Source organism: Pseudomonas sp. AC112 (assembly GCF_979253545.1).
Genome location: NZ_CEEDCM010000001.1, coordinates 1863275 through 1920432, shown reverse-complemented (window position 1 = coordinate 1920432; position 57158 = coordinate 1863275). Strand labels below are relative to the sequence as shown.

The 57158-nt window shown below is 61.1% G+C and carries 49 protein-coding genes and 1 tRNA gene (2 of these 50 running past the window's edge); 29 read left to right on the top strand and 21 right to left on the bottom strand.

Features of this window, described 5'->3' with window-relative positions; all coding sequences use genetic code 11:
* The 10 genes from bcsQ (AC0IYN_RS08965) to bcsQ (AC0IYN_RS08920) all read left to right on the top strand — a co-directional run.
* Positions 1 to 228, top strand: partial view of a cellulose biosynthesis protein BcsQ gene (gene bcsQ / locus AC0IYN_RS08965; protein WP_471841120.1) — the end only. 849 nt of this gene lie to the left of the window's left edge; only the last 228 of its 1077 coding nucleotides appear in the window; the start codon falls outside the window, past its left edge; the stop codon is at positions 226 to 228.
* Positions 225 to 2444, top strand: coding sequence for a UDP-forming cellulose synthase catalytic subunit (gene bcsA, locus AC0IYN_RS08960; RefSeq protein WP_406596755.1), 2220 nt, complete (start codon positions 225 to 227; stop codon positions 2442 to 2444). Before bcsQ (AC0IYN_RS08965) ends, bcsA begins: the two co-directional genes overlap by 4 nt.
* Positions 2441 to 4675 (top strand): cellulose biosynthesis cyclic di-GMP-binding regulatory protein BcsB, encoded by a 2235-nt coding sequence (gene bcsB / locus AC0IYN_RS08955; protein WP_471841119.1) that lies wholly within the window; start codon positions 2441 to 2443, stop codon positions 4673 to 4675. The genes bcsA and bcsB overlap by 4 nt, the downstream gene beginning before the upstream one ends.
* Entirely contained in the window at positions 4672 to 5868 is a 1197-nt protein-coding gene (gene bcsZ, locus AC0IYN_RS08950; protein ID WP_471841118.1) for a cellulose synthase complex periplasmic endoglucanase BcsZ, read from the top strand. The genes bcsB and bcsZ overlap by 4 nt, the downstream gene beginning before the upstream one ends.
* Positions 5850 to 9740, top strand: a complete 3891-nt coding sequence (locus AC0IYN_RS08945; protein ID WP_471841117.1) for a cellulose biosynthesis protein BcsC — start codon at positions 5850 to 5852, stop codon at positions 9738 to 9740. The genes bcsZ and AC0IYN_RS08945 overlap by 19 nt, the downstream gene beginning before the upstream one ends.
* Positions 9741 to 9756: 16 nt before the next feature.
* Positions 9757 to 10419, top strand: a complete 663-nt coding sequence (locus AC0IYN_RS08940) for an SGNH/GDSL hydrolase family protein (RefSeq protein WP_078046437.1) — start codon at positions 9757 to 9759, stop codon at positions 10417 to 10419.
* Positions 10419 to 11084, top strand: a complete 666-nt coding sequence (locus AC0IYN_RS08935) for an alginate O-acetyltransferase AlgF (RefSeq protein ID WP_471841115.1) — start codon at positions 10419 to 10421, stop codon at positions 11082 to 11084. The genes AC0IYN_RS08940 and AC0IYN_RS08935 overlap by 1 nt, the downstream gene beginning before the upstream one ends.
* 16 nt (positions 11085 to 11100) lie before the next feature.
* Positions 11101 to 12516: an MBOAT family O-acyltransferase gene (locus AC0IYN_RS08930; protein ID WP_471841113.1), complete on the top strand. Its 1416-nt coding sequence runs from the start codon at positions 11101 to 11103 to the stop codon at positions 12514 to 12516.
* 12 nt (positions 12517 to 12528) lie between these two features.
* Entirely contained in the window at positions 12529 to 13653 is a 1125-nt protein-coding gene (locus AC0IYN_RS08925) for an alginate O-acetyltransferase AlgX-related protein (RefSeq protein ID WP_471841111.1), read from the top strand.
* A gap of 176 nt (positions 13654 to 13829) precedes the next feature.
* Positions 13830 to 14765: a cellulose biosynthesis protein BcsQ gene (bcsQ, locus tag AC0IYN_RS08920; RefSeq protein WP_457248312.1), complete on the top strand. Its 936-nt coding sequence runs from the start codon at positions 13830 to 13832 to the stop codon at positions 14763 to 14765.
* Positions 14766 to 15006: 241 nt separating this feature from the next.
* Here bcsQ (AC0IYN_RS08920) and AC0IYN_RS08915 read toward each other — a convergent pair whose 3' ends face one another.
* From AC0IYN_RS08915 to AC0IYN_RS08895, 5 genes are all read right to left on the bottom strand, one after another.
* Complete coding sequence (locus AC0IYN_RS08915; RefSeq protein ID WP_457248313.1) at positions 15007 to 16194, bottom strand: methyltransferase; 1188 nt, start codon at positions 16192 to 16194, stop codon at positions 15007 to 15009.
* Positions 16175 to 16864, bottom strand: a complete 690-nt coding sequence (locus AC0IYN_RS08910; RefSeq protein WP_406596830.1) for an ABC transporter permease — start codon at positions 16862 to 16864, stop codon at positions 16175 to 16177. Before AC0IYN_RS08910 ends, AC0IYN_RS08915 begins: the two co-directional genes overlap by 20 nt.
* Positions 16865 to 16902: 38 nt before the next feature.
* Complete coding sequence (locus AC0IYN_RS08905) at positions 16903 to 17598, bottom strand: ABC transporter permease (protein ID WP_016979103.1); 696 nt, start codon at positions 17596 to 17598, stop codon at positions 16903 to 16905.
* A 74-nt stretch (positions 17599 to 17672) separates the two neighbouring features.
* The gene (locus AC0IYN_RS08900; protein ID WP_003187758.1) at positions 17673 to 18425 is read right to left on the bottom strand and encodes an ABC transporter substrate-binding protein; all 753 of its coding nucleotides are present in this window, start codon (positions 18423 to 18425) and stop codon (positions 17673 to 17675) included.
* Between the two features lie 13 nt (positions 18426 to 18438).
* The gene (locus AC0IYN_RS08895) at positions 18439 to 19212 is read right to left on the bottom strand and encodes an ABC transporter ATP-binding protein (protein WP_078046444.1); all 774 of its coding nucleotides are present in this window, start codon (positions 19210 to 19212) and stop codon (positions 18439 to 18441) included.
* A 555-nt stretch (positions 19213 to 19767) separates the two neighbouring features.
* Between AC0IYN_RS08895 and gabP the strand changes: the two genes are divergently transcribed.
* Positions 19768 to 21159 (top strand): GABA permease, encoded by a 1392-nt coding sequence (gene gabP / locus AC0IYN_RS08890; protein ID WP_471841107.1) that lies wholly within the window; start codon positions 19768 to 19770, stop codon positions 21157 to 21159.
* 119 nt (positions 21160 to 21278) lie between these two features.
* On the opposite strand, the gene AC0IYN_RS08885 is transcribed toward gabP, so the two are convergent.
* Positions 21279 to 21692, bottom strand: coding sequence for a hypothetical protein (locus tag AC0IYN_RS08885; protein ID WP_471841106.1), 414 nt, complete (start codon positions 21690 to 21692; stop codon positions 21279 to 21281).
* 4 nt (positions 21693 to 21696) lie between these two features.
* On the bottom strand, positions 21697 to 22635 hold the full coding sequence (locus AC0IYN_RS08880; RefSeq protein WP_471841104.1) for an alpha/beta hydrolase family protein: 939 nt from the start codon (positions 22633 to 22635) through the stop codon (positions 21697 to 21699).
* Between the two features lie 174 nt (positions 22636 to 22809).
* On the opposite strand from AC0IYN_RS08880, the gene AC0IYN_RS08875 reads away from it, so the two are divergent.
* Both AC0IYN_RS08875 and AC0IYN_RS08870 read left to right on the top strand, forming a co-directional pair.
* Positions 22810 to 23775: an arsenic resistance protein gene (locus AC0IYN_RS08875; protein ID WP_471841102.1), complete on the top strand. Its 966-nt coding sequence runs from the start codon at positions 22810 to 22812 to the stop codon at positions 23773 to 23775.
* 87 nt (positions 23776 to 23862) lie between these two features.
* On the top strand, positions 23863 to 25455 hold the full coding sequence (locus AC0IYN_RS08870) for an ArnT family glycosyltransferase (protein WP_471841101.1): 1593 nt from the start codon (positions 23863 to 23865) through the stop codon (positions 25453 to 25455).
* A gap of 155 nt (positions 25456 to 25610) precedes the next feature.
* Here AC0IYN_RS08870 and AC0IYN_RS08865 read toward each other — a convergent pair.
* The 4 genes from AC0IYN_RS08865 to AC0IYN_RS08850 all read right to left on the bottom strand — a co-directional run bounded on the left by AC0IYN_RS08865 (position 25611) and on the right by AC0IYN_RS08850 (position 29333).
* Positions 25611 to 25686: transfer RNA gene (locus AC0IYN_RS08865), tRNA-Phe, on the bottom strand.
* Positions 25687 to 25789: 103 nt separating this feature from the next.
* Positions 25790 to 26062 (bottom strand): oxidative damage protection protein, encoded by a 273-nt coding sequence (locus AC0IYN_RS08860; protein WP_025859455.1) that lies wholly within the window; start codon positions 26060 to 26062, stop codon positions 25790 to 25792.
* On the bottom strand, positions 26059 to 27126 hold the full coding sequence (mutY, locus tag AC0IYN_RS08855; protein WP_471841100.1) for an A/G-specific adenine glycosylase: 1068 nt from the start codon (positions 27124 to 27126) through the stop codon (positions 26059 to 26061). Before mutY ends, AC0IYN_RS08860 begins: the two co-directional genes overlap by 4 nt.
* A complete protein-coding gene (locus tag AC0IYN_RS08850; RefSeq protein ID WP_099491330.1) occupies positions 27123 to 29333 on the bottom strand; it encodes an AsmA family protein in 2211 nt (736 codons plus the stop codon). The genes mutY and AC0IYN_RS08850 overlap by 4 nt, the downstream gene beginning before the upstream one ends.
* Positions 29334 to 29658: 325 nt before the next feature.
* Here AC0IYN_RS08850 and AC0IYN_RS08845 point away from each other — a divergent pair, with 325 nt between their 5' ends.
* The 7 genes from AC0IYN_RS08845 to AC0IYN_RS08815 all read left to right on the top strand — a co-directional run bounded on the left by AC0IYN_RS08845 (position 29659) and on the right by AC0IYN_RS08815 (position 35439).
* Positions 29659 to 31320: an OFA family MFS transporter gene (locus AC0IYN_RS08845; protein ID WP_406596770.1), complete on the top strand. Its 1662-nt coding sequence runs from the start codon at positions 29659 to 29661 to the stop codon at positions 31318 to 31320.
* 250 nt (positions 31321 to 31570) lie between these two features.
* Entirely contained in the window at positions 31571 to 32164 is a 594-nt protein-coding gene (hisB, locus tag AC0IYN_RS08840; RefSeq protein ID WP_017849940.1) for an imidazoleglycerol-phosphate dehydratase HisB, read from the top strand.
* Positions 32164 to 32802 (top strand): imidazole glycerol phosphate synthase subunit HisH, encoded by a 639-nt coding sequence (hisH, locus tag AC0IYN_RS08835; RefSeq protein WP_016979116.1) that lies wholly within the window; start codon positions 32164 to 32166, stop codon positions 32800 to 32802. Before hisB ends, hisH begins: the two co-directional genes overlap by 1 nt.
* On the top strand, positions 32803 to 33060 hold the full coding sequence (locus tag AC0IYN_RS08830) for a DUF2164 domain-containing protein (protein WP_078046454.1): 258 nt from the start codon (positions 32803 to 32805) through the stop codon (positions 33058 to 33060).
* Between the two features lie 39 nt (positions 33061 to 33099).
* Complete coding sequence (hisA, locus tag AC0IYN_RS08825) at positions 33100 to 33837, top strand: 1-(5-phosphoribosyl)-5-[(5-phosphoribosylamino)methylideneamino]imidazole-4-carboxamide isomerase (protein ID WP_003187784.1); 738 nt, start codon at positions 33100 to 33102, stop codon at positions 33835 to 33837.
* Between the two features lie 9 nt (positions 33838 to 33846).
* Positions 33847 to 34617, top strand: a complete 771-nt coding sequence (hisF, locus tag AC0IYN_RS08820; protein WP_003171107.1) for an imidazole glycerol phosphate synthase subunit HisF — start codon at positions 33847 to 33849, stop codon at positions 34615 to 34617.
* A gap of 66 nt (positions 34618 to 34683) precedes the next feature.
* Positions 34684 to 35439: a substrate-binding periplasmic protein gene (locus AC0IYN_RS08815; RefSeq protein ID WP_471841093.1), complete on the top strand. Its 756-nt coding sequence runs from the start codon at positions 34684 to 34686 to the stop codon at positions 35437 to 35439.
* Between the two features lie 24 nt (positions 35440 to 35463).
* Here the strand turns inward: AC0IYN_RS08815 and AC0IYN_RS08810 are convergent, their stop codons facing one another.
* Genes AC0IYN_RS08810 through AC0IYN_RS08800 form a run of 3 tightly spaced genes read right to left on the bottom strand, consistent with a single transcriptional unit; the run spans position 35464 to position 38881 of the window.
* Entirely contained in the window at positions 35464 to 36237 is a 774-nt protein-coding gene (locus tag AC0IYN_RS08810; RefSeq protein WP_099491323.1) for a divergent polysaccharide deacetylase family protein, read from the bottom strand.
* Between the two features lies 1 nt (position 36238).
* Positions 36239 to 37555, bottom strand: a complete 1317-nt coding sequence (locus AC0IYN_RS08805) for a S41 family peptidase (RefSeq protein WP_078046457.1) — start codon at positions 37553 to 37555, stop codon at positions 36239 to 36241.
* 30 nt (positions 37556 to 37585) lie between these two features.
* Positions 37586 to 38881: a murein hydrolase activator EnvC family protein gene (locus AC0IYN_RS08800; RefSeq protein WP_406596773.1), complete on the bottom strand. Its 1296-nt coding sequence runs from the start codon at positions 38879 to 38881 to the stop codon at positions 37586 to 37588.
* A 242-nt stretch (positions 38882 to 39123) separates the two neighbouring features.
* On the opposite strand from AC0IYN_RS08800, the gene AC0IYN_RS08795 reads away from it, so the two are divergent.
* The gene (locus AC0IYN_RS08795) at positions 39124 to 39636 is read left to right on the top strand and encodes a PBECR2 nuclease fold domain-containing protein (protein ID WP_471841091.1); all 513 of its coding nucleotides are present in this window, start codon (positions 39124 to 39126) and stop codon (positions 39634 to 39636) included.
* Positions 39637 to 39852: 216 nt separating this feature from the next.
* Here AC0IYN_RS08795 and gpmI read toward each other — a convergent pair whose 3' ends face one another.
* Entirely contained in the window at positions 39853 to 41379 is a 1527-nt protein-coding gene (gpmI, locus tag AC0IYN_RS08790; RefSeq protein ID WP_471841090.1) for a 2,3-bisphosphoglycerate-independent phosphoglycerate mutase, read from the bottom strand.
* A gap of 151 nt (positions 41380 to 41530) precedes the next feature.
* On the opposite strand from gpmI, the gene AC0IYN_RS08785 reads away from it, so the two are divergent.
* Genes AC0IYN_RS08785 through secB form a run of 3 tightly spaced genes read left to right on the top strand, consistent with a single transcriptional unit; the run spans position 41531 to position 42722 of the window.
* A complete protein-coding gene (locus AC0IYN_RS08785; RefSeq protein ID WP_010213877.1) occupies positions 41531 to 41944 on the top strand; it encodes a rhodanese-like domain-containing protein in 414 nt (137 codons plus the stop codon).
* A gap of 1 nt (position 41945) precedes the next feature.
* Positions 41946 to 42200, top strand: a complete 255-nt coding sequence (grxC, locus tag AC0IYN_RS08780; protein ID WP_010213876.1) for a glutaredoxin 3 — start codon at positions 41946 to 41948, stop codon at positions 42198 to 42200.
* 42 nt (positions 42201 to 42242) lie between these two features.
* Positions 42243 to 42722 (top strand): protein-export chaperone SecB, encoded by a 480-nt coding sequence (secB, locus tag AC0IYN_RS08775; protein WP_010213875.1) that lies wholly within the window; start codon positions 42243 to 42245, stop codon positions 42720 to 42722.
* A 158-nt stretch (positions 42723 to 42880) separates the two neighbouring features.
* Here the strand turns inward: secB and AC0IYN_RS08770 are convergent, their stop codons facing one another.
* On the bottom strand, positions 42881 to 43336 hold the full coding sequence (locus tag AC0IYN_RS08770; RefSeq protein ID WP_010213874.1) for a tRNA (cytidine(34)-2'-O)-methyltransferase: 456 nt from the start codon (positions 43334 to 43336) through the stop codon (positions 42881 to 42883).
* Between AC0IYN_RS08770 and AC0IYN_RS08765 the strand changes: the two genes are divergently transcribed.
* Positions 43335 to 43775 carry a hypothetical protein gene (locus AC0IYN_RS08765; protein ID WP_457267036.1) on the top strand — a complete coding sequence of 147 codons (441 nt, stop codon included), beginning with the start codon at positions 43335 to 43337 and terminating at the stop codon, positions 43773 to 43775. The two genes, AC0IYN_RS08770 and AC0IYN_RS08765, sit on opposite strands and share 2 nt — an antisense overlap.
* A gap of 582 nt (positions 43776 to 44357) precedes the next feature.
* On the opposite strand, the gene ntrC is transcribed toward AC0IYN_RS08765, so the two are convergent.
* The 4 genes from ntrC to glnA form a co-directional block, all read right to left on the bottom strand.
* Positions 44358 to 45794, bottom strand: coding sequence for a nitrogen regulation protein NR(I) (gene ntrC / locus AC0IYN_RS08760; protein ID WP_025859464.1), 1437 nt, complete (start codon positions 45792 to 45794; stop codon positions 44358 to 44360).
* Positions 45791 to 46876, bottom strand: coding sequence for a nitrogen regulation protein NR(II) (gene glnL, locus AC0IYN_RS08755; protein ID WP_056860661.1), 1086 nt, complete (start codon positions 46874 to 46876; stop codon positions 45791 to 45793). Before glnL ends, ntrC begins: the two co-directional genes overlap by 4 nt.
* Before the next feature lie 338 nt (positions 46877 to 47214).
* Positions 47215 to 47745 carry a chorismate mutase gene (locus AC0IYN_RS08750; protein ID WP_406596776.1) on the bottom strand — a complete coding sequence of 177 codons (531 nt, stop codon included), beginning with the start codon at positions 47743 to 47745 and terminating at the stop codon, positions 47215 to 47217.
* A gap of 152 nt (positions 47746 to 47897) precedes the next feature.
* Entirely contained in the window at positions 47898 to 49304 is a 1407-nt protein-coding gene (gene glnA / locus AC0IYN_RS08745) for a type I glutamate--ammonia ligase (protein WP_016979133.1), read from the bottom strand.
* 334 nt (positions 49305 to 49638) lie between these two features.
* Here glnA and thiI point away from each other — a divergent pair, with 334 nt between their 5' ends.
* Both thiI and typA read left to right on the top strand, forming a co-directional pair.
* Entirely contained in the window at positions 49639 to 51093 is a 1455-nt protein-coding gene (gene thiI, locus AC0IYN_RS08740; RefSeq protein ID WP_406596777.1) for a tRNA uracil 4-sulfurtransferase ThiI, read from the top strand.
* A gap of 139 nt (positions 51094 to 51232) precedes the next feature.
* Positions 51233 to 53053, top strand: coding sequence for a translational GTPase TypA (typA, locus tag AC0IYN_RS08735; protein ID WP_032890153.1), 1821 nt, complete (start codon positions 51233 to 51235; stop codon positions 53051 to 53053).
* A 238-nt stretch (positions 53054 to 53291) separates the two neighbouring features.
* Here the strand turns inward: typA and AC0IYN_RS08730 are convergent, their stop codons facing one another.
* Positions 53292 to 53726, bottom strand: a complete 435-nt coding sequence (locus tag AC0IYN_RS08730) for a YkgJ family cysteine cluster protein (RefSeq protein WP_017529542.1) — start codon at positions 53724 to 53726, stop codon at positions 53292 to 53294.
* Between the two features lie 226 nt (positions 53727 to 53952).
* Between AC0IYN_RS08730 and AC0IYN_RS08725 the strand changes: the two genes are divergently transcribed.
* Together AC0IYN_RS08725 and AC0IYN_RS08720 are read left to right on the top strand one after the other, a co-directional pair.
* Positions 53953 to 56403, top strand: a complete 2451-nt coding sequence (locus tag AC0IYN_RS08725) for a glycogen/starch/alpha-glucan phosphorylase (RefSeq protein WP_406596778.1) — start codon at positions 53953 to 53955, stop codon at positions 56401 to 56403.
* A gap of 200 nt (positions 56404 to 56603) precedes the next feature.
* Positions 56604 to 57158: the beginning of a DUF2339 domain-containing protein gene (locus tag AC0IYN_RS08720; RefSeq protein ID WP_471841081.1), read on the top strand. Its footprint extends 2964 nt past the window's final position; the window shows 555 of its 3519 coding nt (coding positions 1-555); it begins with the start codon at positions 56604 to 56606; its stop codon lies off the right edge, out of view.

The following is a 57158-nucleotide window of genomic DNA, read 5'->3' as shown; positions in this document are numbered from 1 at the left end:
ATCAATCAGTTGGACGCTGCCCACCGCTTCAGCCTGGACATGGCCGAGGTGTTCAAGACGCGCCTGGGCAGTGCCTTGCTGGGCACGGTGCATCGTGACCTTTCGTTCAGCGAAGCCCAGGCCTATGGGCGTGACCCCCTCGACCCTACCGTCAACAGTATCGGCTGCCAGGACGTCCTCGCCCTGTGCCGCGCGTTGCTTGAACGCCTCGACTCGGACCTTCCATGAACGACAATACGTCCTCCACGCCCTTCGTCGAGGGGCGCGTTGAACGGCGCCTGAACGGCGCCATCGCGCGCTTCAATCGCTGGCCTGCAGTGCTGCGAACGCTGCTGGTGGTGGGCAGTTGCGTGCTCGGTGGCTTGCTGCTGCTGGCCATTATCTGCGCGCCACTGGACCTCGTGACTCAATGCCTGTTTGCCGCCGTGTGCTTCCTGGCGGTGCTGGTACTGCGCAAGATTCCGGGGCGCCTGGCGATCCTCGCGCTGGTGGTGCTGTCGCTGGTGGCGTCGTTGCGCTACATGTTCTGGCGCCTCACCTCCACCCTTGGCTTTGAAACCTGGGTCGACATGTTCTTCGGCTACGGCCTGGTCGCGGCCGAGTTCTACGCCATGATCGTGCTGATCTTCGGCTACGTGCAGACCGCCTGGCCGCTGCGCCGCACGCCGGTGTGGTTGAAGACCGAGCCAGAAGAATGGCCAACGGTCGATGTGTTCATCCCCACCTATAACGAAGCCCTGAGCATCGTTAAGCTGACCATCTTCGCCGCACAGGCGATGGACTGGCCCAAGGACAAGCTGCGCGTCCACGTGCTGGACGACGGCCGCCGTGATGACTTTCGCGACTTCTGCCGCAAGATCGGCGTGAACTACATTCGCCGCGACAACAACGTCCACGCCAAGGCCGGTAACCTCAACGAAGCGTTGAAGGTCACCGATGGCGAATACATCGCCCTGTTCGACGCCGACCACGTGCCGACGCGCTCCTTCCTGCAAGTGAGCCTGGGCTGGTTCCTCAAAGATCCGAAGCTGGCGATGTTGCAAACGCCGCACTTCTTCTTCTCGCCGGACCCGTTCGAAAAGAACCTCGACACCTTCCGTGCCGTGCCCAACGAAGGCGAGCTGTTCTACGGCCTGGTGCAGGACGGCAACGACCTGTGGAATGCCACCTTCTTTTGCGGCTCCTGCGCAGTGATTCGCCGTGAGCCGCTGCTGGAAATCGGCGGCGTAGCCATCGAAACCGTGACTGAAGACGCCCACACCGCGCTCAAGCTCAACCGCCTGGGCTACAACACCGCTTACCTGGCGATCCCGCAAGCTGCGGGCCTGGCCACCGAAAGCCTGTCGCGCCACATCAACCAGCGGATTCGCTGGGCACGGGGCATGGCGCAGATTTTTCGCACCGACAACCCGCTGCTGGGCAAAGGCCTCAAGTGGGGCCAGCGCATTTGCTACGCCAACGCCATGCTTCACTTTTTCTATGGTTTGCCGCGCTTGGTGTTCCTCACCGCGCCGCTGGCCTACCTGGTGTTCGGCGCCGAGATTTTCCACGCGTCGGCGTTGATGATCGTCGCCTACGTGCTGCCGCACTTGGTGCACTCCAGTCTGACCAACTCGCGGATCCAGGGGCGTTTTCGCCACTCGTTCTGGAACGAGGTGTACGAGACCGTACTCGCCTGGTACATCCTGCCGCCGGTGCTGGTGGCGCTGGTCAATCCCAAGGCTGGTGGCTTCAACGTCACCGACAAGGGCGGCATCATCGACAAGCAATTCTTCGACTGGAAGCTGGCGCGCCCGTACCTGGTGCTGTTGCTGGTGAACCTGGTCGGTATCGGTTTCGGCGTGCACCAGTTGATCTGGGGCGATGAGTCCACCGCCGTGACCGTGGTGATCAACCTGACCTGGACCCTCTATAACCTGATCATCACCAGCGCCGCCGTGGCCGTGGCGTCCGAGACACGCCAGGTGCGTTCCGAGCCGCGCGTGAGTGCGAAACTGCCGGTCAGCGTAATCTGCGCCGATGGCCGGGTACTCGCCGGTATCACCCAGGACTTCTCCCAGAACGGCTTTGGCCTGATCCTCAATGATGGCCACTCCATCGGCCAGGGCGAACGGGTGCAATTGGTGCTGTCGCGAAATGGCCAGGACAGTCTGTTCCAGGCGCGGGTCGCGTTCAGTAAAGGTTCGCAGATCGGGGCGCAATTTGAATCGCTGTCGCTGCGCGAGCAAAGCGAGCTGGTACGCCTGACGTTTTCCCGTGCCGACACCTGGGCCGCGAGTTGGGGCGCCGGCCAGCCCGACACGCCGCTGGCGGCCCTGCGTGAAGTCGGTGGTATTGGCATTGGCGGCCTGTTCACCCTGTGCCGCGCCACGCTGCATGAATTGCGAATGGCCCTGCGCCGCACCCCCTCACAACCGCTCGACACGTTGATGGACAAGCCATGACTTCCACTTTGTTTTTTGCGCGTACGCGCATGCGCGCGGCACTCACGTTGATGATTGCCTCGCTGCTGGGCCTGAGCTCGCTGGTACAGGCTGCCGAAAGCGGTTACAGCCTGACGCTCAAGCAGTTGGGCCGTCGCGACACCATGAACCTGCAGGGTGTGGAGTCGTCCGACAGCGTCAACTTCGACATCCGCGCCGACCAGGTGGTAACCGGCGCGCAAGTGCTGCTCAACTACAGCTACTCGCCGGCGTTGCTGGCAGACCTGTCGCAGATCAACGTGCTGGTCAACGATGAAGTGGCGGCCAGTATCCCGCTGACCAAAGAGGGCGCGGGCACTGCGCAACAGACGCTGGTGCAGATCCCACCGCACCTGATCACCGAGTTCAACCGCCTGCGCGTGCAGTTCATCGGTCACTACAGCATGTCCTGCGAAGACCCGTTGCATAGCAGCCTGTGGGCAAAAATCAGCAACAGCAGCGAGCTGAAACTGCAGGTGTCGCAGATCCAATTGAAGAACGACCTGTCGGTGTTGCCGCTGCCGTTTTTCGACAAACGCGATGCGCGCCAGCTCAGTCTGCCATTCGTGTTTGCCACCGCGCCGGACAACGCCACGCTGGAAGCGGCGGCCACCTTGTCGTCGTGGTTCGGCGCGCTGGCCAGCTACCGTGGCGCGACGTTCCCCACCACCTACGGCTCGATCCCGGCCAAGGGCAATGCCATTGTGCTGGTGCTGAGCCCGAGTGCGGTCGACGTCAATGGTGTCCAGGTTGCACAGGCCACCGGGCCGACCCTGAACCTCATCGCCAACCCCAGCGACCCGCAGGGCAAACTGCTGATCGTGTCGGGCCGCGACGGTGCCGAGCTCAAGCGTGCCGCCACCGCCGTGGCGCTGGGCAACCCGGTGCTGGCTGGCAGCAGCGTGGTGATCGACAAGCTCGAAAGCCTGGCGCCGCGTCGCCCCTACGATGCGCCGAACTGGGTGCCGAGTGATCGCCCGGTACGCCTCGGTGAACTGGTCGAGCTGAAAAAGCTCAGCGTCGCGGGCTACAACCCGGGCGCCATCAACGTCGACTTCCGCCTGCCGCCCGACTTGTTCAACTGGCGTGAAGAAGGCGTGCCGCTGCACCTCAAATACCGCTACACGCCGCAGCAGGTGTCGACAAACTCGTCGTTGCTGGTGGGTATGGATGACCTGTTCATGAAGTCCATGCCGTTGCCGTCGATCACCAGCCTGGCGGACGGCAAGACCCTGCTGAGCATGCTGCAGACAGACAACACGCTGCCGCGCGAAGCCACTGTGCTGCTGCCGATCAGCTCGGCGTCACCGATGTCCAAGCTGCAACTGCGCTTCATGTACGACTACATAAAAGAAGGCGAATGCCGCGACATCATCGTCGATAACATGCGCGGCACCATCGACCCGGATTCGAGCCTGGACATCAGCGGGTACCAGCACTTCATCGCCATGCCTAACCTGGGTGTGTTCAACGATGCCGGCTTCCCGTTCACGCGCCTGGCGGACCTCTCCGAGTCGGCCGTGGTCTTGCCAGACACCTTCGGCACAGAAGAGCTGAGCGCCTACCTCACCATCCTCGGTCGCTTTGGCGAGTCCACCGGCTACCCGGCCACTGCGGTCAAGGTGGTGCAGGCCAAGGACGTGCAAAGCGTGGCCGACAAAGACTTGCTGGTGATTGCCACCGGTGCTGACCAGCCGTTGTTCAAGCAGTGGCAGCAGTACTTGCCGGCCAACATTGACGGGGCGCAGCAGCACTTCAAATTGTCCGACCTGCCGCGCTACGTGAGCAACTGGGTAAGCCCTGACGACGAGGCCAACAAGCACGCCGCCAACGCCGCGATCAGTCTCAACAGCTTGAGCACCAGCACCTGGTTTGCCGGCTTCGAGTCGCCGCTCAAGACGGGTCGCAGTGTGGTGTTGATTTCCAGCACCAAGCCCGAAGGCCTGCAGGCCGCGACGGCCGTATTGATCGGCGGTGACCAGTTCAAGGACACCATCCAGGGCAGCCTCGCGGTGGTGCAAGGTACGCAGGTCAGTTCACTGGTGGCCGACCAGCAGTATTACGTTGGCAAGCTGGGGCTCTTCAAGCAGGTGCAGTGGCGCCTGTCGCAGAACCTGGGCTGGATGCTGCTGTTCACCTTCCTGGGCCTGGCGATCGTGAGCTCCCTGGTCTACCTGTCCCTGCGGGCACGTGCAAAACGGCGGTTGGCATGATGCGTAAAGCCGGTTGGGTGGCGTTGGGCGTCGCGCTCTTTGCCGGCGCGGCCCAGGCGCAGACGTGCGACGCGCAGTGGCCGTTGTGGCAGAACTACGCGACGCGCTTTGTGCAGGATGACGGGCGGGTGTTGAACTCGTCGCTGAACCCCAGCGAAAGCAATTCCGAAGGCCAGTCCTATGCGATGTTCTTTGCCCTGGTGGGCAACGACCGCGCGCGTTTTGACAAGCTCTGGACCTGGACCAAGGCCAACATGGCCGGCAACGACATCACCCGCAACCTGCCAGGCTGGCTGTGGGGCAAGACCAAGACTGGCGAGTGGGGCGTGATCGACGCCAACTCTGCCAGCGACGCTGACCTGTGGGTGGCCTACGCACTGCTGGAAGCGGCGCGTGTGTGGAATGTGCCGCAGTACCGCGCCGATGCGCAGCGGGTGTTGGCCAATGTCGAAAAGACGTTGATCGTGCGCGTACCGGGCCTGGGCAAGATGCTGTTGCCGGGGCCGGTAGGTTACAGCTACCCCGACGGGTTGTGGCGTTTCAACCCCAGCTACCAAGTGCTGGCGCAGTTGCGACGCTTCCACAAGGAACGTCCCAACGGTGGCTGGAACGACGTGGCCGAGAGCAATGCCAAGATGCTCGCCGACCCCAAGAGCAACCCCCACGGTATCGCCGCCAACTGGGTCGGCTACCGCGCTACCGGCGCGAATGCCGGCGTGTTTGTGGTCGACCCGTATTCCGATGACCTCGGCAGCTACGACGCCATCCGCACTTACCTGTGGGCCGGCATGACCGCCAAGGCTGATCCGCTGGCGGCGCCGATGCTCAAGGCGTTGGCTGGCTTTTCCCGTGCGACGGCGGCGTCTCCCAGTGGCTTTCCGCCGGAGAAGATCCACGTGCTCAGCGGTGCTGCCGAAAACAACAACGGCTTTTCGCCGCTGGGCTTCTCGGCCTCGGCCCTGGTGTTTTTCCAGGCGCGTGGCGAAACGGCCCTGATGCAACTGCAGAAAAACAAGCTGGACGACGTGCTGGGCAAGGCCATGGCCCCGTCAGCGCCCGATAGCGCGCAGCCGGTGTATTACGACTACGTGCTCAGCCTGTTCAGCCAAGGCTTTACCGATCAAAAGTACCGCTTCGAACAGGACGGTACGGTCAAATTATTCTGGGAGGGCGCATGCGCCGTCACACGCTAGCCCTCGCGATAGTGGCTGCCCTGGTGTCCAGCGCCAGCCTCGCCGCGACCACGGACCCCCAAGCCCTGCTGATCGAGCAGGGTTACTACTGGCAGTCGAAGAAAAACCCGGAACGGGCCACCGAGTCCTGGCAGAAGCTGCTGGGCCTGAGCCCGGAGCAGCCGGACGCGCTGTACGGCCTGGGCCTGATCCAGGTGCAAAAGCAGCACCCGGATGAGGCGCAAAAGTACCTGGCCCGCCTGCGCGCGATTTCGCCGCTACCACGCCAGGCGTTGCAGCTTGAGCAGGACATCCTGGTCAACGTACCCGCCAATGCCAAGTTGCTGGAGCAGGCCCGTGAGCTGGGCGAACCGGTCGAAGAGCGCGAACAGGCTGTCGCGCTGTACCGCCAGATTTTCCAGGATCGCCCGCCTCAAGGCTTGATCGCCCGTGAGTATTACAACGCCCTGGCCTTTACCCCCAAGGGCACTGCCGAAGGTATCGCCGGCTTGCAACGGGTGACGCGTGAGCGGCCGGATGACGCGATTGCCGCGTTGTTCCTGGCTCGGCACCTGGCGCGCAACCCCGGCACCCGTGTCGAAGGGATCCGCGCCATGGCGCGCCTGGCGCCCAACAACGAAGTCGGCGGCGCCGCTGACGAAGGCTGGCGCTTTGCGTTGGTCTGGCTCGGCGCACCCAACCGTGACCAAGTGCCGTTGTTCCAGGAATTCCTTGCCAAGCACCCGGACGACAGCGAGATCCGTGAGCTGATGAACAAGGGCATCGCCCAAGGCAAAGGGGACGGTGGCTGGCAGCGTGATCCGAAGCTGGTCAAGGCATTCAAGGCCCTCGACGCGGGCGACCTGAAAACCGCCGAGCCATTGCTGGCGGCGCGCCTGGCGGAAAAATCAAGCGATGTCGATGCCCTCGGCGGTATGGGCGTGTTGCGCCAACAGCAGCAGCGCTTCAGCGAAGCGGAAAATTACCTGGCCCAGGCCACCCGCTTGCCTGGCGGTGCAGCCTGGCAAAAAGCCCTGAATGACGTGCGTTACTGGAGCCTGCTCAAACAGGCCAGGGACGCGCAGAATGCCGGCCGCAGCAGCCAGGCCCGCGACCTTGCCGCGCAGGCCGAGCGCCTGAACCCGAGCCGGGCGGATGCCACCGTGGCCCTCGCTGGTTTCCAGGCCCAGGACAATCAACTCGACGCCTCCGAAGCCAGCTACCGCAAAGTGCTGGCGCGCAACCCAGGCGATGCGGACGCGTTGAATGGCCTGATCGGCGTGCTGTCGCAATCCGGTCGTCCGGAAGAAGCCTTGAAGCTGATCGACTCGGTGTCTGTAGCGGACCGCGCCAAGCTGTCCTCCAACGTAAAAATCAAGGCCCTGCGGGCGACCCAGTTGGGCAAGGTCGCCGATCAGCGTGGCGACTTGAAGGCCGCGCAAACCGCGTACCAGCAGGCGCTCGACGCCGACCCGGAAAACCCCTGGACGCGTTTCGCCCTGGCACGGGTTTACCTGCGCGACGGGCAGATTCGCAATGCCCGCGCCTTGCTTGACGGCCTGCTCAAAAGCCAGCCCAACCAACCGGACGCGCTGTACACCAGTACCTTGCTGTCGGTTGAACTGGACGAGTGGAAAGCCGCCGATGCAACACTGTCGCGCATTCCTGCCGGCCAGCGCACCGCTGATATGAATGAGTTGGCGAGTGACATCGCTCTGCACAAGCAGACCGAAATCGCGATCGAAAGCGCTCGCCGTGGCCAGCGCCCGGAAGCCCTGGCCTTGCTGGGACGCAGCGCGACGCTGGCAGGTAAAAAGCCCGAGCGCCTGGCGGTGTTGGCGTCTGCCTACGTGGACGTTGGCGCGCCGGAAGAGGGCTTGCAGATTATGCAAGGTGTGCTGGACGGCACGCCTGATCCGACTGCCGACCAGAGGCTGCTCTACGCGGGCGTACTGCTCAAGGCCAACCACTACACCGAGGCCGGCGACATCCTGCGCGGCATGCAGGGCCAGCCGCTGAGTGATGCCGGGCGTCAACGCTACGAAGACCTGATCTTCCAATATCGGGTCAAGCAAGCCGATGCGTTGCGCGAGAAGAACGACCTGGTGGCAGCCTACGACATGCTCTCGCCGGCACTGGTGCAGCGGCCCCATGACACCTCGGCCATTGCCGTGCTGGCGCGTATGTATGCCGACGGCGGCGACGGCAAGAAAGCCATGGCGCTTTACGAGCCGCTCGTGCAGCAGAACCCCAATAACGCACGCCTGCAACTGGGCCTGGCCGGTATTGCCTTGAAGGGCGGTAACCGCAGCCAGGCCGAGTCGGCCACCGACAAGGCGCTGCGGCTGGACCCGACCAGTGCCGAGACGCTGACGGCGGCGGGGCAGATCTATCAGGGCCTGGGCCGCAATGCCGAAGCAGCGGAGTTGTTGCGTCGCGCCCTGGCGATTGAAAACACCCAGCGGACCCAGGCGCGTTCGGCCCTGGCGGACGCGCAAGGCGTGGCGTACAACCCATTTGTCGGCCTGCCGGGTCAGCGCCGCCAAATCACCGACCTGGCCGTTGACCGTGGCGCGGTGCCTCCGCCGATCGACGCGCCGGCCAACGTCATGCCCGCGCCGGTATCGGCGCCTGGAAATACGGTAACCGCCGCCGGCTTTGCCCCTTCGAACAAACTGAGCGACCCGTTCGTGCCGCCTACGCGCATCGCCGCGTTGGACAACCCGACCCTGAGCCCGGCGCGCCGTGCCCTCGACGGTCTGCTGCGTGATCGTAGCCCGTACCTGGTGCAAGGCTTGAGCGTGCGCAGCAATAACGGTGAAAGTGGCTTGAGCAAAATCACCGATGTGGAAACGCCCTTCGAGGCGCGTATGCCGGTGGGTGACTACAACGTGGCGTTGCGTGCGACGCCGGTGAGTTTGAGTTCCGGGACGGTCAAGGCCATCTCTGCGGCGCGCTTTGGCGCTGGTGCAGGTGAAGATGGTGCCAAGAGAGAAAACGGTGTCGGCCTGGCGGTCGCGGTCGAAGACCCGGCGCAAGGCGTCAAGGCCGACATCGGCGTCAGCCCGGTGGGCTTCACCTACAACACCGTGGTCGGTGGCGTGAGTGTGAATCGACCGTTCACCGAAGGCGGCAACCTGCGTTATGGCGTGAATGTTTCGCGGCGGCCGGTCACTGACAGCGTGACCTCTTTTGCTGGTTCGAAAGCACGGATCACTACCGCCGATGGCGAGGTCATCGAGAAGAAGTGGGGCGGTGTCACTGCCAACGGCGGGCGTGCAGAACTGAGCTACGACAACCAGGAAATGGGTGCCTACGGGTATGCGTCGTTACATCAGTTGCTCGGCAATCACGTCGAAGACAACACGCGCATGGAACTGGGCAGTGGCGTCTACTGGTACCTGCGCAATACGCCAACCGACACCCTCACACTGGGCATCAGCGGCATGGCCATGGGTTTCAAGGACAACCAGGGTAACTACACCTACGGCAATGGCGGCTACTTCAGCCCGCAGCGCTTCTTCTCCCTGGCTGTTCCAGTGCGTTGGGCGCAGAGTTTCGATCGCTTCAGCTACGAGTTGAAAAGCTCGGTGGGCGTGCAGCATATCGCGCAAGATGGCGCCGATTATTTCCCGACGGAAAAAGACCTGCAGGAAGCGTTTGAAAACCCGAAATACAAAAGCAGCAGCAAGACCGGCATCGGCTACAGCCTCAACGCAGCCGCCGAATACCGTCTTACCTCACGCTTCTACCTGGGTGGCGAAGTCGGCGTCGACAACGCCCAGGATTATCGCCAGTACGTCGGCAACGCCTACCTGCGCTACCTGTTTGAAGACCTGAGCGGGCCTATGCCCTTGCCGGTCAGCCCGTACCGTTCCCCTTATTCGAATTGATTGATAGGAGTCATCCATGCCTGTTTCTGCAATTGCCGGCCTGACCCTGCTGGTACTCGGTGAAAGCCACTTGAGCTTCCCGGACCATTTGCTGGACCCACTGCAAGCCAACCTCACCGCCCAAGGCGCCAAGGTGCACACCATCGGTGCCTGCGGCGCCGGTGCAGCCGACTGGGTCGTGCCAAAGAAAGTCGATTGTGGTGCCGAGCAGTTGCCGGGTGGCAAACCTCAGGTGTTCGGCAAAAACGCCATGAGCACCACGCCGGTCAAGGACCTGATCGCCAAGGACAAGCCGGACCTCGTGGTGATCATCATCGGCGACACCATGGCCTCCTACCCGGACCCGCAGTTCCCAAAAGTCTGGGCGTGGAAGAGTGTGACTTCACTAACCAAGGCTGTCAGCGAAACCGGCACCAAATGCGTGTGGGTAGGCCCGGCCTGGGGCAAGGTCGGCAGCATGTACAAGAAGGATGACGCGCGCACCAAGTTGATGTCGTCGTTCCTGGCAACCAATGTGGCGCCATGCACTTACATCGACTCGCTGACCTTCTCCAAACCGGGCGAGTGGATCACCACTGACGGCCAGCATTTCACCATCGACGGCTACCAGAAGTGGGCCAAGGCCATCGGCGGCGCGCTGTCGGCATTGCCGGCGGATGCCGTGAAAGGAGCCAAGTGATGAAGCGCATCACCCTGGGCCTGGCGACCTTGCTCGCCAGTGTCAGCGCCTACAGCGCCGACATTCCGCTGTACCCCACCGGGCCGGAAAAAGACTCGGCGTTCCTGCGGTTTGCCAATGGCACTGCCAGCGAATTGAAACTGGTTGCCGACGGTTCCAAGGCCAGCCTGGTATTGGCGGGCGACAAGCTGGTTTCCGACTACCTGCCGGTATCGGGCGGCAGTGCTCCGATCAAGGGTGTGTTGAGCCAGGGCGACAAGACGGCTGACCTGGCCGTCACCGTGGCCCCGGGCGAGTTTGCCACGGTGGTCGCGGTGACGGATGCCAAAGGCGGCATTCGCCAAGTGGTGATCCATGAGCAACCGGATGATTTCAATGCGCTGAAAGCCTCCCTGGCGTTCATCAACGCCGACGCCGCGTGCGTCGACGCCAGCCTGGAAGCTGTGGCACAGAAAGCCGAGCTGTTCAAAAAGGTTGTTGAAGGTTCGGTGCAGCGCCGCATGATCAACCCGGTGGAACTGTCGGTGCAGCTCAAGTGCGCGGGGGCGCCGGTTGGCCAGCCGCTGACGTTCAGCCTCAAGGCCGGCGAACGCTGCAGCGTGTTGGCGCTGCCATCCGCCACGGGCTCACGGTTGTTGTTCGCGCCTGATTCGCTCGCTAACTGATCAGGCCCGAACCACCATGGTCTTTGCCTCACTCGAATTCCTCACGCTGTTCCTGCCGGTTTTCCTGTTGATCTACGCCCTGGCTCGTCCGAGCTGGCGCAACGTCATCCTGTTGATCGGCAGTTGGTTGTTCTACGGCTGGTTGAGCCCGTTGTTCCTGTTCCTGCACATGGTGTTGACCGTGGTGGCATGGGTCGGCGGCTTGCTGGTGGACCGCTCCCGTGAGGACGGCAAAGGCCGGGTGCGCCTGTTGATCGCGTTGATCGTGTTCAACACGGCGGTGCTGTGTTGGTACAAGTACGCCAACATCGTCGCTGGCACCGTGAGCGAGGTGATCACCTGGTACGGTGCGATGCCGCTGGATTGGCAGCGCGTGGCCTTGCCGGCCGGCTTGTCGTTCATCGTGCTGCAGGCGATTTCCTACCTGGTGGATGTGCACCGGCATACGGTGCCGGTGGAGCGCAGCTTCATCAACTACGCCACCTATATCTCGATGTTCGGGCACTCGATTGCAGGCCCGATCATCCGTTACGACTGGGTTCGCCGCGAGCTGAACCAGCGTTATTTCAACTGGGCGAATTTCTCCCTGGGCGCGCGGCGCTTCATGATCGGCATGGGCATGAAAGTGCTGGTGGCCGACACCCTGTCGCCGCTGGTGGACATTGCCTTCCACCTGGAGAACCCAAGCCTGGTGGACGCCTGGATCGGTTGCCTGGCGTATTCGCTGCAACTGTTCTTCGACTTCGCCGGCTACAGCGCCATGGCCATCGGCCTGGGCCTGATGTTGGGCTTCCACTTCCCGGAAAACTTCAACCGGCCGTACCTGGCCAGCAGCATCCAGGACTTCTGGCGGCGTTGGCACCTGTCGTTGTCCAGCTGGTTGCGCGACTACCTGTACATCGCCCTGGGCGGTAACCGCGATGGCGTGTGGCGCACCTATCGCAACCTGTTTCTCACCATGGCGATTGCCGGGTTGTGGCACGGCGGCGATAGCTGGAACTACCTGTTGTGGGGTTCGGCCCATGGCGTGGCGTTGTGCGTTGACCGTGCCTGGTCGCGTTCGAGCCTGCCGAGCATTCCGCCGGTGTTGTCGCACATCCTCACATTGCTGTTTGTGTGCCTGGCCTGGACCTTGTTCCGTGCGCCGGACTTCCACTCGGCCCTGACCCTGTACGCGGGCCAGTTCGGGATGCACGGCATGGCCCTGGGTGACGCGATGGCTGTGGCCATGCGCCCGGCCCACGGCATGGCGGCCTTGTTGGGCCTGGTGTGCATCATTGCGCCGATCTGGCAGGTGCGTTGCGAACAACGTTTCGGCACGCAGCCGTGGTTTGTCCTGGCGGCTTCACTGTGGCCGGTGGCGGGGTTTGTGTTGTCGTTTGCGCTGATTGCCAGCCGCGACGCCGTACCGTTTCTGTACTTTCAGTTCTAAGGACGCCCGACCATGCCTGCTCCTACCGCGCCGACTCCACCGAGCGACTTGGCCGTTCGCACCAGTCCCCTGGCGGCCTGGGTGCTGGTGCCTTTTTTGGCGGCGGGGCTGTTGTCCTGCGCCTGGCTGATGGTGAAGGGGCCGATCAGTTATGTGCCGGCCAAGGTCGACAGCGACATGTTGCTCCATGGCGACCTGACTCACCGTTTTGCCAAGGAACTGGCCAAGGCGCCGATGGCGATCCAGGCCGCCAACCTGGAGCGCGGCGGCAGCTGGCTGGCGTTCGGTGACACAGGGCCGCGCGTGCGTCCGGGTTGCCCCGGCTGGCTGTTTATCAGCGATGAGCTGCGCATCAACCGCCATGCCGAGGCCAATGCCCAGACCAAGGCCCAGGCGGTGATCGACCTGCAAAAACAACTGAGTCAGAAAGGCATCGATCTGCAAGTGGTGGTGGTACCGGACAAGAGCCGCATCGCCGCCGCCCAGCGCTGTGGCCTGTACCGCCCGGCAGTGCTCGATAGTCGAATCCGCGATTGGACCGCCGCGTTGCAAGCGGCTGGTGTTTCCGCTCTAGACCTCACGGATACACTCAAGCCCTTGGGCGCCGAAGCCTACCTGCGCACGGACACCCACTGGAGCGAAACCGGCGCTAACGCCGGTGCCCAGGCCCTGGCGCAGCGTATCCAGCAACGCGGTATCAAGGCCATGCCCGAGCAAAGCTTCGACATCACCCAGGCGCCGCTCGCCGTGCGCCCAGGTGACCTGGTGCGGCTGGCCGGTCTTGATTGGTTGCCGCCCAAGCTGCAGCCGCCCGTCGAGTCGGTCGCGGCCAGCACGGCCCATGAAACCGCAGGCGCCACCCGCAATGCCGACGACCTGTTTGGCGACGCAGGCCTGCCCAATGTGGCGCTGATCGGTACCTCGTTCTCGCGTAATTCCAATTTCGTCGGTTTCCTGCAAAAGGCCCTGAATGCGCCTGTGGGCAATTTCAGCAAAGACGGGGGGGAATTCTCGGGCGCGGCCAAGGCTTACTTTGAAAGCCCGGCCTTCAAGCAAACACCACCAAAGTTGCTGATTTGGGAAATTCCAGAGCGAGATCTGCAAACGCCCTACGATTCGATCAGCATTGGTCAGTAATTTGACGAACTGCCGTTTGTCTAAAAAATAGACAGCAGCACCATCAAAATAATGACACTTTTATGCGCTTGAAGCAGACTGCCTGCACTAGGGCGACCACAAAAAGACCTGCGGTAAGCAGTCGTATCAGCTGACCTTCTCACGTCTTTGAGCTTCGCCGTGATGAGGAATTCGCTATGAGCTTTACCGATGGCCTTCTCGTGCTGCTTGGCAAGGATGTCAGTCGTGACGTGCAGGGATTGAATGCGCGCCTGCACTTTTTTGGCAGCATCCCTGTGGATGATGGCACCCCGTTCCCCCCGCAAACACCCAGTGCAAATGCGCAGTCCCAGCCGGTGGATAAGGCGTTGCGGCGCCCGTGTGTGGTGGCATTGGTGTCGGTTAATGGTGGAGTGGGGCGCAGTACCCTGGCCACAGCGTTGAGCAGCGGCCTGCAGCGCCTGGGCGAGTCGGTGGTCGCCATCGACCTGGACCCGCAGAACGCCCTGCGGATGCACTTCGGAGTCAGCCCGAGTTCGCCGGGTATCGGCCCGACCAGCCTGCGCAATGCGCAGTGGGACACGCTCCAACAACCCGGCTTTGTCGGCAGTCGCGTGATTACCTTTGGCGACACCGACCTGCGCCAGCAGGATGACCTGCAACGCTGGCTCAAGCATGAGCCGGACTGGCTGGCGCAACGCCTGGCCGCCTTGGACCTGAGCGCCCGTCATACCGTGATCATCGACACCCCTGCCGGTAACAACGTCTATTTCCATCAAGCCTTGAGCGTGGCCGATGTGGTGTTGGTGATCGCCCAGGCCGATGCTGCCTCCCTGGGCACCCTGGACCAACTCGACGGGCTGCTGGCGCCACACCTTGAGCGCGAGCATGCACCCCACGTTCATTTTGTGCTCAACCAACTGGATGAAGACAATGCCTTCAGCCTGGATATGGTGGAGGCGTTCAAGCAGCGCCTGGGCGCTAAAGAACCACTGGAAGTGCACCGTGACATGGCGATCAGCGAGGCATTGGCGTTTGGCACCGACCCCTTGGACAGCCAGGCATTGACCTTAGCCGGGGACGATATCAATGAGCTTTGCCGCCTGTTGATCGCACGCAGAAAGCACCTATAAATCGCGCTTTATACGGTTAACGCCAGATGCTTATGCACAATCGGTTGGATGGCGGTGTCATCAAACAGCCATTTTGTGGAGGCGTTCTCATCACACCGCAACTGCTTGTTTTACGTGCGTTTTATTTTTTGAACAAAAAATGACCAGCCTGGCTTTTGCCCTGTAGCGTAGATGGCTACAGGCTCCGTAAAGAATCCATCAACAGAGTTATCCACAGGCTGCACTGCGACAATTTCGCCCCTTAATCGCGCTCGGCAAGCACCATCAGGTTGCGCGGCGTCAATGTGGGTTCGCAGAAGGTGCCTACGTCGACCTTATAGCCGTTTTCTCCAAGAAATAGCGCCCGATCCAGCACCAGCCATACCTCCAGCGGGCGCCGAAACAGACCACGTAGCAATTCCAGGTTCCTGACCTCGGCCAGGCGATGCCAGCCGTGCGCTTCGAAGGCCGCCCAATCCTGTGCACCTGTGGATAACCCTTTGAGGCTTGCCAGCTCCCGGCAGTAGTCCGCGAAGGGTTTGTCGAGCCAACCGGCCGGCAGGGAGGGAGTTGGCAGGTACTCGTCCAGACCGCGCAATTCACGTTGCAGCTGATCGAAACCCAGGCGTCGCGCCATGGACATGTCCCGCTGCCAGCGCACGCGTTTGCCGGCGGTGACGGTTTCGCTCAGCGGCAGGCCGAGGTCATCCAGCGACAGTTGCAGGTGTGAGGCACGGCCTGCCTGGGACAGTGGCTGGTAGATGTCGGCATGGATGCGGTTGTAGCAGCAGGGCGCCAGGGCCAGTTGTTTGCAGCCGGCCGCACTGGCCAGTCGCAGCAGGCGCACATGCAGGTCGCCACAGGCGTGCAGGGCGACGGGCGTGTGTTCAGGGCCAATCTCAACGTCCGTCATGACGTCTTGCAGGCGATGGGTAACGGCCAAACCGTGGTGGTCGCTCAAGGCCTTGCCGGCAGCGATCAACGCGGGGTCATACTCCAGGCACGTCAGCGCCTGATCGCCTTGTAGCAGGCGGCGACCCAGGTGGCCCTTGCCCGCGCACCAGTCCAGCCAATGCGTGGGCGTCAGTGCAAACTGCAGCGCAGCGCCAAAGGCTTCTATCTGTTCCCATTTGCGACCCGGCACATCGACGTTCAGGCGATGGCGAGCGGTAGGCAGCGGATGCGTCGGTAACTTATCCACAGCACTGAGCTGACGAGCCTGCGCAGCGAGCTGTGGAAAAGGCGCCGGTGCCGGCAGGTCGTGGGGATGGTTGTGACTGGCTTCGGCGTCGTCCAGCGAGCGTTGGCGCAGCCACTGGGCGAGTGTGGGGTGCTGGGTTTCCCAGGGCAAGTGCAGATGAGTAAAGGGCCGTGGTTTCCACAGCCCTTGGTGCTCGATCAGGAACGCATCCAGCGCCTGGAAGCGTGCTTCAACGTCCTTGGCAGGCATCGACGCGCAGCCAGCGTTCCAGCAGTTTGAAGCCGCGTACCAGCACGTACGCCATCAACAGGTAGAACAGCCCGGCGGCGAAGAATATCTCTACCGGCAAATAGGTACGGGCAATGATGGTCCGCGCCATGCCGGTCAATTCCAGCAGGGTGACAGTACTGGCCAGGGCGCTGGCCTTGAGCATCAGGATCACTTCGTTGCTGTACGCCGGCAGGCCGATGCGCGAGGCGCGCGGCAGGATGATGTAGAACAGCGTCTTGGGCTTGGACATGCCCAGCGCACGCGCCGCTTCAATCTCGCCCGGCGGAATGGCCTGGATCGCGCCGCGCAGGATCTCGGCGATGTAGGCGGCGGTGTGCAGCGTCATGGTAGCAGTGGCGCACCAGAACGGATCGCGCAGGTAGGGCCACATGAAACTCCCACGTATTGAGTCGAACTGCGCCAGGCCGTAATAGACCAGGAACAACTGCACCAGCAGGGGCGTACCACGGAAGAAGAAAATGTAGGCATAAGGCACAGCGCTGATATACCAGCGCCGTGAAGAGCGGGCGATACCCAGTGGGATTGCCAGCAGCAGGCCGGCGATCACTGCAATGGCTACCAGCTCCAGGGTCAGGGTGGCGCCCTGCGCCAATTTGGGTAGCCACTTGATGATCACGGCCCAGTTCAGGCCCAGATCGAAATGCGCCAGCCAGCTGTAGTCGCCGCTCATTGGGTGCTCCTCGCAAAGCCGCGGGCGGCGCGTTTTTCCAGGAAGTGCATGCCGGTCATGGCCAGTACGGTCAGGCCCAGGTACATGAAGGCGGCGACCATGAAGAAGGTGAAAGGCTGCTTGGTGACGGTCACGCCGATCTGCGCATGGCGCATGATTTCTTCCAGGCCGATCACCGATACCAGCGCGGTATCTTTCATCAGGATCATGAACAGGTTGCCCAGGCCGGGCAGGGCGATGCGCCACATCTGCGGCATGATCAGCCGGGTGAAGATCCGGAACTTCGACAGCCCCAGCGCGACACCGGCTTCGCGGTGGCCCTTGGGAATGGCGAGGATCGCGCCACGGAACACTTCCGTCGCGTAGGCGCCAAAGCACAGGCCCAGGGCGATCACCCCGGCGGCAAAGGCGCTGAGGGAAAGGTCGGGGTTGCCGAAGAATTCACCAAGGGCACGCATCAGGTTGACCGTGCCGAAGTAAATCAGCAGCACCCACAGCAATTCGGGAATGCCACGCACAATGGTCGAATAGGCGCCGCCTACCCATTGCAGCGGCTTGTACGGCGAAGTCTTGGCCAAGGCACCGGCCAGGCCAAGCACCAGCCCCAGGCACAGGGCCGTGAGCGCCAGTTTGACGGTCATCAGCGCGCCAGCGGCAAGCGCCGGGCCGAATCCGTAGAGATCGAAATTCATGGTGTTTTCATATCGCGGCAGGCATTGCAAAAAGCCGACGCGCTCAACTGAGCGCGCCGGGCATACCGTTCAGATCATTCGATGCTGAAAGGGAAGTACTTGTCGTTGATCTTCTTGTAGGTGCCGTCTGCCTTGATCTCTGCCAGGGCTTTGTTCAGGCGCTCGCGCAGTGGGTCGCCCTTGCGTACGGCGATACCGATCTTGTCGCTCTCTACAACCGGGTCGCCCTTGAACTCGTAGGCTGAACCGTCTTTGCTCTTGAGCCATTCGTACTGCACGTACTTGTCGGCGAGGATGCCGTCCAGGCGACCGGAGGTCAGGTCGAGGTAGGCGTTTTCCTGGGTGTCGTACAGCTTGGCTTCGGTATCCGGCAGCTTGTCTTCCAGGTAAGTACCGGCCAACGTCGCGCGTTGTGCACCGATGACTTTGCCTTTGAGGTAAGCGGCGTCGGTCTTGAAGTCGGCGGTGGCTTTAGGCGCGATGAATTGCAGCTTGTTGGAGTAGTACGGGTCGGTGAAGTCGACGGCCTGCTTGCGCTCGTCGGTGATCGACAGCGAAGACACCAGGAAGTCGAACTTCTTGGCATTCAGGGCCGGGATGATGCCGTCCCAGTCGGACACATACACTTCGCACTTCTCGACTTTCATCTTGGCGCACAGGGCGTCGCCGATGTCTTTGTCGAAGCCCACGACATTGCCGCTGGCGTCTTTGTTGTTGAACGGCGGGTAGGCCGCTTCGATCCCCATTTTCAAGGTTTCTGCCATGGCCGTGGCGCTGAACGCCATCGAGACGGCCGCGGCCAGAAGGAATTTTTTATAGTTCTGCATGCATGTTGCTCCGTTAGCGGTTGCTGGACATGAATTGTTTGCAGCGCGCCGAAAGCGGGTTTTCAAACACCTGCTGTGGCGATCCTTGCTCTTCGACCAGGCCCTGGTGCAGGAACACCACTTCACTGGACACCTGGCGGGCGAAGCCCATTTCATGGGTGACCAGCAGCATGGTGCGGCCTTCTTCGGCCAGCGCGCGGATCACATTAAGTACTTCCTGAACCATTTCCGGGTCAAGGGCCGAAGTCGGCTCGTCGAACAGGATGACTTTAGGCTGCATCGCCAGAGTGCGCGCGATGGCCGCCCGTTGTTGCTGGCCGCCGGACAATTGCGCAGGGTAGGCGTGGCGCTTGTCGGCGATGCCGACCTTGTCCAGCAGGGCTTCGGCGACTTCGATGGCCTCGGCCTTGCTCTGGCCGAGCACACGGCGAGGAGCCTCGATGATGTTGTCGAGGATGCTCATGTGCGGCCACAGGTTAAAGTTTTGAAACACAAAACCGATTTCGCTGCGCAGGCGGTTGATCTGCTTGCCGTCAGCGGCCATCAGCTCGCCATTTTTCGCAGCCTTGAGCTTGAGTTCTTCGCCGGCCACCAGGATCTGGCCCTGGTGCGGGTTTTCCAGCAGGTTGATGCAGCGCAGGAACGTGGACTTGCCGGAACCGGAGGAACCCAGGATCGAGATCACATCGCCGTCGCGAGCGGTCAGCGAGATACCTTTGAGTACCTCCAGCTCACCATAGCGTTTATGCAAGTTGCGGATTTCAAGCGCGGGCGCGGCCTCGGCCATGTGGGGTCCTCATTGTGTTCGTTGCGATCGTCGCTGTTGGGCCGCCTTCCTGGCGAGGCGCCAAGCTAGCATAGCGTCTTGACGGCAGCCAACAGCGTGGCCGGCGGTAATCAGGTGGTGTGCGGCAGGGTGTCGCATCGGCACAGCAGCGTGTCGCGCCATCAACAACCGAACAGCCGTTTGAACCCGAAATACCACAGGCTTCGCGTAAAAAAGGGCGCGATGGTGCCAGCTTTGGCCGGGTGTTGGAAGGGTTAACCGGGCAAACGGTGCATATCAGCCCTTTTGTGGGGCGTCACGTACTTTTTGTGTGTGTTTATGGTGCGTTCGTTCGTCGTGAATGTGGGTCACACGGTAACGCTATAGCGGAATGCCATTGTTCTCAATGACTTGCGACGGTTGTTGAATCGTCCTACAGCCCGCGTCAATCGCGGCTCTGTAACATTTTGGCGCAAATCTTGCGTAAAAAATAAAGAACGCCCTGTTGGTTTCTTTTCACGAGAAAGATCCCGGGCCGGGCCGACCGTTTTCGCAATTCCTCGCAAAGGTGTGTCAATGAGTAGTACGCAAAGCTCCAATGACCTCGAACAGGGGCTCAAACCGCGTCACGTCACCATGCTGTCGATTGCCGGCGTCATCGGTGCCGGTTTGTTTGTCGGCTCAGGCCACGCGATTGCTGCCGCCGGCCCGGCTGTACTGCTGGCGTACGCCGCGGCGGGTACACTGGTGGTATTGGTGATGCGCATGCTGGCCGAAATGGCCGTGGCGTCGCCAGACACCGGTTCGTTCTCTACTTATGCCGACCGCGCCATCGGTCACTGGGCCGGGTTTACCATCGGCTGGTTGTACTGGTGGTTCTGGGTGCTGGTGATTCCGCTGGAGGCCAACGCCGCCGCGACCATCCTGCACGCCTGGTTCCCGGATGTGGCCATCTGGGCCTTCACCCTGATCATCACCTTGCTGCTGACAGCAACCAACCTGTTCAGCGTGAAGAACTACGGCGAATTCGAGTTCTGGTTTGCGTTGATCAAGGTCGTGGCGATCGTGGGCTTTGTGATCCTGGGCCTGGCCGCGATTTTTGGCTTCCTGCCGACCAGCCAGGTCAGTGGTGTTTCCCATCTGTTCGACACCCAGGGCTTTATGCCAAACGGCATGGGTGCAGTCCTCGCGGCGATCCTGACCACCATGTTTTCGTTCATGGGCACCGAGATCGTCACCATTGCCGCTGCTGAATCGAAGAACCCAGGCCAGCAAATCACCAAGGCCACCAACTCGGTGATCTGGCGGATTGGTTTGTTCTACCTGCTGTCGATCTTCATCGTGGTGTCACTGGTGCCGTGGAACGACCCGACCCTGGCGGCCGTGGGTTCCTACCAGACTGTGCTGGAGCGCATGGGCATCCCGAACGCCAAGCTGATCGTCGACCTGGTGGTACTGGTCGCCGTGACCAGCTGCTTGAACTCGGCGCTGTACACCGCTTCGCGCATGCTGTTCTCCCTGGGTCGTCGCGGTGACGCACCGGCCGTGGCCAAGCGCACCAACAAGAGCGGCACGCCTTACTGGGCGGTATTGTTGTCCACCGGCGCAGCGTTCCTGGCGGTGTTCGCCAACTACGTGGCCCCGGCTGCGGTATTTGAATTCCTGCTGGCCAGCTCCGGCGCCATCGCGTTGCTGGTGTACCTGGTGATCGCCGTGTCGCAACTGCGCATGCGCCAGAAACGCACGGCGGCGGGCGAGAAGATTGTCTTCAAGATGTGGCTGTTCCCAGGCCTGACCTACGCGGTGATGGTGTTCATCGTGGGTACGCTGACCATCATGCTGTTCCAGGAAGCGCACCGGGTCGAGATCATCGCGACCGGCGTGCTGAGCGTGCTGGTGGTGGCGGCGGGGTTGATCGTGGCGAGCCGCCGCAAGGCGCAGAGAGCGGGTGCAGCCGTACTGAACTGACGGAGTGCGGTAAAAAATGTGGGAGCGGGCTTGCTCGCGAAAGCGGTGTATCAGTGGATGAATCTGTTAACTGACACTCCGCATTCGCGAGCAAGCCCGCTCCCACATTTGGTTCTGCGTCAGTCTTGCGAACTGGTCAGCGCTTGAGAGGCCGCAACGTAATCCGCCTGGAATTGCGGCGACTCGATCCACGCCAGTGCGGCGGCTTCATCGTCGGTGTTCGTGGCCCACTGCCGATACTCGATCAATGCCGCAAGAATGAAGTCGGTGGCTTCCTCTTCGCCTTCCTGCTCCAGCACCAGTGCCAGCAATGGATGGGCCAGGAATACGGCGCACAGCGCCTGCTGGCTGGTCTCGCCTGCGGTGCGCATCTCTACAAACAGCTCAGTCAAATCCACTGACTCAAGGTCAATGCGGCTGTCATCGCCGGCAAACGCATCCGGCTTGATCGCGACGGCGCGCTGGGTACGGTTCTGCTTGGCCTTGGCCTTTGCCCGGTGGGCGCGTTTTTGCTGCTTGTTCGGCGAGGCCATGGGCTCAACGTCCTAGGGTTCTGGGTCTGAGTGGAGTATTGAAGCGCAGGTTGGGGGAAATCCCAAGGGTATCTGCAGTTGATGGGACGTTTTGAAGCCACGCCAACGCAATCGGCCACAGCCGGTCCTGATACTCGCTGCGAAAAAATGCGAAATGTCCGACTTCCTTTTCGCCTATGTCTTCAGGCGCGATGCGCAGGTGAGTGCACTCACTGCTGTCGAAGTAACCCAGTAGCCGTTCAATGGCAGCTACGGTTCCGAAGGGATCATCAGTGATGCTGATCGCCAGAATCTGCGCCTTCACGCGGCTGAATGGCAGCTCGCCCAGATCTCGCCCGCTGGGTCGCGTTTCATACCTGGGCGACGGCGTGCTCCAGTCTCGCACCACGCCCGCAGGAGTGTCTTCCAGCCAGCCCAGGCGCTTGCCGGGGAAGTGCCCGCACAGCGCTGTCACCAGTGGCATCGCTACATGCCACTTGGCGAACATCCGCCAGCGCACGCTCGCTGCGTAATCGCGCCAGTACGCAAACTGCGCGCCCACGGTCACCATCCGCCGGATCACCGCACCCGACGCCCCGAGCCCGGCCGCGCAGCCACCGAAGCTGTGGCCGACGACATCTATCGGCTGCCCCGGAAAATCCCGCTGTGCTCGCTGCAACATCGCCTCGAAATCCAATACGCCCCAGTCCGACCACGAGGCTTTGAAGCCGCGCAGCGAGCCACTGCGGGATTCGCCGATGCCACGGTAGTCGTAGGTGATGACGTCGAAGCCGTTGGCGAACAGGTAATCGGCGAAGCGGGAGTAGTGACGGCAGCGTACGGAGGTGGCGGCGTTGATGATGACGACCGGACGTTCAAGGTCGGTGCGCGGGTGGCGCCAGGTAAAGCCGCCCAGCATGTAGCCGTCGGCGGCAGGCTCGTGGAAAGGGGTTGGAAGGTTCATAGGGCTACTGGGTCCTTGCGCCTCAGGTGAGGGCATGCAGGCTCACGCGCTTTTTTATAAGACGTCGAACTTAACAAATTTCGCGCAGCGTGATCGTGGAGATTGTCAGGGTGCTCGACCTTGCCGCCCTGGGTGCTTAGGCTGTCGGCCTTATGATCCATCTGAGCCAGCCTTATGACGCGCGACGCCCTCGAACACAACCAGATCCCGGTCTACTTCGCCGCCGTTCTGCTGGCCGTCGTCTTCGGCCTGCTCGTGCCCTCATTCGCCCACGGCCTCAGCGCGTTGGTCACCCCCGCTATCGCGGTGCTGATGTACGCGATGTTCCTGCAGATCCCCTTCCTGGACCTGCGCCAAGGCTTGGGCCACAAGCGTTTCCTGTCGGCATTGTTGCTGGCCAATTTCATCCTCGTTCCCTTGCTGGTGTGGGCGTTGACCCAAAGCCTGGCGGGGCGCCCGGCCTTGCTGGTGGGAGCGTTGCTGGTATTGCTGACGCCGTGCATCGACTACGTGGTGGTGTTTACCCACATTGGCAAGGGCGATTCGCGGTTGATGCTGGCGGCGACGCCGCTGCTGTTGTTGCTACAGTTGGCGCTGTTGCCGCTCTATCTGAGCCTGATGCTCGGCGCGCAATCCGAGGTGGTGGTCCAGGCGCAGCCGTTTGTAGAGGCGTTCCTCTTGTTGATCGTGGTGCCGATGATTCTGGCGGTGGTCACGACGTCGCTGGCGCGGCGATCATCGATGGTCAGTGGCTGGAGCAGCGCCTGGGCGTGGTTGCCGGTGCCGACGATGGCGCTGGTGTTGTTTGTGGTGATCGCCTCACACATCACGTCGGTGGTGCGGGATATGAGCCTGCTGTTGCCGGTGATCCCGGTGTATATCGGCTTTTTGTTGCTGGCGCCGCTGATGGGTGCGCTGGCGTCGCGGCTGTTGGCGCTCCCTGCCCCTACGGCGCGGGCGGTGACGTTCAGCGCTTCGACGCGTAACTCGTTGGTGGTGCTGCCCTTGGCGCTGGCGCTGCCCGAGGATGTGCGTGGCTTGGCGGCGACTGCGGTGATCCTGCAAACCCTGGTCGAGCTCGTTGGCGAGTTGATTTACGTTCGGTTGATCCCTAGGTGGGTGTGGCCCGCAGGTCGGTAAAAACGGCAATGTTCAGGTTTGTTCAGCCGCTATTCAGCAGGGCGGTCGGCACCATAAGTCGGCGCCCCTTACCTGACAGGTCAACCGATGGATCACCGCAACCGTTTCCGCCTGGAATCACTGGGCATTTTCCTGCTCGCTCTTGTGCTGTTCACCTTCGGCATCTGGGATCAGCAACCCCAGGGTTTTGACGGGCGCTGGGCGCTGTTCCTGCAGGAAATGTTTCGCCATGGCGCGAGTTTTTTCCCGACCACCTACGGGCAGCCCTACGCGGATTACCCCGGCACTGCGACCTTCTTCAGCTTTTTGTTTGCCCGGCTGTTTGGTGCGCCGAATCATTTGGCGAACGTATTGCCCACCGCCCTGGCGTCCGCTGGGGTGGTGGCGGTGATGTATCGCCTGCTGGTCCCGGCGAATCGCCAGTGGGCGCTGCTCACGGTGTTATTGACCTTGCTTACCACCCAGTTGCTGGAAAAATCCCGGTCGGTGTGCCTGGACCAGATGGTGGCGTTGTTGTGTGTCGGCAGTTTCTACCTGCTGCACAGCGGCGGGCGCTGGCGGCGGCTTGCGGTGTTCCCGCTGTTTATCCTGGGCTTTGCGATACGCGGGCCGTTGGGCTTGATCGAGGTCTGTGGCGTGGTCTGCGTCTATTGGGCACTCGGCAAGCCTGGTGAGCGGGTCAGGCAGGTGCTGATCCACGGTGTCATCGGCCTGGTATTGCTGGCGGCCTGTTGGTGGGTGCTGGTGAAGTTGGCGCGCGTCAGTGGCGGTGATGCCTTTGCCGATGAGGTGTTCAAGATGCAGGTGGGCGGGCGCCTCGATGAGACCGGTGAGCCGTTCTATTTCTACTTCCAGCTGGGTTTGTACCGCTACTTCCCGGTGGTGCCGTTGGCGCTGGCCACAATGGTTGCGCTACGTCATCGCTGGTCCGAGCGATTCGCGGGCGATATGCAGTCAGTGGTGCGGCTAGGGGCCTGCGGCTTGATGATTTTGCTCGGGCTGTCGGTGCCGCATTTCAAGCGCGCCTATTACATCCTGCCCATGGTGCCGATGTTCGCCGCTGTCGCCGCCTATGGGCTTCTCCAGGCGCAAGGTTGGCTCGTTGGCGTGCGTCGTACCTACGAATGGCTTGTCGCAGTGCTGCCGGCGTTGTGCGTGGTTGTAGTCGTTGTCTGTCGGCATGGGTGGCAGAAGCATGGTTATTGGCCTGACGTTTCGCTACCGCTGCTGATCGGCGGGCTGGTGGTGCTGCAGATCGCGGCACTGATCGCCTGGCGTCGGGTGGGGCGGCTGGTGTGGCTCAGCCTGATCGCATTGGCCGCGCAATGGCTGCTGTTGGTGACGGTGGTTGAACCGGCGAAGGATCTGCAATTCGATACCCGGCAATTTGTCGGCCGAGTCGAGGCGCTGCGAAGCGCTCAGCCGGGGCCGCTGGTGTTTATCAACCTGGGCCGGGACACCTGGGCGGTGCGCTACGTGATGAACCTGGATCACGATGAGCAACCAGTGTTCATCGCAAGCAACGAGATCGCGCGACTGGAGGCTTTGCCTCGGCCAGCCTGGGTGATCGTCTCGCGCAAGGAAACCGCGTTGTTGAAAGGGACGCCTCTGGAGCAGTTGGCGCCAAGGTTTGAAGGGCGGCTGAATGACAACCCGCTGATGGTATTTTTACTGAAGTGAATCGGCAACTTGAGTCGAACGAGGAGGGCGCCCGGTTTGCGAGTGAGTTCGGCGAAAGCTGTTCGGAGATAAAAATCACAGGCAACAAAAAACCCGCACTAGGCGGGTTTCTTGATTGCTTTCACGTGATGTTGACACCACCTGAAAGCTGAAGGTGGTGCCCAGAGACGGAATCGAACCGCCGACACGGGGATTTTCAATCCCCTGCTCTACCGACTGAGCTATCTGGGCAACGGGGCGCATTAAACGGGTTTTTCAGGGGGTCGTCAAGCAAGTTTTCAAAAAATATTTAATTATTACCGTCGCTTACGTGCCGACCCCGGTTTTTGATCAATTATTGAGCAGGCGGCACGTAGCCGTCGGCCTTGGCGTATTCCTCGCCGGAAAAGAACTTGTCCATCTCGCCCGCCAGGTATTTACGATCTTCGGCGTTCATCATGTTCAGGCGCTTTTCGTTGATCAGCAGGGTCTGGTGTTTCAGCCAGTCGCCCCAAGCCTGGGCAGAGATATGTTCGAAAATGTCCTGGCCCTTGGCGCCTGGATACGGAGGGCGTTCCAGGCCTGGCAATTCTTCTTTGTACTTGCGGCACATTACGGTGCGGGTCATGACGACACTCCTGCATTCAATACGTCGGCCGCGCGCTTCAGCAGTTTTTTCACCGGGGCGGCAAGGCCCAGGCGCGGCGGGGTGGCGAGGTTATACCAGAGCCAGTCGGCCTCGGCCACGTGATGGGCGGATTCTTCGACCTGGACCAACCAGGGTTCGATGGCGAGCTGGAAGTGGCTGAAGGTGTGGATCAGCCCCGGCAGCGCCTGCTGCGTGCCCAGTTCCAACGCGTGCTGGTTGGCCAGGTGTTCCAGGTCTTGCAAGTCATCCAGCTCCGGCAAACTCCACAGGCCGCCCCACAGGCCTGTTGAAGGGCGACGGTAAAGCAGGATCGCGCCCTCGGCATTGGCCAGCAGCGGCATCAGCGTGCGCTTCTGGGGGATGGTCTTGCGCGGCTTAGGGATCGGGTAGCGCGTCTCCAGGCCGAGCATGTGGGCTTCGCAGCCTTTCTCCAACGGGCATAGCAGGCAGCTGGGTTTGCTGCGGGTGCAGAGGGTGGCGCCCATGTCCATCATCGCCTGGGTATAGGCGTTGACGCGATCATGGGGCGTGAAGCGTTCCGCGGTGGCCCACAGCTGCTTGGCCACCTTGGGCTCGCCGGGGTAGCCCTCCTGTGCGGTAAAGCGCGCCAGGACGCGCTTGACGTTGCCATCGAGGATCGGCGCGCGCAAGCCCATGCTCAGGCTGGCGATCGCACCGGCGGTGGACAGGCCTATGCCCGGCAGCTCGGTGAGCTTCTCGACATCCTTGGGAAACTCGCCGCCATAGTCCGCCACGATAATCTTTGCGGTCTTTTGCAGGTTGCGCGCCCGGGTGTAGTAACCCAAGCCGGTCCACAGGTGCAGCACTTCGTCTTCCGGTGCAGCGGCCAGGGCTTCGACCGTCGGCAGCGAGGCCATGAAACGGTCGAAGTAATTGAGCACGGTGCTCACCTGGGTCTGTTGCAGCATGATCTCCGAGACCCACACCCGATAAGGCGTGATGCCCTGTTGCCAGGGCAGGTCATGGCGACCATGGCGGTCGTACCAATTGAGTACGGCTGCTGAAAATTGCTCGTTTCTCATCGTTTGAACAGGCCCTTCAGCGCGTCTTTAAGCTGCGGGTTCACCTTGTCGAGCTTCTCTTCCAACTTGTCGCTGAGCTTATTGCCGGCCGCCTTGATGGCCACCTGGGTCAAGCCGTCCTTGTCCAGGCGGCATGCCTTGGCGCCCAGTTCCAGCGGGCCACGGCAGCGCAGCGGCACTTCGATGCCCTGGAAGTTGGCGCCCACCTGGCAGGCCGGATCTGGCGTTTCACGCTGGTCACCTTCGACGATGATGCCGACGCGGTAGTCCATGCCCAGCACGCGCAGGTCGACGTCGCCGTTACCGTTGACGGTCAGGCCCGGGATGCGCACTTTCAAATCAGGGTTGCTGGCGACCCCGTTACGGAAGGTCAGGTTGCCCTTCAACTCCTGGAACGGCGTGTCCTTGCCTTGCGGCGTGCTGCTCAAGGTCTTGCGATTGAGCAGGGCGATGCCGGTGCAGAGTTGTTGCTCAAGGTTGGCATTGAGCAGCACGCCGTTGTTGATCACAAAACTCGCGGTGCCGTTGAGGCTGTCGATCAGGGCTTTCTGGCTATTGCCACGGCCTGTGAGGTTGCTGTCGAGGGTGATCTGGCCTTTCACCGGCGGGGTTTGCCCCTGGGCTTGCAGGATGCGCTCGACCGGCACCTGCTTGATCCGGCTTTGCAGCGCAAGCACGGGGATGTCCTGGCGCACATCAAGCGTGCCATTGGCCTGGAAGCTGCCGTTGTAGAGACCGCCGCTCAAGGTGTCGAGCTTGAGCTGACCATCGAGGCCGGAGGCTTTGAGCGCGGCATTCTGGATCGGCAACTTGCTCAGGGTAAGTTGGCCGAACGCAAGGTCGGCGTCCACATCCAGCGTGCGCAGACGCGTCAATGGCAGCAGTTTATCGGTACTCCAGGCCCCTTTTGTCGGAGCGTCGGGCAGTGGCGTGGTGCCGCCGGCGGCCATGGCACCGGCTTCGCTGTTTTGCACTTCGGCCTGGCGTGCGGCGGTTGCGCCCTTGGCGGATTCGGATTTGGCCGGCAGGTAGTTGTCGGCGTTGAAGGTGTCGCCCTTGAGCTGAACGCGCAGGGATTGCTTGGCGAAATCGTCCACGGCGACGCGGCCGGTGAAGGTGCTGCCGTCGAGTTTCAGGTTCAGGTCTTCCAGGGCCACACTGGTCGGCGTGCCTTTGAGGCGGCTGACCAACTCGACCTTGCTCAGGCTGCCGTCGGCCATCGGCGGCAATGGGTGGCCGACGCTGTCGAGGAATTTGGCCAGGTCAAATTGGGCGATGGAGAGGGCACCGCTGAGCTGCGGGGTCTTGTCCAGGTCGTTGACCTTCAGTTCGCCCAAGGCGCGCAACTGGTTGGCCGACAGCTTCATGTTGGTCCATTCGGCAATATTGGCCGCCTGGTCCACCAGCAGTTGGCCCTGGGTGGAGAACGTCACGGTCTTGCCCTGCAGCGGCTCACCCGTGGCTTCGCCAGTGATCTTCATGTCTTCAAGCTGATAACGCTTGAGCGCACGCTGGATGCGCAGGTTGCCGTTGAGCTCGGTCTTGACGCGCATCACCGGCTGGTTGCTGCCGAAGAAGGCGGTGAGCTTCACCGGGATGCTGGCGCCTTCGTGCACCGCACCGGCGCTCAATTGAATGCTTTCGGCGCTGAACTGCTTGCCGGTCTGCTCATCGTTGTATTCAACGCGGGCGTTGTTGACGGTCAGGCTGTCAATGTCCAGGCGGATGGGTTTTGCCGGTTTTTCCGGTTCAGCCTCGCGAGGCGGCTCAACCGAACCTGGGCTGCCAGCGCTCGCCTCGGTCACGTTCTTGCCGATGTCTTCCCAGTTGCCATGGCCTTGCTTGTCGCGGGTCAGGCGCAGGTTCAGGCCTTCGACTCGCACATCGCTCATCTGCACTTCGCGGCGCAGCAGCGGCAGCACGCGCACGGACAGGCCGAGCATCTGCAGGTCGGCGAAAGGTTGGGTCGGCGCAGTCAGGGTCGCCACGCTGGCTTCGTGCAGTTCAAGGCCGAGCCAGGGGAACAGGCTCCAGCCGATGTCGCCATTGAGCGTCAGCTCGATGTGGGCCTTGTCGCGGGCAATCTGGCGAATCTCGTCTTTATAGTCGTTGGGATCGAAGAGATGGGTCAGGGCAAAACCCAGAGCCACAATGATCAGCAACAGCCCGAGAAGTACCAGACCCAGGATTTTGCCGAACGCTTTCATGGGCGAGTCCTTGTATGTCGATTTCAAAATTTAGCCGCAGAGTATAACGCCCGACGGCCTACGTCAGTGCCCTGATCGTTACATTGTATCCAGGGCGGGGAAGCGGGTTTCTGGCGTCAAACAAAACAGATTTCCTGAAAAAGGTGATATCAGTTTGGTTTTTCTGTCATCCACAGGTGCTAATCTGCGCAGGTTCGTCTGCCTTCTGCGACATAGCGTCGCGCTCAAATGGAGCTTTACTCAACAACAACGGCCAACGCTTTGCGTGCAAGGCCGAGGGAGAGAGCGCCTGACGGACACATACTAACAACTGGGGGAAACACCAATGAGCACTAGCACTGCGGCGGGTTCAACTGCCGCACAGCCTGCGTTCCTGTCCAAGGAACGCATTATCGCCAAGCCCGGCTTCAACCGCTGGCTGGTTCCGCCGGCCGCCCTGGCCATCCACCTGTGCATCGGCATGGCCTATGGCTTCTCGGTGTTCTGGCTGCCACTGTCCAAGGCACTGGGTATCACCAAACCGCTCGCCTGCGCGCCGGACATGGGCTTCATCGCCCAAATCTTCTCGTCCCAATGCGACTGGCCCATCTCCATGTTGGGCTGGATCTACACCCTGTTCTTCATCTTCCTGGGCTGCTCGGCAGCGATCTGGGGCGGCTGGCTGGAACATGCCGGGCCACGCAAGGCTGGCGTCGTGTCGGCACTGTGCTGGTGCGGCGGTCTGCTGATCTCGGCGTTGGGTATCTATACCCACCAGATCTGGCTGATGTGGATCGGCTCCGGGGTCATTGGCGGTATCGGCCTGGGCCTGGGCTATATCTCACCCGTATCGACCCTGATCAAGTGGTTCCCGGACAAGCGCGGCATGGCCACCGGTATGGCGATCATGGGCTTTGGCGGCGGCGCGATGGTCGGTGCTCCCCTGGCCGCAGCGCTGATGGGCCACTTCGCCACGCCAACCAGCGTGGGCGTATGGCAGAGCTTTGTGGTGATGGCGGCAATCTACTTTGTGTTCATGATCGGCGGCGCATTGCTGTACCGCGTTCCACCGACTGGCTGGAAGCCTGAGGGCTGGACCGCCCCGGCGAAAAAAGCCAGCAATGCGATGATCACCCACCGTCACGTCCACGTGAACGTAGCGTGGAAAACTCCGCAATTCCGCCTGGTATGGCTGGTGCTGTGCCTGAACGTATCCGCCGGTATCGGCATCCTCGGCATGGCTTCGCCACTGCTGCAGGAAGTGTTCGGCGGCAAGTTGCTGGGTGTGGATGTGCCGTTTGGTCAGCTGGATGCCGGTCAACTGGCCTCCATCGCGGCCATCGCGGCAGGTTTCACCGGTCTGTTGAGCCTGTTCAACATCGGTGGCCGGTTCTTCTGGGCGTCGTTCTCCGACTACCTGGGCCGTAAAAACACCTACTTCGTGTTCTTCGCCCTGGGCTTTGCCCTGTACGCGCTGATCCCGAACCTGGGGCACCTGGGCAACGTGGCGCTGTTCGTGGCGGCGTTCTGCATCATCTTGTCGATGTACGGTGGTGGCTTTGCGACCGTTCCGGCTTACCTGGCCGACCTGTTCGGCACCCAGATGGTTGGCGCGATCCATGGTCGCCTGCTGACTGCCTGGGCTGCAGCTGGCGTGCTGGGCCCGGTACTGGTGAACTACCTGCGTGAGTATCAGCTGAGCATCGGCGTTGAACGCGCTGCGGCCTACGACATCACGTTGTACATCCTCGCCGGCTTGCTGGTGCTGGGTTTCATCTGCAACCTGCTGGTTCGTCCGGTGGCCGACAAGTACTTCATGACTGACGCCGAACTGGCCGCCGAACAGGCGCTGGGCCATGACAAAGGCGCCGATGCCACCACTTCCCTGGAGTGGAAGGCAGCCTCCGGTACCGTGCCATTGGCTATCGCCGCCTGGTTGGTGGTGGGTATTCCGTTGGCGTGGGGTGTGTGGGTGACCCTGCAGAAGACCGCAGTCCTGTTCCACTAACACCGCAAAAATTTTGTGGGCGCGGTTCCTGTGGGAGCCGGGCTTGCCCGCGATGGCATCACCTCGGTGCAACTGAAAAGCCGAGGTGCCTGCATCGCAGGCAAGCCAGCGCCACAAAAGCTGGTTCTCACATGTATGCACATGTCTATCCCCGACACTCCATCAGTCTTATCCCCTCCGATGTTTCTGTTTAGCGCCCGCGCCCCTATAATGGCTGCCTTTTTCGCCCAATGATTTTGCGGAGCTGGTGATGGCCGAACGTAAGGCGTCCGTCGAGCGCGACACTCTGGAAACCCAGATCAAAGCCTCGATCAACCTGGATGGCACCGGAAAGGCCCGATTTGATATCGGTGTACCTTTTCTTGAGCACATGCTGGACCAGATCGCCCGTCACGGGCTGATCGACCTGGATATCGTCAGCAAGGGCGACCTGCATATCGACGACCACCATACGGTGGAAGACGTCGGTATCACCTTGGGCCAGGCATTTGCCAAGGCCATCGGCGACAAGAAAGGCATCCGTCGCTACGGCCACGCCTATGTCCCGTTGGACGAAGCGCTGTCGCGCGTGGTCATCGACTTCTCCGGCCGCCCCGGCCTGCAGATGCACGTGCCCTACACCCGCGCCACCGTCGGCGGCTTCGATGTCGACCTGTTCCAGGAATTCTTCCAGGGTTTCGTCAACCACGCCCTTGTCAGCCTGCACATCGACAACCTGCGCGGCACCAACACCCACCACCAGATCGAAACCGTGTTCAAGGCCTTCGGCCGCGCGCTGCGCATGGCTGTAGAGCTGGATGAGCGCATGGCCGGGCAAATGCCCTCGACCAAGGGCGTCCTGTAATGCAGACGGTCGCGGTTATCGATTACGGCATGGGTAACCTGCACTCGGTGGCCAAGGCCCTCGAGCACGTAGGCGCCGGCAAGGTGCTGATCACCAGCGATGCCAGCGTGATTCGCGAAGCCGACCGGGTGGTGTTTCCCGGCGTTGGCGCGATTCGCGATTGCATGGCCGAGATCCGCCGCCTGGGCTTTGACAGCCTGGTGCGCGAAGTCAGCCAGGACCGTCCGTTTCTCGGCATCTGCGTGGGCATGCAAGCCTTGCTCGACAGCAGTGAAGAGAACGACGGCGTCGACTGCATCGGCCTGTTCCCAGGCCAGGTGAAGTTTTTCGGCAAAGACCTGCATGAAGACGGCGAACACCTGAAAGTCCCGCACATGGGCTGGAACGAAGTCCGCCAGACCGTGGACCACCCGCTCTGGCACGAAGTGCCGGACATGGCGCGCTTCTACTTCGTGCACAGCTACTACATCGCCGCCGGTAAGCCGGGCCAGGTGGTGGGCGGCGGGCACTACGGCGTCGACTTCGCCGCCGCGCTGGCCGAAGGTTCGCGGTTTGCCGTGCAGTTCCACCCGGAGAAGAGCCATACCCATGGCCTGCAATTGCTGCAGAACTTCGCCGCCTGGGACGGGCGCTGGTAAATGGCCAGGAAGCCGAAGCAGCCGATCTTGAACCTCACGCCCGAACAGGAGAGTGAGGCTACCCTCAAGATCAAGCGCTTTATGGAAGATCGCTTCGAGCTCAAGCTGGGTTCGTTCGAGGTCGCCGAGATCCTCGAACTGTTCACCAATGAAGTGGCTCCGCATTATTACAACAGGGCGATTTTCGACACGCAGACGCTCCTTAAAGAAAGGTTCGAAAGCATCGAAAGCGACCTGTGGTCGCTTGAGAAACCCTGATTTCCCAAGCATTGCTGAATATCGAATAAGGTTTGCCAGATGCTGATTATCCCCGCTATCGATCTCAAGGACGGCGCCTGCGTACGTCTGCGCCAAGGCCGCATGGAAGACTCCACCGTGTTCTCCGATGACCCGGTGAGCATGGCTGCCAAATGGGTAGAAGGGGGCTGCCGTCGCCTGCATCTGGTGGACTTGAACGGCGCCTTCGAAGGCCAGCCGGTCAATGGCGAAGTGGTCACGGCCATCGCCAAGCGCTACCCGAACCTGCCGATCCAGATCGGCGGCGGTATCCGCTCGCTGGAAACCATCGAGCACTACGTCAAGGCCGGCGTGAGCTACGTGATCATCGGCACCAAGGCCGTGAAAGACCCGGCATTCGTCGCCGAAGCTTGCCGTGCGTTCCCTGGCAAAGTGATCGTGGGCCTGGACGCCAAGGATGGCTTCGTCGCCACCGACGGCTGGGCTGAGATCAGCACCGTGCAGGTCATCGACCTGGCCAAGCAGTTCGAAGCTGACGGCGTTTCCGCCATCGTTTATACCGACATCGCCAAAGACGGCATGATGCAGGGCTGCAACGTGCCGTTTACCGCCGCGCTGGCTGCTGCGACCAAGATCCCGGTGATCGCTTCCGGTGGTATCCACAACCTGGGCGACATCAAGTCGCTGCTGGACGCCAAGGCCCCTGGCATCATCGGCGCCATCACTGGCCGCGCGATCTACGAAGGGACCCTGGACGTCGCCGAAGCCCAGGCTTACTGCGATGCCTACAACGGCTGAGGACTGACCATGGCGCTGGCCAAACGCATCATCCCTTGCCTGGACGTCGACAACGGTCGCGTGGTCAAGGGCGTCAAGTTCGAGAACATCCGTGACGCCGGCGACCCGGTGGAAATCGCCCGTCGCTACGATGAGCAAGGTGCCGACGAGATTACCTTTCTCGACATCACCGCCAGCGTCGACGGCCGTGACACCACCCTGCATACCGTAGAGCGCATGGCCAGCCAGGTGTTCATCCCGCTGACCGTGGGCGGCGGCGTGCGCACCGTGCAAGATATCCGCAACCTGCTCAATGCCGGCGCGGACAAGGTCTCGATCAATACCGCAGCCGTGTTCAACCCGGAGTTCGTCGGCGAAGCCGCGCAGCATTTCGGTTCGCAGTGCATCGTGGTCGCCATCGACGCCAAGAAAGTCTCAGGCCCGGGCGAAACCCCGCGCTGGGAAATCTTCACCCACGGCGGTCGCAAGCCAACCGGCCTGGACGCGGTGGAGTGGGCGATGAAGATGGAAGGCCTGGGCGCCGGTGAAATCCTGCTGACCAGCATGGACCAGGACGGCATGAAAAACGGCTTCGACCTCGGCGTAACCCGCGCCATCAGCGATGCCCTGGGCATTCCGGTGATCGCCTCCGGCGGCGTCGGCAACCTGCAGCACCTGGCCGACGGCGTGATTGAAGGCCACGCCAGCGCGGTGCTGGCGGCGAGTATTTTCCACTTTGGCGAGTACACCGTCCCCGAGGCCAAGGCCTACATGGCGGCGCGCGGCATCGTCGTTCGCTAAACGCTGCTGGACACCATGGCAGGCGCGCGGCACTCTCTGCGCTTGCCATGGATTCCGGTAACTTACATGTTCAAGCACCTGTTGCTCGCCCTCGCCAGTTCGTCCCTCCTGTTGGCTGGCTTGGCTCACGCCGATGAATCGTCTGATGCCTCCCTGGTGTTGCTGACGGAAAACTTCCCGCCCTACAACATGGCGAAAAACGGCAAGAACTTCGCCAAGGACGAGAACATCGAAGGCATCGCCGTGGACATCGTGCGCGAAACCTTCAAGCGCGCCGGCATTTCCTACAACCTCACCCTGCGTTTCCCATGGGAGCGTATCTATAAGCTCGCCCTGGAAAAACCTGGCTACGGCGTGTTCGTGATGGCGCGCCTGCCGGATCGTGAGGCCCTGTTCAAGTGGGTCGGCCCCATCGGCCCGGATGATTGGGTGCTGCTGGCCAAGGCCGACAGCAAGATCCAACTGGATGGCCTCGAGCATGCCCGCCGCTACAAGATCGGCGCCTATAAGGGCGATGCCATCGCCGAGACCCTGGAGAAGCAGGGTCTCAACCCGGTGGTGGTGCTACGTGATCAGGATAACGCGCAAAAGCTGCTGGATGGCCAGATCGACCTATGGGCCACTGGCGACCCCGCCGGGCGTTACCTGGCGCGCCAGGTTGGCGTGACGGGGCTCAGGACGGTGTTGCGTTTCAACAGTGCCCAGCTGTACCTCGCGCTGAACAAGGAGGTGCCGGACGAACTGGTCGCCAAGCTGCAGGCTGCGCTGGACCAACTGCGTAAAGACGGCGTCGTCGACGAAATCATGGCGAAATATCTGTAACCGGCCAACCCCTACAGTGGACCGTCAGCGGTAAATACCATTCTTGCCATGCCCGGCCATCGCTTGGTTACTGCGCACGCTGATCATCAACTTGATATCGATCCAGTCAACGCCCTGGGCCTTGAGCTTGGGCAATTCGCGCTCCAACACCGCCAGGGTTTGCGGATACGGGTGGCCGATCATCACCACTGAACCCTGCTTGTGCGCCAGCTTGATCGCGGTCTGCAATTGCGTGGTGATCGCTGCTTCGGTGCGCTCGTCATCGAGGAATACGTCCCGCGAAACATGGGCCAGGCCGATTTTCTGTGCTTCGGCGGCGGCGACGGTTTGTGCACTGGTGCGGCTGTCGACGAAAAACTTGTTGCGTCGTTGCAGCTCGGCCATCAGCCAGGCCATGGCGGCCGGTTGGGCGGTCATGCGGCTGCCCATGTGGTTGTTGATGCCAGCGGTGAAGGGCACGGCCTGGAACGCCGCATCCAGGCGCTTGCCGAGCTCTTCGATGGGCAGGTCGGGGTGCCAGGCGAACGGTCCGGTGGCCGGGTCCATCGGCATGTGCAGGATCACGATCTTGCCGGCCTTGTGCGCTTCGCGCGCAAATTCGGCGGCGTGGGGCGTGTCGGGCATGATCGCCGTGGTCACTGGCCCGGGCAGGGCCAGCACACGCCGATCCCTGGGCAGGTTTTGCCCAAGGTCATCGATGATGAGGGTCAGGTAGGCTTTGTGGGGCTCGCCGGCAGGCGTCGCATGGGCGACGCCTGCCAGGCTGCACAGCACAGCGATGATCAGGGCAAAACGCATATCAACGGCTGCGGGTGATGCTCAAGCCCTTGAGCAGGCTAAGCGCCTGGGCCAGTTGGTAGTCATCGTCCTGCGGCATCGGTTTGGCTTTCTTGCCGCTGCCGGTTGGCTGGTCGGCGCCGCCGTTGCCATTGCCCAGGTGGCCTTGCAGGTCTGCCTCTTTGTAGTACTCGCTGTCGATCTCGTTGGTGATCTTGGCCTTGCGCACTTCGATGTCCGGCACGATGCCCTGGGCCTGGATCGAGCGTCCGTTCGGCGTGTAGTACAGCGCGGTGGTGATCTTCAACGCGCGCTCGTTGTTCAACGGCAGCACGGTTTGCACCGAGCCTTTGCCGAAGCTGGTGGTGCCCATCAGCACGCCGCGCTTCTGGTCTTGCAGGGCGCCGGCGACGATCTCCGACGCCGAGGCGCTGCCGCCGTTGATTAGCACGGCCAGTGGCACGTTTTCGCTCAGGTCGTTGCCGGTGGCCGAGAAGCGCAGCTCGGAGTTGGCGATACGGCCCTTGGTGTACACGATTAGGCCCTTGGTGATGAAGTGGTCGACCACTTCCACCGCCGACTGCAGCACGCCGCCTGGGTTGTTACGCAGGTCGAGCACGATGCCGCTGAGCTTCTTGCCGTTGTCCTTGCGCAGCTTGGCCAGCGCCTTGGCCACTTCGTCGCCGGTCTTGACTTGGAACTGGGTGATGCGGATGTAGCCGTAGCCCGACTCCAGCAACTGGCTCTTCACGCTCTTGACCACGATAGTCGCGCGGGTCAGCGTCACGTCAAACGGGTTGCCACCGTCGCGTACCAAGGTCAGGGTGATTTTCTGGCCGATCTTGCCGCGCATCTTGTCGACGGCTTCGGTCATGGTCTGGCCACGGGTCGGCTGGCCGTTGATCTTCACGATGAAATCGCCAGCCTGGATGCCGGCCTTGGACGCCGGGGTGTCATCGATCGGCGAGACCACCTTGATGTTGCCGTCTTCGGAGCCGACTTCAATGCCAAGGCCGCCGAATTCACCGCTGGTGCTTTCCTGCAGCTCGGCGAAATCTTCCGGGCCCAGGTAGGCGGAGTGCGGATCGAGGTTGCTGAGCATGCCCTTGATGGCATTTTCCAGCAGGGTCTTGTCATCTACGGGTTCGACATAAGCGGCTTTGATTCGGTCCATGACCTCGGCAAAGGTGCGCAGCTCATCCAGCGGCAACGGTGCCTTGGTGGTCGCGGCCGTGGCGGCGGGTGCAGCCGGAGCGGCCTGGTCGGCGAATGCCAGAGGCGCGCCGATCACGAGGGCGATCGTCAGGGCCAGCGAAGTGAGGCGGGACAAATGCAGCATGTCGAACGAACTCCTAATGTAGATGCAGCCCTATCCTTGGGAACGGCACCATTGTGCAGGGTCGCTCGGGCGACCCTGCTGACGAATAGCGAAGTACAGCGCCGGGGTGTCCTGGCCACCACTGTTACCGACAGTGGAGATGGATTCACCGGCTTTTACAACATCACCTGCCGACTTGAGTAAAGTCTGATTGTGGCCGTAAAGGCTCAAATAGCCATTACCGTGGTCAAGAATCACCAACAAACCGGCGCCCCGCAACCAATCGGCAAACACCACGCGCCCACCGTGAACGGCGTGCACCTGGCTGCCGGCCGAGGCGCTGATCATCACCCCATCCCACTTGGCGCGGGTGTCATCGCCACGGGTTTCCCCGAAGCGTGCCAGTAATCGACCATCAACTGGCCATGGAAGTTTGCCGCGCGCTGAAGCAAAAGGGCCGCCGAACGACTCGCCGGCACTGGAAACCAGCGGGCCAGGCGCTGCATGTGCCGGTTTACGCGGGGCCGGAGCATCCGAGGTGGCAGCCAATTCGGCCTCACGCTGGCGCTTTTTTTCGGCTTCCTGCTGGGCGATCAGCGCTTTCTGTCGCGCTTCTTCGGCCTCACGTGCCTGGCGAGCCAGGGTTTCTTCGATGGTCTTGAGCACTTTGGCCAGGTCGGCCTGGTCCTGCTCGCGGGCCTGGAGCTTGGCGTCGCGGGCCTTCACGTCGTCATTGAGCTTGGCCAGGGCCAGCTGGCGCTCCTTGCGGACCTTGTCCAGCTCGTCGCGCTGTGCGTTGAGGCTGCTTTTCTGGTCTTCCAGCTGCGATTGCTGGTTGGCGATTTCCTGTTCGACGTTGACCAACTGGCGCAGGGTCTCGTTGAAGCTTTTCAACTGCTCCATGCGGGCCTTGCTCAGGTAGTCGTAGTAGGTCAGGGTGCGCGCGAATTTCTCGGGGTTCTGCTGGTTGAGCAGCAGCTTGAGGTATTCCTGGCGGCCGTTCTGGTAGGCGGCACGGGCCTGGATCGCGATCAGGCGTTGCTGTTCAACGCGTGCGCTCTGGAGTTTTTTTTTCTCAGCGTCGAGTCGCTCCAGTTCCGACTCGCTCTTCTTTAATTCTTTTTGCAGCTCCTGGACCTGCTTCTCCAGCTTGCCCATCTCGGTTTCCGTACCGCGCAGGTCTTTCTGCACTCCGGATTTCTCTTCCTGGAGCTTGCCGAGCAGTTTTTTCAGCTCGGTAATGTCCTGACGCGTAGCGTCCAACTGTTGTTGGGTTTGTGCGCGCTCATCGGCAAACGCCGGTTGGAGCAGGCAGACAAGAGCAAGGGTAATCAAGGCGCGAAGCATAGAGGCGGGCGACACCAGGGAAATGGACGGCCTAGTATGCCCGCCAAGCGCGGCAAAAAAAACGCCTCAAGGCCAACTGCTTTGAGGCGTTCGTCATAAAAAGCCGTTTAGGGTGATTTGATCGGTTGGTTTAAGAGGTCAAACAAAACGAAGAAACGCCTTGAAACGCTCCTGTTGAACTGGTTTTTGTTTCTGGGAATAGACTCTCGGTCCCGCTAGTCAGTTAGTCGGCAAGATCGGCAATGCCCTGTACTCATGAACTAAAAGGCCAGCAAACCTGGCTTGATTACGGCTTGCCTGACTTACGTAGCCTCGACCGGGCACTTCGGTCCTGCGCAGTTGCGCAAGTGCCGACAGGCAAAGACATCACAGATGCTGTTGAAATCGTGGCTTCAAACTTGGGGTTTGCCGATTCAGCTTCCTCACAGACTCGTATTGTTTCTCCATTGGGAGAAGTGTTGATCCAGCGTGTAACCCTGGTTCATATAGTCGAAAAGCGACAGGACGCCCGAGAAAGATATGTAAAGTTCGCGCTCGATACACTAACCGGGCCTCTGGAGATTTGGCGTGTCGCGTACAGCGATGGTTCGGCACGCTTGGCCTTCGTTGGAGCCTATGAAACCAAGCGTCAGATGCTGGTTGTTGTGAATATCCAGGCAGGCAATCTGTTGTGGAATTTCATGCAGACCGATGCCAAGGCTTTGAACAAGCATCGCCATGGCGAACTGCTTTACAAGCGCCACCAGCTTTTATAGCGGGCAAAGAAAAGGGCAGTTCGAGAGAACTGCCCTGAAGTAAAGTGCTTGATATTCATATACACACCCTCAAGCGGGGGTGTGGAGGTCTCACCCTACGCTGATGTCCAGCCACCAACGGGGTTCCTACGCCAGTTATCGCCACTGGAGGCAACTGGTTTCGCGCTCAGGTCCATTATTGATGGGCTACTCGCTTTGAGCAACCCCTGAAACATTTCAGACCAATATCGACGTCCCCGTCATCTCCACCGGCTTCTCCAACCCCATCAGCATCAGCATGGTCGGCGCCACATCCGCCAGCACGCCGCCTTCACGCACCTTGAAATCACGCTTGCCGACATAGATGAACGGCACCGGCTCGGTGGTGTGGGCGGTGTGGGCTTGCCCGGTGGATTCGTCGGACATTTGCTCGCAGTTGCCGTGGTCGGCGGTGATCAGCGCTTCGCCGCCGACTTTCTCCAGGGCGTCGACGATGCGGCCGACGCACAGGTCCAGGCATTCCACGGCCTTGGTGGCGGCTTCCAGGTTGCCGCTGTGGCCGACCATGTCGCCGTTGGCGTAGTTGACCACGATCACGTCGTAACGCTGGTGTTCGATGGCGTCGACGATCTTGTCGGTGACTTCCGGTGCGCTCATTTCCGGCTGCAGGTCGTAGGTGGCGACCTTTGGCGATGGGATCAGGATGCGTTCTTCGCCTGGGAACGGCTCTTCGCGGCCGCCGGAGAAGAAGAAGGTCACGTGGGCGTATTTTTCGGTTTCGGCGATGCGCAGCTGGGTCTTGCCGTTTTTTGCCAGGTAGTCGCCCAGCACGTTATCCAAGGTGCCCGCTGCAAAGGCGGCGGGGGCCGGGATGCTGGCGGCGTATTGGGTCAGGCCCACGTACTGCACTTTCGGCTGGCGGGCGCGTTCGAACTCCTTGAAACCGTCTTCGACAAACACGCGGCTCAGCTCGCGGGCGCGGTCGGCGCGGAAGTTCATGAACACTACGGCGTCGCCGTCTTCGACCTTGACCGGCTCGCCGATGGTGGTGGCTTTGACGAATTCATCGCTCTCGCCACGGGCGTAGGCGGCTTCCAGGCCTTCCTGGGCGGTTGCGGCGTTGAATTCGGCCTGGCCGTCGACGATCAAGTTGTAGGCCTGGGCGACGCGGTCCCAGCGGTTGTCACGGTCCATGGCGAAGTAACGGCCCACCAGGCTGGCGATGCGGCCTTTGCCGAGGGCGGCGAAGGTGGCGTCGAGCAGTTCGATGGACGATTGCGCGCTTTTCGGCGGGGTGTCGCGGCCGTCGAGGAAGGCGTGCAGGTAGATCTTGTCGGCGCCGCGCTTGAAAGCCAGTTCGGCCATGGCGACCAGGTGGTCCTGGTGACTGTGGACGCCGCCATCGGACAGCAGGCCCATGAAGTGCACGGCCTTGCCGGCGGCTACTGCTTTATCTACCGCGGCGCAGATGGTCGGGTTCTCGAAGAACTCGCCATCGCGGATCGCTTTGGTCACACGGGTGAAGTCTTGATATACCACTCGTCCGGCGCCTAGGTTCATGTGGCCGACTTCCGAGTTGCCCATCTGGCCGTCCGGCAGGCCTACGTCCATGCCGGAACCGGAGATCAGGCCGTTGGGGACGGTGGCGGTCAGGCGGTCGAGTACCGGCTTCTTGGCCGCGTATACCGCGTTGTCGTGGTGGCTTTCACTGTGTCCGAAGCCATCGAGAATTATCAGGACCAAAGGTTTAGGCGTAGTAGTCATAGATCCTCTCGCGGCGGTAATAAAGGAAGACAATTGAAAAGGGAGTGGCAGTTTAAAGCGAAGTTCCGACCACGTCACCGCTTTACGGGGGTTGGCCCCCCCTGGCGGCTGTGTATACTTACCGCCATTTTAACGCCCTGGAACCTCCTTGATGGTTGATCACCTGATTGCATTTGCCACTGCCCACTATCTGCTTGTGGGTGCCTTCGTCATCCTACTGGCGCTGCTGATCGCTCACGAATTGAGCCGCGGTGGCCGCAGCCTGAGCACGGCGGAGCTGACCGCGCTGGTCAACAAGGACGAGGCCGTTGTCGTTGACATCCGCCCAGCCAAGGATTTCGCCACCGGCCACATCGTCGGCGCCCTGAACATTCCGCAGGACAAGTTGATCGCGCGCCTGGCCGAGCTGGAAAAGCACAAGGCCAAGACCATCATCCTGGTCGACGCCCAAGGCCAGCACGCCGGCACCCACGCCCGCGAAATGCTCAAGACCGGCTTCACCGCCGCCAAGCTGTCCGGTGGCATCAGCAGCTGGCGCGCCGATAACCTGCCGCTGGTGAAGTGATATGAGCCAGGTTGTCGTGTATTCCAGCGATTGGTGCCCTTACTGCATGCGGGCCAAGGCCCTGCTGGAGAAAAAGGGCGTTGCCTTCGAAGAGATCAAGGTCGACGGCAAACCCCAGGTGCGCGCCGAAATGGCCCAGAAGGCGGGGCGCACGTCCGTGCCGCAGATCTGGATCGGCGCCAAGCACATCGGTGGCTGCGATGACCTGTTCGCTCTGGAGCGCGCCGGTAAACTCGATGCGCTGCTGCTCGTCTGACTCCTAAACCCTAAAAGACCCCAAGATCAAGAAGGATCTGCGATGACTGACCAACAGAACACCGAAGCAGCAGAAGCCCAAGCTCCACAGTTCTCGCTGCAGCGGATCTACGTGCGTGACCTGTCGTTCGAAGCGCCGAAAAGCCCGGCCATCTTCCGCCAGGAATGGACCCCAAGCGTTGCGCTGGACCTGAACACCCGCCAGAAGGCACTGGAAGGCGACTTCCACGAAGTCGTGCTGACCCTGTCCGTGACTGTCAAGAACGGCGAAGAAGTGGCCTTCATCGCTGAAGTGCAACAGGCCGGTATCTTCCTGATCCAGGGCCTGGACGAAGCGTCCATGAGCCACACCCTGGGCGCGTTCTGCCCGAACATCCTGTTCCCGTATGCCCGTGAGACCCTGGACAGCCTGGTCACCCGTGGCTCGTTCCCTGCGCTGATGCTGGCTCCGGTGAACTTCGATGCCCTGTACGCCCAAGAGCTGCAGCGCATGCAACAGGAAGGTTCGTCGACGGTTCAGTAATTTCGAACCCGACGCAGTACTCAATGTGGGAGAGGGCCTGTGTGGGAGCTGGCTTGCCAGCGATAGCATCACCGTGGTGTGACTGACACACCGAGGTGCCTGCATCGCGGGCAAGCCCGGCTCCCACACAGGCCCCCTCCCACATTTGTTTTGCGGTGTTATTTAAAACCGAGTTGGCGCCAGCCTTCGTAGACGGCAACGGCCACGGTGTTGGACAGGTTCAAGCTGCGGCAGCCCTCGCGCATCGGTAAACGCAGGCGATGGCCGTCGGGCAGGGCGTCGAGCACCTCGGCCGGCAGGCCCCGGCTTTCCGGGCCGAACAGGAAGGCATCACCTTCGGCAAAGCTGACATCATGGAACGGCTGCGAGCCCTTGGTGGTGAACGCGAACAGTCGCGGATGCCCCAGGCTCTCCAGGCAGCTCGCCAGGTCGGCGTGGCGCTTGAGCGTGGCGTACTCGTGGTAGTCCAGCCCGGCGCGGCGCAGGCGCTTGTCGTCCATGTCAAAGCCCAGCGGCTCGATCAAATGCAGGTGGCAGCCACTGTTGGCGCACAGCCTGATAACGTTGCCGGTATTCGGCGGAATTTCTGGTTGAAAAAGGATGACGTGAAACATGCACGGCTCCGAAGGCAAAGATGCGCTGCATTCTACCCCCGAAGAGGACCCAAGACCGAAGCTTCTGCCTCGGGTCATGGGCTCTTTGGCGATTGTCGGCATGATGGTAGGCCTGATGATCGGCCGGCTGACCACCCCGGACCCAATCGAACTGCAACAGGTCGAGACCGCAAGGGATGGCGTGGTGGTGTGGTTCAACAGTGAGCCCAAGCTGCACGGCGAGCATATCGACGGCACCGTGGCGCTGCTGTTCGACGCACAGGGCAAGGCCTCCGGTGGGCAACTCAAGGTCAATGAAAAAGACGTGAACTGGCGCGTGCGCAAGACCGATGGCGGCCTGCTGCTGAACCTGGTGGCGGCTCGGCCGTTGCGTGGGGAGTGGAAGGGCGAGAAGGCCGATGGCCGCTGGCGGTTGGAGATCCATCTCCACGAGGAATAAAAGAGGGAATCCCCGGCCTGCCTGTACCAAGGTCCCCAAAACGGGCTGGGGCTATGGGCGCTGTGCCACATAAGCCCCGGGTGTAAAGAAGGGAGTTCCCGGCCTGCCTGTACCAGGGCTCCCAAAACGGGGTGAAGCCGTGAAGGCTTCGGTGTTAAAGAGGGAATCCCCGGCCTGCCTGTACCGAGGTTCCCCAAAGCGGTCTGGAGCGCGACGCGGTTCGCATCAAGCACCCCGGGTGTAAAGAGGGGATTCTCGGCCTGCCTGTACCAAGGTCCCCGAAACTGGGTAGTACGAGGGTTATTGCAGGGCGCGTGCCAGAGTCGCCATTTTTTTCCAAAAAATTTCTTCAGAAAGCGCAAAGCCCCGGAATACGGGGCTTTGGTGTTTTCGGCTTTCAGATTTGGTTGAGCAGGGCGGCTAATTTTGAGATCGGATCCATGCCCGATGCCGGTTCATGGTGCATTGAAGCGGTGCACGGCGATGGGGCTCTGCGTCGATCACAAACTGTAGGAGCCGGCTTGCCGGCGAAGGCGTCCTTAACATCGCCATCGCTGGCAAGCCAGCTCCTACAGGGGGCAATTAGGCTTCATCACCTTCGTCATCATCCCCGCCGTCGACCTTCATCCCCAGCTCCTTGATCTTGCGCGTCAAGGTGTTGCGGCCCCAACCCAGCAACACGGCGGCATCGCGGCGGCGGCCAGCGGTGTGCTTCAAGGCGGTCTCGATCATGATTCGCTCGAACGCCGGCACGGCGCTGTCCAAGAGGCTCGACTGGCCGCGTGCCAGGGCCTGGTCGGCCCACTGGCGCAGCGCCTGCTCCCAGTTGGTCACGGGGGCCGAGTCCTGCGGCAGGCTTAACAGCTCCGGCGGCAGGTCGCTGATATGCACTTCGCGCCCAGACGCCATCACCGTGATCCAGCGGCAGGTGTTCTCCAGCTGGCGCACGTTGCCCGGCCACGGCAGGTTCTTCAGGTATTCCTCGGTCTCGCTTTTCAGCAACTTCGGCTCGACAGCCAGCTCTTGGGCGGCGCGGCTGAGGAAGTGGCGGGCGAGAGTGGGAATGTCTTCGCGACGATCCGACATGCGCGGAATGTGGATGCGGATCACGTTGAGGCGGTGGAACAAGTCCTCACGGAATTTGCCCGCATGCACCAGGGTTTCGAGGTTCTGGTGGGTCGCCGCAATGATGCGCACGTCGACCTTGACCGGCGTGTGCCCGCCAACGCGATAGAACTCACCGTCCGCCAGCACCCGCAGCAGCCGGGTCTGGGTATCGGCGGGCATGTCGCCGATTTCATCAAGGAACAACGTACCGCCGTCAGCCTGTTCAAAGCGGCCACGACGCAGGTTGGCAGCGCCGGTAAACGCGCCTTTTTCATGGCCGAACAGCTCGGATTCCATCAAATCCTTGGGGATCGCCGCCATGTTCAAGGCGATGAACGGCGAGGCTGCCCGTGGGCTGTGACGGTGCAGCGCGTGGGCCACCAGCTCTTTACCGGTACCGGATTCGCCGTTGATCAGCACGGTGATGTTGGAGTGGCTCAAGCGCCCGATGGCGCGAAACACTTCCTGCATCGCCGGCGCTTCGCCGATGATTTCCGGGGTGCGGGTGAGGGCCGGTGGGGCTTCCTGGTTCTGTTGTTCCTGGGCGTGCTGGTTGGCGCGCTTGACCAATGCCACCGCCTCGTCCACATCGAATGGCTTGGGCAGGTATTCAAAGGCGCCGCCCTGATAGGAGGCGACAGCGCTGTCCAGGTCCGAGTGCGCGGTCATTATGATCACCGGCAGGCGCGGGTGCTGCTCGCGAATCCGCGCCAGCAGGTCCAGGCCACTGGCGCCGGGCATGCGGATGTCGGAGATGATCACGTCGGGCTGCTGGCGCGCCAGGCGGCTCATCACCCCGTCGGCGCTGTCGAAGCTCTGGGTGGTCATGCCTTCCTGTTGCAAGGCTTTCTCGAGGACCCAGCGGATAGAACGGTCGTCATCGACGATCCAGACAGTTTCACTACGGCTCATGTCGATGGGGCTCCTTGTTCCAGTGGCAGAAAGATCGAGAAGGTGGTGTGGCCAGGATGGCTCTCACACTCGATCAGACCCTGGTGCTGGCTGATGATGTTCTGGGTAATGGCCAGGCCCAGCCCGGTACCGTCCGGGCGGCCGCTGACCATTGGAAAGAAGATGGTTTCCTGGAGTTCCGCAGGAATGCCGGGGCCGTTGTCGATGATCTCGACCTTGGTCACCAGGCGATGGCGCACATGGCCGATGGTGAACTGACGCAGGGCGCGGGTGCGCAGGCTGATGCGGCCCAGGCGCAGTTCGTTCTGGCTGCTGATGGCCTGCATCGCGTTTCGCACAATATTGAGCACCGCCTGGATCATCTGTTCGCGGTCGATCAGTACATCGGGAATGCTCGGGTCGTAGTCGCGCACCAAGGTGATGCAGCCCTGGCTTTCGGCCTCTACCAACTGGCAGACGCGCTCCAGCACCTCATGCACGTTGGTCATTGCCAGGGACGGCAGCTTGTTGGAGCCGAGCATGCGGTCCACCAGATTCCGCAGGCGGTCGGCTTCCTCGATGATGACGTTGGTGTAGTCCTTGAGGTGTTCCTCTGGCAGCTCGCGGGCCAGCAGCTGCGCCGCGCCGCGAATACCGCCCAGCGGGTTCTTGATCTCATGGGCCAGGCCACGCACCAGCATCTTGCTGGTTTCCTGCTTGGACAGCTGCGCTTCCTCCTTGGTGATGCGCAGCAGGCGGTCACGGGGGTGCACTTCCAGCAGCAGCAAGGTGGCGCCGTTGCTGAGGATCGGGGTTACGGCATAGTCGACGGTCAGGGTCTGGCCGGTGAGGGCCGTGAGCATCGCCTCGCGTTTGGTGAACGGGTGTGCCTGCTCCACGGCCTGGCGCAACGAGCTCAACGCCTCGGCCGACTCAGTGAACAATTCGCTGATGAACTGCCCATGGCTGCGCTGGCCGCTGATAGCCAGGAGCATCTCCGCCGCCGGGTTCATGTACTCAAGACGCAAGTCGTCATTGAGCAGGATGGTCGCGGTGGTCAGGTTGTCGAGTAGCAAACGGTGCAGTGCATCGCTGATGGTCATCAGGACCTCTTTTGGAGCAAGGCGCGGGCTTGAGGCACACGCTGATACAAGGAAAATGCAAAAACCAAACCAAGGCTCCGAAAAGAAGCGTGCAAGCCCTGAAATGGGGGTTTTAGGCGCGAAACTGTGGCGTTCTGCCAGCTTGCTCGGGAAGTTTCGAACCAAAATGGGCTGGGCAGGTGGGAAGGGTGCAACCTATCGCACCAATATAGTGCGGTTTTGTGAAGGTTGTTCAGGAAGTGAGATGAGTCATTGAGCGGAATGCGCGAGGTGTAGGCGCTGGCTTGCCGGCGATAGCGGTTTTGAATGTGCTGCCGCTATCGCCGGCAAGCCGGCTCCTACAGGATGCACAGCTCGGCGGTGGCGCGGATCATTGCCAGTTGGCGCAGCGGATCATTCAGTGGCTCATGCACGGCGGTGGCGAGCCATTTGGGGCACTGTGGGTCGGTGCGCTGCGGGGTAAAGTCAGCCAGTTGCTGCAGCAGGCGTTTTTGCAGTTCATCCAGCTGCGGGCGAATCTGCTTGACCAAATCCGGGCGGGGGGCGTCAGGCGCCTGGCCCTGGAACTGCCAGTCGGAAAGGTGGGTGTACTGCACCAGTTTGTTGGCCTCGATCTGCGCCGAAAAAAACTGCTCGGCGGCGGCTGGGTCCAGCTTGTAGGCCGGCGCCTGGGCGCTGACGCTGGCGATCACCTCTTGTTCACGCTTTTTATCTTCTACCGGCTTTTTGCTGTCCCATTTGCTCAGGGCAACCTGGTCGGCAATTTCCAGGCGTTCGGCGATGCTGTTGAGCAGCGGCTCAAGCGTGGGCGGCGCAGCACTCGCGGTGGCACTGACGAACAGCAGAGCGAACACAAGTCGATGTTTCAAGGATGATCTCCTGTGGGGGTGGGGCTTGCCCGCGATGGCGGCGTATCAGTCAATACAATAGGTGCCTGGCGCGGCGCAATCGCGGGCCAAAAAAAAGACCTCCCGAAGGAGGTCTTTTTCGTCACGCCGCTCTAAGAAGCGGCGCTACTGGATCAGCAGCTGTAGTACAGCTCGTATTCCAGTGGGTGTACGAAGGTACGAACCTTGATTTCTTCTTCGCTTTTCAGGCCGATGTAAGCGTCGATGAAGTCGTCGCTGAACACGCCGCCTTTGGTCAGGAACGCACGGCCCTTGTCCAGCTCTTCCAGGGCTTCTTTCAGGCTGCCGCACACTTGTGGGATCTCTTTGGCCTCTTCAGGCGGCAGGTCGTACAAGTTTTTGTCGGCGGCGTCGCCAGGGTGGATCTTGTTCTGGATACCGTCCAGGCCGGCCATTACCAGGGCAGCGAAGGCCAGGTACGGGTTGGCTGCTGGATCCGGGAAGCGAGCTTCGATACGGCGAGCACGCGGGCTCGACACGTAAGGAATACGGATCGAAGCGGAACGGTTGCGCGCCGAGTAGGCCAGCATGACCGGTGCTTCGAAACCTGGAACCAGACGTTTGTAGGAGTTGGTCGACGGGTTGGTGAAGCCGTTCAGGGCCTTACCGTGCTTGATGATACCGCCGATGAAGTACAGGGCAGTGTCGGACAGGCCGGCATAACCTTCGCCAGCGAAGGTGTTCTTGCCATCTTTGGCGATGGACAGGTGAACGTGCATGCCCGAACCGTTATCGCCGTACAGTGGCTTCGGCATGAAGGTAGCGGTACGGCCGTAAGCGACTGCAGTGTTGTGTACGCAGTACTTCAGGGTCTGTACTTCGTCAGCCTTGGCAACCAGGGTGTTGAACTTCACACCGATTTCGTTCTGACCGGCAGTGGCCACTTCGTGGTGGTGCACTTCGATGACCAGGCCCATGTCTTCCATGGCATTGCACATGGAGGTACGGATTTCGTGGTCGTGGTCGAACGGCGGAACTGGGAAGTAGCCACCTTTGATACCTGGACGGTGGCCATGGTTGCCGCCTTCCACGTCTTGGTCGGACATCCAGGAGCCTTGTTCGGAGTAGATCTTGAACATGGAGCCGGAGATGTCGGACTTGAACTTCACTTGGTCGAAGATGAAGAATTCTGGCTCCGGACCTACGAATACGGTGTCACCGATACCGGTAGACTTCAGGTATTCCTCGGCACGCTTGGCGATCGCACGTGGGTCGCGGTCGTAGCCTTGCATGGTCGAAGGCTCGATCACGTCGCAGACCAGGATCAGGGTCGGCTCTTCGGTGAACGGGTCGAGTACGGCAGTGCTGTCGTCCGGCATCAGGATCATGTCGGAGGCTTCGATGCCTTTCCAGCCAGCGATGGAGGAACCGTCGAACATTTTGCCTTCTTCGAAGAAAGCTTCATCCAGCGCATCGCGAGCCGGCATGGTCACGTGGTGCTGAGTGCCTTTGGTGTCCGTGAAGCGCAGATCAATCCATTTAACGTCATGATCTTTGATGAGTTGAACCGACTTCGACATAGTGTCCTCCGGGTGGCTTCGGGCTGGGGTAGTGGAGTTAGCCCTTAGAATGTGGGTGATGCCGGCGCGGATAGTCCGCCATGGCAACCTGCCTCACAAGAGAGCAAATTGCATGCCAGTGCGCCAACATGGGTTTTCTGCTCCAAAAACGCCCCTATAAAGGTGCATTGCGACAAAAGCCCAAAAATAGCGCACCGCAATGTAGCGCAAAGACGCATGAATGCACCCCTTTAGTGCGTTGCGCTTGCGATGCATATTAACTGGTTAAACCTTGAGCGATTTCCGCTATAATCCGCGCCCCCCTTTTTCAGCAGGCCCGGCGCGCGCTGTTTCCATGAAATTAATCGTTAAAGTCTTCCCCGAGATCACCATCAAGAGCCGACCGGTACGGACGCGTTTCATCCGTCAGTTGGCCAAGAACATCCGTGCCGTGCTCCGCGATCTGGACCCGGCTGTGGTGGTGAACGGCGTGTGGGACAACCTCGAGCTGGAAACCCGTGTCACCGAGCCCAAAGCCTTGAAGGACATGACCGAGCGCCTGAGCTGCATGCCGGGCATCGCGCATTTCCTGCAGGTGGATGAGTACCCGTTGGGCGACTTCGACGACATCACCGAGAAGTGCAAACAGCACTACGGCAGCGAACTCGAAGGCAAGATTTTTTCGGTGCGCTGCAAGCGTGCCGGCAAGCACACTTTCAGCTCCATGGATGTCGAGAAATACGTCGGCAGCAAGCTGCGTCGCGAGTGCGGCGCTGCCGGAATTTCCCTGAAAGCGCCGCAAATTGAAGTGCGCATGGAAATTCGCGACCAACGGTTGTTTGTGATCCACAGCCAGCACAACAGTATCGGCGGCTACCCGTTGGGCGCCCTGGAACAGACCCTGGTCTTGATGTCCGGCGGTTTCGATTCCACGGTTGCCGCTTACCAGATAATGCGCCGTGGCCTGATGAGCCACTTCTGCTTCTTTAACCTGGGCGGGCGTGCCCACGAATTGGGCGTGATGGAAGTTGCGCACTTTATCTGGAAGAAGTACGGCAGCTCCCAACGCGTGCTATTTGTGAGCGTACCGTTCGAAGAAGTGCTGGGCGAAATTCTCGGTAAAGTCGATAACGGTCATATGGGCGTGGTATTGAAGCGTATGATGTTGCGCGCCGCGTCGCAGATTGCCGACCGCTTGCAGATCGACGCGCTGGTGACCGGCGAGGCGATCTCCCAGGTGTCCAGCCAGACGCTGCCGAACCTGTCGATCATCGACTGCGTCACCGAGAAGCTGGTGTTGCGCCCACTGATCGCCAGCCACAAGCAGGACATCATCGACCTGGCAGAAGAAATCGGCACTGCCGACTTCGCCAAGCACATGCCTGAGTACTGCGGGGTCATCTCGGTGAACCCCAAGACCCACGCCAAGCGTCACCGCGTGGAGCATGAAGAGAAAGAATTCGACATGGCGATTCTGGAGCGTGCGCTCGAGAATGCCAAACTGGTCCCGATCGATCGCGTGATCGACGAACTGGGCCAGGATGTGAAGATCGAAGAAGTCAGCGAAGCCTTGGCCGGCCAGATCGTCGTCGACATCCGTCACCCGGATGCCGCTGAAGATGAGCCGCTGGAAATCGCTGGCATCGACGTACAAACGCTGCCGTTCTATGCATTGAACGCGCGTTTCAAGGAACTGGATAACAGCCGTCAGTACCTGCTGTATTGCGACAAAGGCGTGATGAGTCGCCTGCATGCCCACCATTTGCTCAGTGAGGGGCATGCCAATGTGCGCGTTTATCGACCGAGCTAAGAGCCCGGGGCTGTTTGCCTGTGGCCTGCGTCACCGGCCCCCCGACTCTGCCGTCAAGCTGTAACGGCAAGGCCTGACTCTACTGTTAATCGCTGCCACGACCTGTCAGCACACCGAATCCTCTGATCGAGATACACAAGTGATCGAAAATCTACGTAACATCGCCATCATTGCTCACGTTGACCATGGTAAAACCACCCTGGTAGACAAACTCCTGCGTCAATCCGGCACCCTGGAGCGCAACGAGCTCAACGACGAGCGCGTGATGGACTCCAACGACCAGGAAAAAGAGCGCGGTATTACCATCCTGGCTAAAAACACCGCTATCAACTGGAACGGCTACCACATCAACATCGTGGATACCCCGGGCCACGCCGACTTCGGCGGCGAAGTAGAACGCGTAATGTCGATGGTTGACTCCGTTCTGCTGCTGGTTGATGCCCAAGACGGCCCTATGCCGCAAACCCGTTTCGTGACCAAGAAGGCTTTCGAAGCCGGCCTGCGTCCGATCGTGTGCATCAACAAGGTTGACCGTCCAGGCGCGCGTCCGGACTGGGTTCTGGACCAGATCTTCGACCTGTTCGACAACCTGGGTGCCACCGAAGAACAGCTGGACTTCAAAGTCGTCTACGCCTCGGCCCTGAACGGCATTGCCGGTCTGGAACACACCGACATGGCTGAAGACATGACCCCGCTGTACCAGTCGATCGTCGACAACGTACCGGCTCCAAAAGTTGACCGTGATGGCCCGTTCCAGATGCAAATCTCGGCACTGGACTACAACAGCTTCCTGGGTGTTATCGGCGTTGGCCGTATCGCTCGTGGTAGCGTCAAGCCGAACACCCCGGTTGTTGCTATCGGCGCCGACGGCAAGAAGCGTAACGGTCGTATCCTGAAGCTGATGGGTCACCACGGTCTGCACCGTATCGACGTTGAAGAAGCGTTTGCCGGTGACATCGTGTGCGTGAGCGGTATGGACTCGCTGTTCATCTCCGACACCCTGTGCCAGCCGGACAACGTTGAGGCGATGAAGCCTCTGACCGTTGACGAGCCAACCGTTTCCATGACCTTCCAGGTAAACGACTCGCCTTTCTGCGGTAAAGAAGGCAAGTTCGTGACGTCCCGTAACATCAAGGAGCGTCTGGACAAAGAGCTGCTGTACAACGTTGCTCTGCGCGTTGAAGAAGGCGACTCGGCTGACAAGTTCAAGGTTTCCGGCCGTGGCGAGCTGCACCTCTCGGTACTGATCGAAACCATGCGTCGCGAAGGCTTCGAAATGGGCGTTGGTCGTCCAGAAGTGATCATCCGTCAGGTTGACGGCGTGAAGCAGGAACCGTTCGAAAACGTCACCATCGACACCCCGGAAGAATCCCAGGGCAAGGTGATGGAAGAGATGGGCCTGCGTAAAGGCGACCTGACCAACATGGTGCCGGATGGTAAAGGCCGTGTGCGTCTGGAATACAACATCCCTGCGCGTGGTCTGATCGGTTTCCGTAACCAGTTCCTGACCCTGACCAACGGTGCTGGCATCCTGACCTCGATCTTCGATCGCTACGACACCATGAAGTCCGGCGACATGTCCGGCCGTCAGAACGGTGTTCTGGTATCGGTAGAAACCGGCAAGGCGCTGACCTACTCCCTGGAAACCCTCCAGGCACGTGGCAAGCTGTTCGTTGAACACGGTCAAGAGATCTACAACGGTCAGATCGTTGGTCTGAACAGCCGTGACAACGACATGGGCGTCAACCCAACCAAAGGCAAGAAGCTCGACAACATGCGTGCTTCGGGCAAAGACGAAACCATCGCTCTGGTTCCACCTGTTCGCTTCACCCTGGAACAGGCCCTGGAATTCATCCAGGACGACGAGCTGTGCGAAGTCACGCCTAAGTCGATCCGCCTGCGTAAGAAGATCCTGGACGAAGGCGAGCGTACCCGCGCTGCCAAGAAAGCCAAGAACTGAGTTAACTCAGGCTGAATGAAAAACGCCCCCGGTCGAAAGGCCGGGGGCGTTTTTTTGTGCCTGGATTTTTCTGGTGAGCCCGCTTGTTGTGGTGAGCGGGCTTGCCCCGCGCTGGGTGGCGAAGCCGCCCCAAAACCAGGCACCTGAGTTTTATCTGGAGAAATGCAGTGGCCGGGTTAGGGCTGCTTCGCAGCCCAGCGCGGGGCAAGCCCGCTCACCACAGGGGTTTGGCTGTCGATCAGAACTTATCGAGGGTCTTGAACTTGGTCTCGCGCACCACTTCCTTCGGCTTATAGGCGCAATACCCCGGCCGTGGCCCGATTTTCGGGTGATTGCGGCAGGTATCCGGGCGCTTGTCATAAATAGTGCAGAAGCGCGTCTTACGATCCAGGTACAGGCAATCGTTGTTGCTCATGCGCTGCAGGGTAAAAATCTCGGATTTGGAATTGAAGCGCTCGACGATGCCTTCCTTCTGCAAACGCTTGGCGATGTTTTTCGGCGGGTCGCCGCGCTCGAACTCATCGACGATGCCAATGCGGATCAGGTCCTTGATCTTCACTTCGACCGGCAGCGTGCAGCAGCTGGACACGCAACCACCGCACATATGCGCGGAATATTTCTGCCACGTTTCAAGACGGTCGAGTTCCGCGGCGGCGATCAGTTGAGGCTTCATCAAGGTTCCAGGGTGAGGCGGTATCAGGGCGCGCGATCATACCGGGATTGGTGGTTTTTTGAACAATATTTCGCAAATTTCATCCAGGCGGGTATTCGGGCACGCGCCCTGCATCTAATTCGCGCAAAGGTGAATGAGTTAAAAAACTGCCGAACCAGAGCGTCTACCGTCTGTCAGACCGTCTAGGCTCTAGCAACTCCTTCTATCTCGCCCGAGGTCGCAATTGATGTCTCAGGAACCACTTGCACGAGAAGCAGAGGTAGCCGCATTTCGCGATGCCGTCTTGACCAAACTCACCTACGCGGTGGGCAAGGACCCGGATCACGCCTTCGACCATGACTGGTTCGAGGCCATTGCCCTGGCCGCCCGCGACCAGATGGTCGACCACTGGATGGACCATACGCGGCGTATCTACCGCAAAGGCCAAAAGCGGGTTTATTACCTTTCCCTGGAATTCCTCATCGGTCGCCTGCTCTACGACAGCCTGAGCAACCTGGGCGTGCTGGAGATTGCGCGCGAAGCGCTGTCCGAGCTGGGCGTCGACCTGGAGCGCATCCGCCTGCTGGAGCCCGACGCGGCGCTTGGCAACGGTGGCCTGGGCCGCCTGGCGGCGTGCTTCATGGAAAGCATGTCGACCCTGGGCATTGCCGGCCATGGGTATGGCATTCGTTATGAGCACGGCTTGTTCCGCCAGGCGATTGTCGATGGCTGGCAGCAGGAACAGACCGAACGCTGGCTGGATTTTGGTAACCCGTGGGAGTTCGAGCGGGCCGAAGTGATTTACCCGATTGGCTTTGGCGGTAGCGTCGAAACCCTCGCGGATGCCTCCGGCAAGATGATCCAGGTGTGGTCGCCCAACGAAACCGTACGGGCCGTGGCCTATGACACCCCGGTGGTCGGCTGGCGTGGCGCAAGTGTGAACACCCTGCGCCTGTGGCGCGCACGGGCGGTAGAAGACCTGCACCTGGAGCGCTTCAACGCCGGTGACCACTTGGGCGCTGTCGCCGAAGTGGCCCGCGCCGAGAGCATCTCCCGAGTGCTTTACCCAGCCGACAGCACCGAAGCGGGGCAGGAGCTGCGTCTGCGCCAGGAATACTTCTTCGTTTCCGCCTCCCTGCAAGACTTGCTGCGCCGCCACAAGAACATGCATGGCTCGGTGCTGAGCCTGGGCGAGCACGCTGCGATCCAGCTCAACGACACCCACCCGTCCATCGCCGTGGCCGAATTGATGCGTCAACTGGTCGACCTGCACGACATTCCGTGGGAAGCCGCGTGGGACGTGACCGTCGAAACCCTGTCGTACACCAACCACACCCTGCTGCCCGAAGCGCTGGAAACCTGGCCGGTCGGCCTGATGGAGCGCATGCTGCCTCGGCACATGCAGATCATCTACCTGATCAACGCCCAGCACATCGACTCGCTGCGCGCCAAAGGCATCCACGACTTTGACGTACTGCGCGCCGTCTCGCTGATCGAAGAAGACAACGGCCGCCGCGTGCGCATGGGTAACCTGGCGTTCCTCGGTTCCCACAGCGTCAACGGCGTATCCGGCCTGCACACCCAGCTGATGCGCAGCACGGTATTCTCCGAGCTGCACAAGCTGTACCCGGAGCGTATCAACAACAAAACCAACGGCATCACTTTCCGCCGCTGGTTGTACCAGGCCAACCCGAAGCTGACGTCCATGCTGGTGGAGGCGCTGGGTCCGGACATTCTCGACAAGCCCGAAGAGCGGCTGGTGGAGCTTGAGCCGTTCGCCGAGAAACAGACGTTCCGCAAGGCCTTTGCCGAGCAACGTTTGCACAGTAAGCGCGCGCTGGCGGACATCATCCACGAGCGCCTGGGCATTGCGGTCAACCCGGCGGCGATGTTCGACGTTCAGGTCAAGCGTATCCACGAATACAAGCGCCAACTGCTCAACCTGTTGCACACCGTGGCGCTGTACCAGGCGATCCGTGCCGAACCTGGCACCGACTGGGTGCCGCGCGTGAAGATCTTCTCCGGCAAGGCGGCGGCCAGTTATCACCAGGCCAAGCTGATCATCAAGCTGACCAACGACATCGCGCGCACGGTCAATAACGACCCGACGGTGCGCGGATTGCTCAAGGTGGTGTTCCTGCCCAATTACAACGTGAGCCTGGCGGAAAGCATCATCCCGGCAGCGGACTTGTCGGAGCAAATCTCCACCGCCGGCTTTGAAGCCTCGGGCACCAGCAACATGAAGTTTGGCCTCAATGGCGCGCTGACCATCGGCACCATGGACGGCGCCAACGTCGAGATGCACGAACGCGTCGGTGCCGAGCATATGTTTATCTTTGGCCTCAGCGCGCAGCAGGTGGAAGCGCGCAAACACGCCGGTGAATTCAACGCCGGGGCCGACATTGCAGCGTCCCATCGGTTGAATGATGTGCTGCAAGCGATTCGCGGCGGCGTGTTCTCGCCGGATGATCCGGGCCGGTACGTGGGGCTGATCGATGGGCTGATCGACTACGACCGCTTCCTGGTCTGTGCCGACTTCGATTCGTACTGGGACGCCCAGGCGCGGGTCGAGGCGCATTGGCACGACTCCAAGGCGTGGTGGCGTTCGGCGGTGCTGAATACCTCGCGCATGGGCTGGTTCAGTTCGGACCGGACCATCAGGGAGTACGCGACCGAGATCTGGAAAGCCCTCGACTAAACATCGCTGGCCTGAACATGTGTGCGGGCTTATGTGGGAGCTGGCTTGCCTGCGATAGCATCAACTCGGTGTGACAGATACACCGAGGTGTCTGCATCGCGGGCAAGCCCGGCGCCCACATAAGCTTGCTTCCACATGGGGTCTGCGTCGATATACTAGGCGCCAGTTTGCCCGCCTCGGGCCGCTTAGGGATATCGACCATGCAATGGATTTTCATGCTGATTGGCCTGGTGCTCGGCTGGACGCTCGATGAGTCGTTCAGTGATGCGGGTATCGGAGCGCTGTTGGGCTTGGGCATTGGCCAGGCGATTCGCCTGTCAAAGCTGGCGACTCAGGCGGACCAACAGGCGCGTCAGTTGGAAACCACGCAGAAGGCGCTGATTGCGCTGGGTGATCGTCTGCGGCAGCTGGAAGTGCCCACGCCGCCGAGCAATATCGTCGGCGAAGCCCCAATCCCTGAACCCACACCTGTTGCCAAAGCGCCCGATCTGGTTTGGGAGCTGCCGGCCGAATTGGCGCCGGTGGCCATCGTTGCTGAGCCAAGCCAGCCGCTGCCGGCTGATGTATGGGCGCCCGCCCCGATACCAGAACCCAAAGAACCTGCCATCCCCCGTGGCCCCAACTTGATCGAGCGCGCCATCAGTGGCGCGCGCAATTGGTTGTTCGGCGGCAACACCGTGCTGCGTGTCGGCGTGGTGCTGTTGTTCCTCGGTCTGGCGTTCCTGTTGCGCTATGCCACCGAAGGCATGGTGGTG

Bases quoted from the DNA above. Each gene is read 5' to 3' on its own strand.
- AC0IYN_RS08860 (WP_025859455.1), bottom strand. From the start codon at position 26,062: ATGACCCGCACCGTAATGTGCCGCAAGTACAAAGAAGAATTGCCAGGC.
- glnA (WP_016979133.1), bottom strand. From the start codon at position 49,304: ATGTCGAAGTCGGTTCAACTCATCAAAGATCATGACGTTAAATGGATT.
- secB (WP_010213875.1), top strand. From the start codon at position 42,243: ATGACTGACCAACAGAACACCGAAGCAGCAGAAGCCCAAGCTCCACAG.
- bcsA (WP_406596755.1), top strand. From the start codon at position 225: ATGAACGACAATACGTCCTCCACGCCCTTCGTCGAGGGGCGCGTTGAA.
- AC0IYN_RS08900 (WP_003187758.1), bottom strand. From the start codon at position 18,425: ATGCAGAACTATAAAAAATTCCTTCTGGCCGCGGCCGTCTCGATGGCG.
- gabP (WP_471841107.1), top strand. From the start codon at position 19,768: ATGAGTAGTACGCAAAGCTCCAATGACCTCGAACAGGGGCTCAAACCG.
- glnL (WP_056860661.1), bottom strand. From the start codon at position 46,876: ATGACCATCAGCGATGCACTGCACCGTTTGCTACTCGACAACCTGACC.
- AC0IYN_RS08795 (WP_471841091.1), top strand. From the start codon at position 39,124: ATGCCCTGTACTCATGAACTAAAAGGCCAGCAAACCTGGCTTGATTAC.
- AC0IYN_RS08730 (WP_017529542.1), bottom strand. From the start codon at position 53,726: ATGAAGCCTCAACTGATCGCCGCCGCGGAACTCGACCGTCTTGAAACG.
- grxC (WP_010213876.1), top strand. From the start codon at position 41,946: ATGAGCCAGGTTGTCGTGTATTCCAGCGATTGGTGCCCTTACTGCATG.
- AC0IYN_RS08915 (WP_457248313.1), bottom strand. From the start codon at position 16,194: ATGCCTGCCAAGGACGTTGAAGCACGCTTCCAGGCGCTGGATGCGTTC.
- hisA (WP_003187784.1), top strand. From the start codon at position 33,100: ATGCTGATTATCCCCGCTATCGATCTCAAGGACGGCGCCTGCGTACGT.
- AC0IYN_RS08770 (WP_010213874.1), bottom strand. From the start codon at position 43,336: ATGTTTCACGTCATCCTTTTTCAACCAGAAATTCCGCCGAATACCGGC.
- AC0IYN_RS08895 (WP_078046444.1), bottom strand. From the start codon at position 19,212: ATGGCCGAGGCCGCGCCCGCGCTTGAAATCCGCAACTTGCATAAACGC.
- AC0IYN_RS08765 (WP_457267036.1), top strand. From the start codon at position 43,335: ATGCACGGCTCCGAAGGCAAAGATGCGCTGCATTCTACCCCCGAAGAG.
- AC0IYN_RS08880 (WP_471841104.1), bottom strand. From the start codon at position 22,635: ATGAACCTTCCAACCCCTTTCCACGAGCCTGCCGCCGACGGCTACATG.
- bcsQ (WP_457248312.1), top strand. From the start codon at position 13,830: ATGAGCTTTACCGATGGCCTTCTCGTGCTGCTTGGCAAGGATGTCAGT.
- ntrC (WP_025859464.1), bottom strand. From the start codon at position 45,794: ATGAGCCGTAGTGAAACTGTCTGGATCGTCGATGACGACCGTTCTATC.
- AC0IYN_RS08785 (WP_010213877.1), top strand. From the start codon at position 41,531: ATGGTTGATCACCTGATTGCATTTGCCACTGCCCACTATCTGCTTGTG.
- AC0IYN_RS08850 (WP_099491330.1), bottom strand. From the start codon at position 29,333: ATGAAAGCGTTCGGCAAAATCCTGGGTCTGGTACTTCTCGGGCTGTTG.
- gpmI (WP_471841090.1), bottom strand. From the start codon at position 41,379: ATGACTACTACGCCTAAACCTTTGGTCCTGATAATTCTCGATGGCTTC.
- AC0IYN_RS08815 (WP_471841093.1), top strand. From the start codon at position 34,684: ATGTTCAAGCACCTGTTGCTCGCCCTCGCCAGTTCGTCCCTCCTGTTG.
- AC0IYN_RS08935 (WP_471841115.1), top strand. From the start codon at position 10,419: ATGAAGCGCATCACCCTGGGCCTGGCGACCTTGCTCGCCAGTGTCAGC.
- hisH (WP_016979116.1), top strand. From the start codon at position 32,164: ATGCAGACGGTCGCGGTTATCGATTACGGCATGGGTAACCTGCACTCG.
- thiI (WP_406596777.1), top strand. From the start codon at position 49,639: ATGAAATTAATCGTTAAAGTCTTCCCCGAGATCACCATCAAGAGCCGA.
- AC0IYN_RS08805 (WP_078046457.1), bottom strand. From the start codon at position 37,555: ATGCTGCATTTGTCCCGCCTCACTTCGCTGGCCCTGACGATCGCCCTC.
- AC0IYN_RS08870 (WP_471841101.1), top strand. From the start codon at position 23,863: ATGGATCACCGCAACCGTTTCCGCCTGGAATCACTGGGCATTTTCCTG.
- AC0IYN_RS08945 (WP_471841117.1), top strand. From the start codon at position 5,850: ATGCGCCGTCACACGCTAGCCCTCGCGATAGTGGCTGCCCTGGTGTCC.
- AC0IYN_RS08940 (WP_078046437.1), top strand. From the start codon at position 9,757: ATGCCTGTTTCTGCAATTGCCGGCCTGACCCTGCTGGTACTCGGTGAA.
- AC0IYN_RS08905 (WP_016979103.1), bottom strand. From the start codon at position 17,598: ATGAATTTCGATCTCTACGGATTCGGCCCGGCGCTTGCCGCTGGCGCG.
- AC0IYN_RS08800 (WP_406596773.1), bottom strand. From the start codon at position 38,881: ATGCTTCGCGCCTTGATTACCCTTGCTCTTGTCTGCCTGCTCCAACCG.
- mutY (WP_471841100.1), bottom strand. From the start codon at position 27,126: ATGAGAAACGAGCAATTTTCAGCAGCCGTACTCAATTGGTACGACCGC.
- bcsB (WP_471841119.1), top strand. From the start codon at position 2,441: ATGACTTCCACTTTGTTTTTTGCGCGTACGCGCATGCGCGCGGCACTC.
- AC0IYN_RS08845 (WP_406596770.1), top strand. From the start codon at position 29,659: ATGAGCACTAGCACTGCGGCGGGTTCAACTGCCGCACAGCCTGCGTTC.
- AC0IYN_RS08810 (WP_099491323.1), bottom strand. From the start codon at position 36,237: ATGCGTTTTGCCCTGATCATCGCTGTGCTGTGCAGCCTGGCAGGCGTC.
- AC0IYN_RS08930 (WP_471841113.1), top strand. From the start codon at position 11,101: ATGGTCTTTGCCTCACTCGAATTCCTCACGCTGTTCCTGCCGGTTTTC.
- AC0IYN_RS08925 (WP_471841111.1), top strand. From the start codon at position 12,529: ATGCCTGCTCCTACCGCGCCGACTCCACCGAGCGACTTGGCCGTTCGC.
- AC0IYN_RS08875 (WP_471841102.1), top strand. From the start codon at position 22,810: ATGACGCGCGACGCCCTCGAACACAACCAGATCCCGGTCTACTTCGCC.
- AC0IYN_RS08885 (WP_471841106.1), bottom strand. From the start codon at position 21,692: ATGGCCTCGCCGAACAAGCAGCAAAAACGCGCCCACCGGGCAAAGGCC.
- AC0IYN_RS08725 (WP_406596778.1), top strand. From the start codon at position 53,953: ATGTCTCAGGAACCACTTGCACGAGAAGCAGAGGTAGCCGCATTTCGC.
- hisF (WP_003171107.1), top strand. From the start codon at position 33,847: ATGGCGCTGGCCAAACGCATCATCCCTTGCCTGGACGTCGACAACGGT.
- AC0IYN_RS08830 (WP_078046454.1), top strand. From the start codon at position 32,803: ATGGCCAGGAAGCCGAAGCAGCCGATCTTGAACCTCACGCCCGAACAG.
- hisB (WP_017849940.1), top strand. From the start codon at position 31,571: ATGGCCGAACGTAAGGCGTCCGTCGAGCGCGACACTCTGGAAACCCAG.
- bcsZ (WP_471841118.1), top strand. From the start codon at position 4,672: ATGATGCGTAAAGCCGGTTGGGTGGCGTTGGGCGTCGCGCTCTTTGCC.